The sequence below is a fragment of the Arthrobacter sp. P4_H3 genome (assembly GCF_056400885.1).
The window spans coordinates 114,191-169,239 of sequence record NZ_JBFUKK010000004.1 but is presented as its reverse complement, the minus strand read 5'-3'; the positions used below and the strand labels follow the sequence as shown (position 1 = coordinate 169,239).

General features: G+C 65.9%; 55 protein-coding genes and 1 pseudogene (1 of these 56 cut by a window edge). 18 read left to right on the top strand and 38 right to left on the bottom strand.

Translation table 11 applies throughout. The features are described 5' to 3' along the window. Window positions 1-222 precede the first annotated feature (222 nt). The gene (locus AC1DRE_RS07495; RefSeq protein WP_476984033.1) at window positions 223-360 is read left to right on the top strand and encodes a hypothetical protein; all 138 of its coding nucleotides are present in this window, start codon (window positions 223-225) and stop codon (window positions 358-360) included. A gap of 117 nt (window positions 361-477) precedes the next feature. Here the strand turns inward: AC1DRE_RS07495 and AC1DRE_RS07490 are convergent, their stop codons facing one another. From AC1DRE_RS07490 to AC1DRE_RS07480, 3 genes and pseudogenes are all read right to left on the bottom strand, one after another. Further along, window positions 478-870 (bottom strand): hypothetical protein, encoded by a 393-nt coding sequence (locus tag AC1DRE_RS07490; RefSeq protein ID WP_476984032.1) that lies wholly within the window; start codon window positions 868-870, stop codon window positions 478-480. A 149-nt stretch (window positions 871-1,019) separates the two neighbouring features. Continuing rightward, window positions 1,020-2,111: a WXG100 family type VII secretion target gene (locus AC1DRE_RS07485; RefSeq protein ID WP_476984031.1), complete on the bottom strand. Its 1,092-nt coding sequence runs from the start codon at window positions 2,109-2,111 to the stop codon at window positions 1,020-1,022. Window positions 2,112-2,178: 67 nt separating this feature from the next. After that, a pseudogene (locus AC1DRE_RS07480) lies at window positions 2,179-2,291 on the bottom strand (tRNA pseudouridine(38-40) synthase TruA); the annotation flags it as partial. A gap of 731 nt (window positions 2,292-3,022) precedes the next feature. Between AC1DRE_RS07480 and AC1DRE_RS07475 the strand changes: the two are divergent. Beyond that, complete coding sequence (locus AC1DRE_RS07475) at window positions 3,023-3,952, top strand: phosphotransferase (protein ID WP_476984030.1); 930 nt, start codon at window positions 3,023-3,025, stop codon at window positions 3,950-3,952. 105 nt (window positions 3,953-4,057) lie between these two features. On the opposite strand, the gene AC1DRE_RS07470 is transcribed toward AC1DRE_RS07475, so the two are convergent. Together AC1DRE_RS07470 and AC1DRE_RS07465 are read right to left on the bottom strand one after the other, a co-directional pair. Continuing rightward, window positions 4,058-6,145, bottom strand: coding sequence for a glycosyltransferase family 39 protein (locus AC1DRE_RS07470; RefSeq protein WP_476984029.1), 2,088 nt, complete (start codon window positions 6,143-6,145; stop codon window positions 4,058-4,060). Further along, entirely contained in the window at window positions 6,142-7,497 is a 1,356-nt protein-coding gene (locus tag AC1DRE_RS07465; protein WP_476984028.1) for a bifunctional glycosyltransferase family 2/GtrA family protein, read from the bottom strand. The genes AC1DRE_RS07470 and AC1DRE_RS07465 overlap by 4 nt, the downstream gene beginning before the upstream one ends. 354 nt (window positions 7,498-7,851) lie before the next feature. Between AC1DRE_RS07465 and AC1DRE_RS07460 the strand changes: the two genes are divergently transcribed. The 5 genes from AC1DRE_RS07460 to AC1DRE_RS07440 all read left to right on the top strand — a co-directional run bounded on the left by AC1DRE_RS07460 (window position 7,852) and on the right by AC1DRE_RS07440 (window position 11,250). After that, window positions 7,852-8,337 (top strand): hypothetical protein, encoded by a 486-nt coding sequence (locus AC1DRE_RS07460; protein WP_476984027.1) that lies wholly within the window; start codon window positions 7,852-7,854, stop codon window positions 8,335-8,337. 447 nt (window positions 8,338-8,784) lie between these two features. Next, entirely contained in the window at window positions 8,785-9,300 is a 516-nt protein-coding gene (locus AC1DRE_RS07455; RefSeq protein WP_476984026.1) for a hypothetical protein, read from the top strand. A 9-nt stretch (window positions 9,301-9,309) separates the two neighbouring features. Beyond that, a complete protein-coding gene (locus AC1DRE_RS07450) occupies window positions 9,310-9,747 on the top strand; it encodes a VOC family protein (RefSeq protein WP_476984025.1) in 438 nt (145 codons plus the stop codon). 115 nt (window positions 9,748-9,862) lie between these two features. Further along, window positions 9,863-10,684, top strand: a complete 822-nt coding sequence (locus AC1DRE_RS07445) for an MBL fold metallo-hydrolase (RefSeq protein WP_476984024.1) — start codon at window positions 9,863-9,865, stop codon at window positions 10,682-10,684. A 311-nt stretch (window positions 10,685-10,995) separates the two neighbouring features. Beyond that, window positions 10,996-11,250, top strand: a complete 255-nt coding sequence (locus AC1DRE_RS07440) for a PLD nuclease N-terminal domain-containing protein (protein ID WP_476984023.1) — start codon at window positions 10,996-10,998, stop codon at window positions 11,248-11,250. A 342-nt stretch (window positions 11,251-11,592) separates the two neighbouring features. On the opposite strand, the gene helR is transcribed toward AC1DRE_RS07440, so the two are convergent. Then, window positions 11,593-13,773 (bottom strand): RNA polymerase recycling motor ATPase HelR, encoded by a 2,181-nt coding sequence (gene helR / locus AC1DRE_RS07435; RefSeq protein WP_476984022.1) that lies wholly within the window; start codon window positions 13,771-13,773, stop codon window positions 11,593-11,595. 257 nt (window positions 13,774-14,030) lie between these two features. After that, window positions 14,031-14,705 carry a TetR family transcriptional regulator gene (locus AC1DRE_RS07430; protein ID WP_476984021.1) on the bottom strand — a complete coding sequence of 225 codons (675 nt, stop codon included), beginning with the start codon at window positions 14,703-14,705 and terminating at the stop codon, window positions 14,031-14,033. Between the two features lie 76 nt (window positions 14,706-14,781). Here AC1DRE_RS07430 and AC1DRE_RS07425 point away from each other — a divergent pair, with 76 nt between their 5' ends. Then, window positions 14,782-15,282 (top strand): cupin domain-containing protein, encoded by a 501-nt coding sequence (locus tag AC1DRE_RS07425; protein WP_476984020.1) that lies wholly within the window; start codon window positions 14,782-14,784, stop codon window positions 15,280-15,282. 15 nt (window positions 15,283-15,297) lie between these two features. Here AC1DRE_RS07425 and AC1DRE_RS07420 read toward each other — a convergent pair whose 3' ends face one another. The 4 genes from AC1DRE_RS07420 to AC1DRE_RS07405 all read right to left on the bottom strand — a co-directional run bounded on the left by AC1DRE_RS07420 (window position 15,298) and on the right by AC1DRE_RS07405 (window position 17,832). Continuing rightward, on the bottom strand, window positions 15,298-15,849 hold the full coding sequence (locus AC1DRE_RS07420) for a hypothetical protein (protein ID WP_476984019.1): 552 nt from the start codon (window positions 15,847-15,849) through the stop codon (window positions 15,298-15,300). A 118-nt stretch (window positions 15,850-15,967) separates the two neighbouring features. Then, window positions 15,968-16,729 carry a VOC family protein gene (locus AC1DRE_RS07415; RefSeq protein WP_476984018.1) on the bottom strand — a complete coding sequence of 254 codons (762 nt, stop codon included), beginning with the start codon at window positions 16,727-16,729 and terminating at the stop codon, window positions 15,968-15,970. A 29-nt stretch (window positions 16,730-16,758) separates the two neighbouring features. Continuing rightward, a complete protein-coding gene (locus AC1DRE_RS07410) occupies window positions 16,759-17,154 on the bottom strand; it encodes a DUF1801 domain-containing protein (protein WP_476984017.1) in 396 nt (131 codons plus the stop codon). Between the two features lie 135 nt (window positions 17,155-17,289). Continuing rightward, window positions 17,290-17,832, bottom strand: a complete 543-nt coding sequence (locus tag AC1DRE_RS07405) for a CGNR zinc finger domain-containing protein (RefSeq protein ID WP_476984016.1) — start codon at window positions 17,830-17,832, stop codon at window positions 17,290-17,292. Window positions 17,833-17,929: 97 nt separating this feature from the next. Here AC1DRE_RS07405 and AC1DRE_RS07400 point away from each other — a divergent pair, with 97 nt between their 5' ends. Next, the gene (locus tag AC1DRE_RS07400; protein WP_476984015.1) at window positions 17,930-18,601 is read left to right on the top strand and encodes a LysE family translocator; all 672 of its coding nucleotides are present in this window, start codon (window positions 17,930-17,932) and stop codon (window positions 18,599-18,601) included. A gap of 75 nt (window positions 18,602-18,676) precedes the next feature. Here the strand turns inward: AC1DRE_RS07400 and AC1DRE_RS07395 are convergent, their stop codons facing one another. The 6 genes from AC1DRE_RS07395 to AC1DRE_RS07370 form a co-directional block, all read right to left on the bottom strand. Further along, window positions 18,677-20,911 (bottom strand): FtsX-like permease family protein, encoded by a 2,235-nt coding sequence (locus AC1DRE_RS07395; RefSeq protein ID WP_476984014.1) that lies wholly within the window; start codon window positions 20,909-20,911, stop codon window positions 18,677-18,679. Beyond that, entirely contained in the window at window positions 20,908-21,624 is a 717-nt protein-coding gene (locus AC1DRE_RS07390) for an ABC transporter ATP-binding protein (protein WP_476984013.1), read from the bottom strand. Before AC1DRE_RS07390 ends, AC1DRE_RS07395 begins: the two co-directional genes overlap by 4 nt. Further along, entirely contained in the window at window positions 21,621-22,148 is a 528-nt protein-coding gene (locus tag AC1DRE_RS07385; RefSeq protein WP_476984012.1) for a PadR family transcriptional regulator, read from the bottom strand. The genes AC1DRE_RS07390 and AC1DRE_RS07385 overlap by 4 nt, the downstream gene beginning before the upstream one ends. 105 nt (window positions 22,149-22,253) lie before the next feature. Then, window positions 22,254-23,189, bottom strand: a complete 936-nt coding sequence (locus AC1DRE_RS07380) for a hypothetical protein (protein ID WP_476984011.1) — start codon at window positions 23,187-23,189, stop codon at window positions 22,254-22,256. Between the two features lie 56 nt (window positions 23,190-23,245). Next, a complete protein-coding gene (locus AC1DRE_RS07375; RefSeq protein ID WP_476984010.1) occupies window positions 23,246-23,968 on the bottom strand; it encodes a TetR/AcrR family transcriptional regulator in 723 nt (240 codons plus the stop codon). A gap of 134 nt (window positions 23,969-24,102) precedes the next feature. Next, window positions 24,103-24,504 carry a cytochrome c oxidase subunit 4 gene (locus AC1DRE_RS07370; RefSeq protein ID WP_476984009.1) on the bottom strand — a complete coding sequence of 134 codons (402 nt, stop codon included), beginning with the start codon at window positions 24,502-24,504 and terminating at the stop codon, window positions 24,103-24,105. Between the two features lie 260 nt (window positions 24,505-24,764). On the opposite strand from AC1DRE_RS07370, the gene AC1DRE_RS07365 reads away from it, so the two are divergent. Continuing rightward, window positions 24,765-25,331: a dihydrofolate reductase family protein gene (locus AC1DRE_RS07365; RefSeq protein ID WP_476984008.1), complete on the top strand. Its 567-nt coding sequence runs from the start codon at window positions 24,765-24,767 to the stop codon at window positions 25,329-25,331. A 33-nt stretch (window positions 25,332-25,364) separates the two neighbouring features. On the opposite strand, the gene AC1DRE_RS07360 is transcribed toward AC1DRE_RS07365, so the two are convergent. From AC1DRE_RS07360 to AC1DRE_RS07350, 3 genes are all read right to left on the bottom strand, one after another. After that, on the bottom strand, window positions 25,365-26,252 hold the full coding sequence (locus AC1DRE_RS07360) for a hypothetical protein (protein WP_476984007.1): 888 nt from the start codon (window positions 26,250-26,252) through the stop codon (window positions 25,365-25,367). Window positions 26,253-26,260: 8 nt separating this feature from the next. After that, complete coding sequence (locus AC1DRE_RS07355; protein WP_476984006.1) at window positions 26,261-26,419, bottom strand: hypothetical protein; 159 nt, start codon at window positions 26,417-26,419, stop codon at window positions 26,261-26,263. A gap of 85 nt (window positions 26,420-26,504) precedes the next feature. Beyond that, window positions 26,505-27,638, bottom strand: coding sequence for an acyl-CoA dehydrogenase family protein (locus AC1DRE_RS07350; protein WP_476984154.1), 1,134 nt, complete (start codon window positions 27,636-27,638; stop codon window positions 26,505-26,507). Between the two features lie 221 nt (window positions 27,639-27,859). On the opposite strand from AC1DRE_RS07350, the gene AC1DRE_RS07345 reads away from it, so the two are divergent. The 3 genes from AC1DRE_RS07345 (at window position 27,860) to AC1DRE_RS07335 (ending at window position 30,673) form a co-directional block, all read left to right on the top strand. Continuing rightward, a complete protein-coding gene (locus AC1DRE_RS07345; RefSeq protein WP_476984005.1) occupies window positions 27,860-29,626 on the top strand; it encodes an AMP-binding protein in 1,767 nt (588 codons plus the stop codon). A 30-nt stretch (window positions 29,627-29,656) separates the two neighbouring features. Beyond that, on the top strand, window positions 29,657-30,163 hold the full coding sequence (locus tag AC1DRE_RS07340; RefSeq protein ID WP_476984004.1) for a MarR family winged helix-turn-helix transcriptional regulator: 507 nt from the start codon (window positions 29,657-29,659) through the stop codon (window positions 30,161-30,163). Window positions 30,164-30,244: 81 nt separating this feature from the next. Next, on the top strand, window positions 30,245-30,673 hold the full coding sequence (locus AC1DRE_RS07335) for a DUF1761 domain-containing protein (RefSeq protein ID WP_364123302.1): 429 nt from the start codon (window positions 30,245-30,247) through the stop codon (window positions 30,671-30,673). Window positions 30,674-30,679: 6 nt separating this feature from the next. Here AC1DRE_RS07335 and AC1DRE_RS07330 read toward each other — a convergent pair whose 3' ends face one another. After that, window positions 30,680-31,258 (bottom strand): helix-turn-helix domain-containing protein, encoded by a 579-nt coding sequence (locus AC1DRE_RS07330; RefSeq protein ID WP_476984003.1) that lies wholly within the window; start codon window positions 31,256-31,258, stop codon window positions 30,680-30,682. A gap of 78 nt (window positions 31,259-31,336) precedes the next feature. On the opposite strand from AC1DRE_RS07330, the gene AC1DRE_RS07325 reads away from it, so the two are divergent. Both AC1DRE_RS07325 and AC1DRE_RS07320 read left to right on the top strand, forming a co-directional pair. Further along, entirely contained in the window at window positions 31,337-32,302 is a 966-nt protein-coding gene (locus AC1DRE_RS07325; protein ID WP_476984002.1) for an NAD(P)/FAD-dependent oxidoreductase, read from the top strand. Between the two features lie 63 nt (window positions 32,303-32,365). Then, window positions 32,366-32,998, top strand: coding sequence for a class I SAM-dependent methyltransferase (locus AC1DRE_RS07320; RefSeq protein ID WP_476984001.1), 633 nt, complete (start codon window positions 32,366-32,368; stop codon window positions 32,996-32,998). Window positions 32,999-33,059: 61 nt separating this feature from the next. Here the strand turns inward: AC1DRE_RS07320 and AC1DRE_RS07315 are convergent, their stop codons facing one another. The 4 genes from AC1DRE_RS07315 to AC1DRE_RS07300 are packed head-to-tail and all read right to left on the bottom strand — an operon-like array spanning window position 33,060 to window position 37,426. After that, window positions 33,060-33,839 carry an enoyl-CoA hydratase gene (locus AC1DRE_RS07315; RefSeq protein WP_476984000.1) on the bottom strand — a complete coding sequence of 260 codons (780 nt, stop codon included), beginning with the start codon at window positions 33,837-33,839 and terminating at the stop codon, window positions 33,060-33,062. Window positions 33,840-33,883: 44 nt separating this feature from the next. Then, entirely contained in the window at window positions 33,884-34,834 is a 951-nt protein-coding gene (mmsB, locus tag AC1DRE_RS07310) for a 3-hydroxyisobutyrate dehydrogenase (protein WP_476983999.1), read from the bottom strand. Next, entirely contained in the window at window positions 34,827-35,927 is a 1,101-nt protein-coding gene (locus AC1DRE_RS07305) for an enoyl-CoA hydratase/isomerase family protein (RefSeq protein WP_476983998.1), read from the bottom strand. The genes mmsB and AC1DRE_RS07305 overlap by 8 nt, the downstream gene beginning before the upstream one ends. After that, complete coding sequence (locus tag AC1DRE_RS07300; RefSeq protein WP_476983997.1) at window positions 35,927-37,426, bottom strand: CoA-acylating methylmalonate-semialdehyde dehydrogenase; 1,500 nt, start codon at window positions 37,424-37,426, stop codon at window positions 35,927-35,929. Before AC1DRE_RS07300 ends, AC1DRE_RS07305 begins: the two co-directional genes overlap by 1 nt. Before the next feature lie 284 nt (window positions 37,427-37,710). Between AC1DRE_RS07300 and AC1DRE_RS07295 the strand changes: the two genes are divergently transcribed. Together AC1DRE_RS07295 and AC1DRE_RS07290 are read left to right on the top strand one after the other, a co-directional pair. Next, window positions 37,711-38,517: an exodeoxyribonuclease III gene (locus AC1DRE_RS07295; protein WP_476983996.1), complete on the top strand. Its 807-nt coding sequence runs from the start codon at window positions 37,711-37,713 to the stop codon at window positions 38,515-38,517. Between the two features lie 10 nt (window positions 38,518-38,527). Next, window positions 38,528-39,481, top strand: coding sequence for a DUF8083 family protein (locus AC1DRE_RS07290; RefSeq protein WP_476983995.1), 954 nt, complete (start codon window positions 38,528-38,530; stop codon window positions 39,479-39,481). 21 nt (window positions 39,482-39,502) lie between these two features. Here AC1DRE_RS07290 and AC1DRE_RS07285 read toward each other — a convergent pair whose 3' ends face one another. The 5 genes from AC1DRE_RS07285 to AC1DRE_RS07265 all read right to left on the bottom strand — a co-directional run bounded on the left by AC1DRE_RS07285 (window position 39,503) and on the right by AC1DRE_RS07265 (window position 44,175). Further along, window positions 39,503-40,570 (bottom strand): LacI family DNA-binding transcriptional regulator, encoded by a 1,068-nt coding sequence (locus AC1DRE_RS07285; RefSeq protein WP_476983994.1) that lies wholly within the window; start codon window positions 40,568-40,570, stop codon window positions 39,503-39,505. Between the two features lie 100 nt (window positions 40,571-40,670). Continuing rightward, the gene (locus AC1DRE_RS07280) at window positions 40,671-40,937 is read right to left on the bottom strand and encodes a hypothetical protein (protein WP_476984153.1); all 267 of its coding nucleotides are present in this window, start codon (window positions 40,935-40,937) and stop codon (window positions 40,671-40,673) included. 8 nt (window positions 40,938-40,945) lie between these two features. After that, on the bottom strand, window positions 40,946-41,842 hold the full coding sequence (locus AC1DRE_RS07275; RefSeq protein ID WP_476983993.1) for a carbohydrate ABC transporter permease: 897 nt from the start codon (window positions 41,840-41,842) through the stop codon (window positions 40,946-40,948). Then, entirely contained in the window at window positions 41,839-42,876 is a 1,038-nt protein-coding gene (locus AC1DRE_RS07270; RefSeq protein WP_476983992.1) for a carbohydrate ABC transporter permease, read from the bottom strand. The genes AC1DRE_RS07275 and AC1DRE_RS07270 overlap by 4 nt, the downstream gene beginning before the upstream one ends. Before the next feature lie 6 nt (window positions 42,877-42,882). Then, window positions 42,883-44,175, bottom strand: a complete 1,293-nt coding sequence (locus AC1DRE_RS07265; RefSeq protein ID WP_476983991.1) for an ABC transporter substrate-binding protein — start codon at window positions 44,173-44,175, stop codon at window positions 42,883-42,885. Between the two features lie 110 nt (window positions 44,176-44,285). On the opposite strand from AC1DRE_RS07265, the gene AC1DRE_RS07260 reads away from it, so the two are divergent. Then, a complete protein-coding gene (locus tag AC1DRE_RS07260; protein ID WP_476983990.1) occupies window positions 44,286-46,175 on the top strand; it encodes a glycoside hydrolase family 13 protein in 1,890 nt (629 codons plus the stop codon). Window positions 46,176-46,251: 76 nt separating this feature from the next. On the opposite strand, the gene AC1DRE_RS07255 is transcribed toward AC1DRE_RS07260, so the two are convergent. The 8 genes from AC1DRE_RS07255 to AC1DRE_RS07220 all read right to left on the bottom strand — a co-directional run. After that, a complete protein-coding gene (locus AC1DRE_RS07255; protein ID WP_476983989.1) occupies window positions 46,252-46,863 on the bottom strand; it encodes a hypothetical protein in 612 nt (203 codons plus the stop codon). Then, a complete protein-coding gene (locus tag AC1DRE_RS07250; RefSeq protein ID WP_476984152.1) occupies window positions 46,860-47,423 on the bottom strand; it encodes a hypothetical protein in 564 nt (187 codons plus the stop codon). Before AC1DRE_RS07250 ends, AC1DRE_RS07255 begins: the two co-directional genes overlap by 4 nt. Window positions 47,424-47,521: 98 nt before the next feature. Continuing rightward, window positions 47,522-47,905, bottom strand: coding sequence for a hypothetical protein (locus tag AC1DRE_RS07245; protein ID WP_104173700.1), 384 nt, complete (start codon window positions 47,903-47,905; stop codon window positions 47,522-47,524). Next, window positions 47,902-48,093 (bottom strand): hypothetical protein, encoded by a 192-nt coding sequence (locus AC1DRE_RS07240; RefSeq protein ID WP_104173701.1) that lies wholly within the window; start codon window positions 48,091-48,093, stop codon window positions 47,902-47,904. Before AC1DRE_RS07240 ends, AC1DRE_RS07245 begins: the two co-directional genes overlap by 4 nt. Beyond that, the gene (locus tag AC1DRE_RS07235; RefSeq protein WP_364123331.1) at window positions 48,090-48,551 is read right to left on the bottom strand and encodes an Asp23/Gls24 family envelope stress response protein; all 462 of its coding nucleotides are present in this window, start codon (window positions 48,549-48,551) and stop codon (window positions 48,090-48,092) included. Before AC1DRE_RS07235 ends, AC1DRE_RS07240 begins: the two co-directional genes overlap by 4 nt. 89 nt (window positions 48,552-48,640) lie before the next feature. Next, the gene (locus AC1DRE_RS07230; protein ID WP_476983988.1) at window positions 48,641-49,084 is read right to left on the bottom strand and encodes a hypothetical protein; all 444 of its coding nucleotides are present in this window, start codon (window positions 49,082-49,084) and stop codon (window positions 48,641-48,643) included. Window positions 49,085-49,358: 274 nt separating this feature from the next. Beyond that, window positions 49,359-50,954 (bottom strand): glycoside hydrolase family 68 protein, encoded by a 1,596-nt coding sequence (locus tag AC1DRE_RS07225; RefSeq protein ID WP_476983987.1) that lies wholly within the window; start codon window positions 50,952-50,954, stop codon window positions 49,359-49,361. Between the two features lie 398 nt (window positions 50,955-51,352). Beyond that, window positions 51,353-55,049 carry the 3' portion of a glycoside hydrolase family 32 protein gene (locus AC1DRE_RS07220; protein ID WP_476983986.1) on the bottom strand. Its footprint extends 44 nt past the window's final position, so the window shows 3,697 of its 3,741 coding nt (coding positions 45-3,741); the start codon falls outside the window, past its right edge; it ends in the stop codon at window positions 51,353-51,355.

The following is a 55,049-nucleotide window of genomic DNA, read 5'->3' as shown; positions in this document are numbered from 1 at the left end:
TCTGTCCGCTTGCGGTTCGACTCAAGATCTTCTGGGGGCCTTATGTCCTCGCGCCGATCGAACGCTTTTCACTTGCAGGGAGTCCCCGGGGGGCTAGTAGCCGCCGCCGGTGCCGTCGCTAGAGCTCGCGTTGCGATAGGTCCCGCCGTTCCGGTAGACCCTGCCACGCTGGGAGTGGTACGTCGCCCTATGGGCGGGCGGCTTCTCTTTCGCCCTCCTGTTTTGGCGGACGTTTCTCCAGACGACGCGGAGGTCTTCGCCTTGTTCTACTCCGTGCTCCGCCGCCGCGAGAACGGCGAATCCGTAGAGGACATCCGTCCGGACCTGATCATTCCCGCCGCGCACGAGGCAACTATCTGATCGGTGCCGCTGGCCGAACGGATCATCGACGGTCAGCGATTTCCGCCCGATTTTTCGCGAGTACTACGGCGACCCCGCGGCTCCGCGGTGGTCACTCAAGGCATGCCGGCGAGGTCGTCAGCGTCCGGCGGGGAGCTGGTAGATCGCCACGTGGATCTTTCCCGAGTCTTTCGGCGGGATGACTACCCGGAATGCCGGCCCCCGTCCGGAGTCTGTGTCTTTGGAACACAGGGTGGAACCTGGCTCAATCCCGACGCCGCGCAGCACCTTCGCGTCCTGGGCAACGATCTCCGCATTGGGGGCCACCATCGAACCCGCCGACACACAGATGGACTTCATCTCCTCAGTATCGGCAGTGAAACTCGTCAGGGAAGCACCGGCAAAGGGCTCAAGCGGAGTCTGGTCCACCGCAATGCCGTCGGCACTCGCCGGAAGGCTTAGGTCCAGCGGTGCAAAAAGCGATGCCGCCAGGCTGCTTGCGTCGCCGGGGGCAGGGGAATCCGTGGTCATGTCAGGTCCTGTCGTCGTAGTGCCGGAGGCTTCCAAACGGGTGTCTGCCGGTGTCGTGCCTCCCGGCCGCGCGGCACCCGGGGCGGCGCATCCGGCCAGCAAGATGCCGGTCACGGCCAGGGCCGCCGTCGCCATTCCTTTGCGCGCCATCACTTGACACGTCCGGAGCTGTGGTGAGTTGAAGATTCGCCTGTCATGTTGTAATTCTGCGCGATCCCTACTTCATTAAGGCGTCCAAGCTGCTTGTCGGTGATGTTTACCGGCCCAATATCCGTGGACTTGGTGCCATCCCAGTTGTAGCGGTCGCGGTAACTGACGGTGGTGTCCGTGCTGTAGCTCCACTCGCCTCCAGGCGTTTTTGGCGGGTACACCGTCACCTGGCCCTGGGTACTGTAGCTGATTCCGCCGCTGGCATAGAACCAGTCGGCGCTTTCGTCCTTGCCGATGTAATACCCCTTCCACTCCGTGTTCACGGGGTATGTGACCGGTTCCGTGGTGCCCGAGTTCCTGGCGTCTTCCACTGCGGCCTTGGCAAGGTTTCCGACGTCGGCGGTGGTCTGCTGCGAAAGCTCCGGGCAATCCCGCAGGATCTGGTCAACGTCCTGGTCAAGCGGCGCCCCGGAGTTGCCCAGGAAATGCAGCAGGTTCCGCGAAGCATGCGGGATAAGGGGCGTGGCGGCGTTTGCGGCCACCTCGGCTTCAAGCTTTGTGGCGTGGTCGCCGAATCCTGGGTCCGCCGAATCATGCACTTGGGAATCCTTGTCCGAGGACCACGGCGGAGCCTCTGGCTTCGGCACGTGGTCACCCGGGACGGGAGTGCCAAGGCCACTTGGAAAGGCTTCGCTTCCGGTGGTGTGACCGCCGGGATCTGTCCCCTGTTCACCGCGCCCGGTGCGCGAACCCGCAGAACCGCGTTCCTCGTCGCGGCGGTCCGTGCCGCCTTCAGTTCCGTTGATTTGTGTACCGGTCCCGCCCTGGCTTGCCTTCTCCTGCTCGTCGGCATTGCTTTGGAGCGCCCGGGAGGCCTCCAACAGGCTCATGACCACGGACTTCGATTGGGGCATGAGTTCCCCGTGCCAGGATTGGCGGAAGGATTGCATGTCCGGCCCCAGCCACTGGCCGGGTGCTTCAAGGACAGAGCCCAGGGTCCTGAGCGAGGCGCCGATTCGATCGGCGCTCCTGGCCATCTGTTTCGAGAGCGCCCTGAGCTGCGCGGGGTCGGCGCCGACAAAGTCAGTCATGCACCCATCGTGCCGGATCATCACGGCAGCGGCCATGGGCAGCTCTTCCCATGGCCGCAAGACAGCACTCGCGCCTGGCCAGGGTCAGTTCAGCCCGGACCAGCAGCCGCCGTTGGTCGGATAGGCCACGCCTTCAAGCACCCGCGGGTGCGGGGCAGCAAGGACGGACTTCGCGTCCCTGTCACCGGCCGTTGCTTCCTGAAGAGGATTGTTTCCTGAGAACGACCGGCTATCTAGCTGAACGCTAGCCTTGAACCGAGTGCTGCCGCCAGCACAGGGCTTGAGTAAGCGTTGGGAAGCCAGAGCAGCTTGTGTTTCGTGCCATCGGCCGTTCCAACTCCCAAGCGCGAGGCTGTGATGCCTTGTCTGAACTGGGCCGTGGCAATTTCTTCGAGATTTAGCACCAGGGTTCGACGGGGCTCAGCCGCGATCTCGTGCGCCCATTGCCCTGCGTCGACCTCCATTGCCGCCCCTGGGACTGGCCGCACAGCGGCGATTGACCCCGCAAGCGCGGCTACCGCACTCGTCCCTGACGCTCCCGCTGCAACCGCGGCGCCGCCTCTAGTCCCGCCCCAACCTGCTGCCCGAAGGCTCAGTTCCCGCCGGCCGATCCGCACGAGATGCGACGCTGTTAGCCAGAGTTCACCGTGACCCCAGTGAAGCCAGCCTGTGGTGCACGAATCGGACAGCAGGAAGACCCTCATGACCTCGCGCCATTTCGACCAGCAACAAACATGATTCCCCCATTAGAGTTCGATACTTCACTCGATGAGCGCCACGGTAACATCCGAGTCGCCGGATGATTCGCGCGGAATTGTCTCCTAAGGTTCGCTGACGGAGCGTCGGGCACCGAATGTCGGCTACCGAGGACCCTGTCAGCCGGTAACTGGCTCGGAGCCTAGGCTGGGGTGATGGGGAATGACGTGCGGTCGAAGCGGCTCGCCGGCTGGTGTGTGAGTCGACTCGGCCCTGGGGAACTTGTCCCCCTGGTTCCTGCTGCTGGCGGTCAAATGTCGAATGTCTATCGATACTTCATGGAAGACACTTCCGCTGTCATCAAGGTCCGCCCAGAATCCGTTGAGCGGATCCAACATTGCCTCGATGCGCAGATCGTGGCAGCAAGAAACGGATTCCCGTGCGCCACTCCGCTGACGGCCGCAGAGGCACTGGATGCCGCCGTCGTCGTTTCGGCTGAAGAATGGCGTCCCGGCGGTGAAATGCTCCGGGGCGACGACGGTGACTCGGCACGACGCTCCGCCATCCTCCTGGCCGAGCTCGTGGCACTCCTCGTGCAGCACCCCGCGAGAGCCCTGGACCCACCGCCGCCCTGGATGCAATGGAACCCTCCCGGAGGCGGACTGTGGCCACCGAACGGTCCAATTGACCGGATGGATCAAACACTGGTTCCGGACACCGTCCGGGAGTATGCCCGCCGTGCCGCCTCAAGGCTCCGCCACTCGGCGCTGCCCCACGTCCTCGGCCACGGCGATTGGGAAGCCCAGAACATCCGGTGGAAAAACGGCCGGGCCTGGTCCGTCCATGACTGGGACAGCCTCGTTTCCCTTCCCGAAGCAGCCATCGTGGGAGCCGCATCCGGTGCCTTCGCCAGCGGGGAAGTTCCCACCCTGGCTCCTGTCGATGGTTCACGCACATTCATCGACTCATACGAGTCCGCCCGTGGCCGCACCTTCACCGAAGACGAACTGGAGATCGCCTGGGCCGCCAGCCTGTGGCCGGCCCTACACAACGCACGAGGAGAGCACCTGTTTCGCTCCGACCCGGTCGCATCTGCGGCAGTCATCGAGCAGGCGGAACACCGGCTAAGTCTCGCCAGAGCCTGACGCCCAGGCGGACGCGTGTGTTGTCTCGCCTAGGGCCAGATGCAGGTTAGCCTCGACGCTACCTGGCGTCCTCGGACGTTACTGGTAGTCCCTCGCCATGGCCGGTTACGACACCAGTTTGTAGACGGTGCTGTTACCGACGGTTTCAGCCGCGTAGTTGGCTGCCACCCAGGTGGCGACCTCGGAGTTGCCTCCGGGTCCTCCGCCCATGCTGCCGGCGATGAAGTAGCCGATCTCGCCACGGTCCACCATCTGCTGGAACTGCGCGAGGGTTGGGTACGGGTCACCGCCAGAGAAGCCGCCCAGAGCGATCACGGGAGTGTCGGTGGCGAGTTCCAGGTCCGCTGCTGAGGTGGCACCGGAGACAATCGCGGACCACTTGGTGCCGGAGGACTTCAGCAGTGCGATCAGTTCCGCCGACGCCGTGCCGACGCCGGGTCCTCCGGGGGCTCTGCGCCCGGTGTCTCTGGTCTCCGAGGCGGCCGCGCCGCCGGCGTCGCCGTCGTCGCCCGGACCCATGCCCGGCCCGCCCATGCCGCCGCCCATCGCGGACGTGTTAGGTCCGGAGGTGGGGACCGGACCGGAATGCGGCTGGGCCGCCGTCGCCAGTGTCCAGGCCGTGGTCCCGAGGCCGCCGGCCAGCAGCGAGGTGACCAGGACCCCGGCCGTGGCGGCCTTGCGGAGCTTGGTCGGGAGCGCCGCCATGCGGTCGATGTCGAGCAGGAGCGCTGCCGCAGCCAGGACGCCAAAGATCACGATGATCACCCGAAGCCCCGGCATCCAGTCCGGGTCGCGGCCCAGCAGAATGGCGGACCAGGTGGAGGAGGCCAGCACCGTCACGGCCAAAATGATCCGCGCGGGCCAGAAGGACCGTCCCCGCCACAGTTCCACCGAACCGATGCCCACAAGGGCCGCGACCGCGGGGGCCAACGCCACGGCGTAGTACGGGTGGACGATGCCGCCCATGAAGCTGAAGATGCCTGCCGTGACAATCAGCCAGCCGCCCCAGAGCAGAAGTGCGGCGCGGGTGCCGGATGTCCGAGCCTCGCGGCGGGTGAACCAGAGCCCGGCGACCAGCAGGATCAGGGCTGCCGGGAGCAACCAGGACACTTCCCCGGCGAAGCTGGTTCCGAACATCCGGGTGATGCCGGCCGTGCCGCCAAAGCCCGCGTTTCCGCTGCCGGGGCCGCCGCCCGGCATGGCGCCGAAGTCCGGCATGGCGCCGGAGTCGGGCATTCCGCCGAAGTCCGGCATGGCGCCGGAGTCGGGCATTCCGCCGCCGCCGGGCATGCCTTCGCCGGAGCCTGTGATCCGGCCCAGGCCGTTGTACCCGAAGGTAAGTTCCAGGAAGCTGTTGGTTTTGGAGCCGGCCATGTACGGCCTCGCCGAGGCCGGGGTGAGCTGGAACAGTGCAATGTAGCTTCCGGCCACCACCGCAATTCCTGCCGCGGCGCCCAACAGGTGCAGGAGCCGGCGGCCCAGGGTGGTAGGCGCCGCCCAAAGGTAGGCCAGGCCCAGTGCGGGAATGATCAGGAAGCCCTGCAGCATTTTGGTCAGGAAGGCCAGTCCGATCACGGCGCCGGCTGCGGCGAGCCATTTCCAGCCGCCCTTCTCGATGGCGCGAGTGGTGAGGTACGCGGCCAGCACCAGACACAGGGTGAGCATGGCGTCCGGGTTGTTGAACCGGAACATCAGGGCAGCCACCGGCGTCAGTGCCAGGGCGCCGCCGGCCAGCAGTCCCGCCGCCGGTCCTGATACGCGTTTCACCGTCAGGTAGAGAAGCCCGACGGCGGCCACGCCCATGAGCGCCTGGGGAATGAGCATGCTCAGGGCCGAGAAGCCGAAGATCCGCCCCGCGAGGGCCGGGATCCACAGGGCGGCCGGCGGCTTGTCCACCGTGATGGCGTTGTTGGCGTCGAGGGAACCGAAAAGCAGCGCCGTCCAGTCCTTGGTGCCCGCCTGGACCGCGGCGGCGTAGAAGGAGTTTCCGTATCCGGTGGCTTCGAGGTTCCAGAGGTACAGCACGGCGGTGACGACGAGCAGCAGGGCTGCGGAGGGCCGCACCCACCGTGGCTGCTGCCCGAACAGCAGCCGGTGGCGGCTCCCGTTTGCTGTGGGCGGCAGAAGCCCTGCCGTCGTCGTCGCTGGTGCCGGCTCAGGGGTCGGAGCGGTGTGAGAGGTGGTGGCGGTCATTTTCTTGGCCGTTTCTTTGCGGGGAGGAACGTGTTGGGGGCGGCTGGCGCTGTGGGAGTGTCGGTGGGCCGGCGGCGGAAGACGACGAGCCGGAAGAGTAGGAATTTGACGGCGGTGGCGGCCAGGTTGGCGACGGTGACCGTAACCAGTTCAAGCCAGCGGTCCGGCGCCCCTCCTGACGCGCCGTGAACCAGGACCAGTGCACCCGAGGTTAGGGCCAGCCCGATGCCGAAGACCAGCAGCCCTTCGAAGTGGTGGCGTGCCGCCTGGCCGCCGCCCTGGATGCCGAACGTGAAGCGCCGGTTGGCTGCGGTGTTGGCCACGGCGGTGGTGAGCAGCGCGACGAAGTTGGCCAGTTGCGGGTCCATGATGCCGCGGCAGAGCAGGAAGATGAGCAGGTAGGCCAGAGTGGAGGCCACCCCGATACTGCCGAAGCGGACCAGCTGCCCGAAGAGGCTTCCGCCGGGGCTTTGTTCCTGGGCCCTGGCGGCGGCCGGCAATGGACCCCGGGCCAGTGCCGCCCGGAGTTCGGGAACGGGTATCCGGCCCGAGACCAGGTCCCGGCTCAGCCGGGCCATGCCGCGCAGGTCAGCGATGGCGGTCTGGACGATGTCCACGCTGGAGTCCGGGTCGTCGGTCCAGTCCACCGGGACTTCGTGGACGCGCAGGCCGCATTTTTCGGCCAGGACCAGCAGCTCCGTGTCGAAGAACCAGGCGTTGTCCAGGGTGTGGGGCAGCAGTTGACCGGCCACGTCTGCGCGGATGGCCTTGAAACCGCACTGGGCGTCGCTGAAGTGGACGCCGAGGCACGAATGGAGCAGGAAGTTGTAGCTCCGCGAGATGAATTCGCGCTTGGGACCGCGGACCACCCTCGAGTTGCGGGTCAGCCGGGTCCCGATAGCGAGGTCCGAGTGACCCGAAATAAGCGGGGCCAGGAGGGGGCCGAGTGCTGCCAGGTCCGTGGACAGGTCCACGTCCATATAGGCCAGAACCGGCGACGGCGAGGCCAGCCACACCTTGCGGAGCGCGTTTCCCCGGCCCTTCTCGGCCAGGTGGATCACGGCCACTTCGGGGAGCTCGCGGGCGACGCGTTCGGCCGTCTGGAGCGTTCCGTCGGTGCTGGCGTTATCTGCCACCGTGATGCGGAACGAGTGCGGAAAAGAAGCGAGGAGGTAGGCATGGAGACGGCGAAGGCACGCTTCCAGGTCCCGTTCCTCATTGAAGACCGGGATGGTGATGTCCAGCAGCGCAGCCCTGACACGCGGGTCGAAGGCCCGGCGGCGGCCGCCGGGCCTGGCCGGCACCCCTTCGGGAGGAGGCTGGGTTTCGGGAGCCTGCTCTGTGAACGTCATGTGTCAACTTTCCGGGAGGTCCATATGACGTTCTTAGGGGCAAGCTGTGCGGGACCTGTGGAAGTCTGCAGGGGCGTCGCGGCGGGCAGCCGGAGAAGTCAAAGGCCAAGCCGGCCGTCGTCCCGAGGGATCCCTTCAAGGATCTCCGCGAGAAGCTGGCGAACCTTTGAGTCCTGGGGCTCCAGCTCGAACCACTCGGCGGGACGCCATTGCGCACGTTCTTGGCCGCTTTGGGCTCACAACGCTATCGGAACGCGTGTGACTTGCCATTCGGCGAACGGACCGTAGACTCGGCCCATGTCAGGTCGTGGGGGAACGAGACTAGTCCGTACTGCTGTGGCGACAGTGCTGAGCATGCTGCTGGCCGGTGTCCTGGCAGCCTGCACCTATGAGGATGCCGGCGATCCGACGGCGATAGCAACCGCGGAGCGTAGCAGTCGTCCTGCTCCTTCCCTCCCAACGAAGGGCCCGGAGATACCGGATGCCGAAACGCGCAACTACGCCGAACTGGAGAAGATCCTCGCTTTGGCCCAAGGCTCCGTGCTCCTTGAAGACTCCGGTCCTGCCGACGGGCCAGGGGTTGGTTTCAGCAAAACCGCAAAAGTGCAGACCGCCGGTCCGTATACCGTCACGGCGGCTTGCGTGGGCATTCCGGACGCGCAAGTGTTCCTCTCCCGCCCAGGGTCAAAGGAGCTGTTGTCGCTCGATCTTGATTGCTCAGGCGTCTTTTCGCAGGTTGTCGAGTTGGAGGAGGGATACGTCGCCGCACTGCTGGTACGACACGACCCGACGGGTCCTTGGACAGGGGCCGTAGCCGGAGTAAGAATTACCGGCGGATGAAAAGGCGACGATTTCCGCGTTCCGGGGTCAGTGCGAATCGGAGACCGTTTTACCGGAATCGGGGCGCTCTCAATGACGGTGCCGATCGCTGCGGCCACGGCCGCCGTCGTCGGCATACCGCAAGCCACCGGCCACCTCACCTTCGGTATCCTGGCCGCAGCGGCCGGGCTCGCCATCCTGTTGCCCGTACTGCCGTTCGCGCTGGGTCGTCGACGGCGTCACCGGTGGCATCCTCGACGGCGCCCTCCACCTTGGCGCGGACTTGCCCGTCCGGACAGGAACCGAAGGATGGACCTTCGTGGTCGCCCACATCATCGAAGGCACACCACCTGCGGTCGGCGAGTTTGCACAGATCGACGTCGACCTGAACCACCGCGCAGCCCTGTCTGCGGCACACACCGCCTGCCATCTCGCCGCGCTTGCCCTCGACGCCGCATTGTTAGGAGCATGGAGCAAGCCTGCACCCACAGACGCACTGGGAACCCCGCCTTCGACGCACTGGCCATCCAGCGTTCGCGCATCGACGCCCGCCGATCCACGGACACCTATCGCATCGGAAAATCTCTACGCCGCAAGGGCTTCGCTCCGACGTCTCTCGATGACCCCTCCGCCGTCGCTGGACGTGTCAACGCCCAGCTGACGCAGTGGATCAAGTCCGGCGGCGCCGTGCGGATCGAACGGGACGATCCTGCTCTTTCTGCCCGCCGCACCTGGGTCTGCGAACTCCCCGACGGGCTCACCAACATCCCCTGCGGCGGCACCCACGTCCACGACCTGGCCGAATTTTCCGACATCACCACATCGCTCACCACAGCCGAGATCGACGGCGGACTCGAACTGACCATGGAAACGGTTTCCACCACGTCCTGGATGCCCCGCGACAGCACACTCTCAGCGGCGCGTCCGGCGGAAAACCGGTCGAGTCACGGCTCGCCACTGGAGCTAATCGGTCCGCCTTGGTAGCTTGAACGCATGGCCATCAAACTTGAGAACGTCGGTATCGCCGTTCGCGACCTCGAAGCGACAATCGCCTTTTTCACCGACCTCGGGCTCACGGTCGTCGGGCGTGACACGGTCAGCGGCGAGTGGGCCGATACTGCCGTCGGGCTTGATGGCAACCACGCGAAAATTGCGGTGCTCCAAACCCCGGATGGTCAGGGTCAACTGGAACTCTTCGAATACATCCACCCCGAAGCGATCGAGACGAATCCAACTCGTCCGAACGACATCGGAATGCACCGCGTGGCCTTCTCGGTTGACGACATCGACAAAGCCCTTGAGATAGCTGCGAAGCACGGATGTACTCCTCTACGCGGCGTGGCGACCTACGGTGACGTCTACAAACTCACGTATCTCCGCGGACCCAGCGGAATCCTCGTAATGCTCGCCCAGGAACTGAAAAGAGACTGACACCCGGAGCCCGGAGCCCGGCTCACCCGCTTCGCCGGTAGTGCTTGCAATCTGCTAGCGCCAGCGCATACCGTCTCTCGACAAGCGGTTGCAAACCACAAGCGGAAGGCATTTCATGCTGACGGAAGTCGCTGAGGGCGTTCTAGTTCACGAGAGCGAGTTCATCCAGAGTAATTCCGTTGTCGTCCAGGGCCGTGCCGGCCTGTTGCTCATCGACCCCGGTATAACGGTCGACGAAATGGCGGCCCTAGCGAACGACCTTCGCGAGTTGGGCCAGCCCGTCGTGGCAGGCTTCTCGACGCATCCTCATTGGGATCACCTGCTCTGGCACGCGAACTTCGGCGACGTGCCCCGTTACGGTACAGCCCGCTGCGCCGCCTCCATCCAAGATCTGCTGTCGAACGCGGGCTGGAAAGCCCGCATAGCCGAGGGGCTCCCGCCGGAGTACGCCGAGGAGATTCCTATGGATCTGCTCGGTCTCCTCACCGGTCTGCCCTCCGAAGCTGCGCAGATTCCTTGGGATGGCCCCAAAGTCCGGATCATCGAGCATCAGGCCCATGCACCAGGCCATGCGGCGCTGTTGATCGAGGAGCGCGGCGTCCTCGTCGCCGGCGACATGCTTTCTGACATCCTGATGCCATTCCTCGACCTTGAGGCCGCGAATCCGATCGAGGACTACCTCGCCGCGCTGCGGCTGCTCGAGAGCGTGGCCGACGGCGTTGATGCCGTCATCCCCGGTCACGGCTCAGTCGGCGGAGCCGAGCAGCTACGAGCACGAATCAAACAGGATCGCGCGTACGTGCAGGACCTGCAAGACGGCGGTGTTCCCGACGACCCGCGAGTCGGTCCATCGGCCACGTTGGACTGGCTGCCCGACGTGCACAGATGGCAACTCCAGCGGCTGGCCCAAAGAGGGCAGAACGAGACGCACGGCTAGCGATCCCGATTGGGCCCCGGCTGGGAAAGCCAAGTTTCCGCCCACTCAGGGTTTCATCGCTAACCGTCACTAGGCGGCGCTGACGGCATTTGGTGCGGCCTCAAACTGCGTCGGGAATCTGGTCGCCGGGTTCAGCTATGTCGTCGCGGACGCCGCCGGCCTCATTCCCGTCGAGGCGGAGATTGCGGTCCTCCCGGCCCTCATGAGCGCCGTCTTCCTGAACCGCATCGCGGATCGAGGATATTCCTGCGGCAAGCAGAACCCTAACGATAGGGTTTAGGCATCAGTAGCCGCACTACCTCGGGGGGGAGATGATACTGAAGCTATCGGCGTCGGAAGGAGAACCACTGGTACCGTCAATGGGCATCATGGGGTTCTTTCTGATTTTGAACGCAATCCTGTTCATTGCAGCGCTGGTGAGCATTGCGCGCAATCGGACTCACACCTCTGGGGGCACTGTCGTTTGGACTCTCATCGTTCTTGCGCTGCCAGTTGTTGGTTCGATTCTATGGTTCTTGATTGGGCGCAGGGACTCGTTCGGCCATCTCCGGAACCAGTCGAGATAGCGGGCGGCCCCAACCTAGTCCCGTCCGACGCGTGGGGGCGCAATTTTCCGCCCAGTCGGGCGTCGGCTCTAGTCCACTCGATAGCTATTCAAGAGCGTTGTAGCATTTAGTTGCGAAGGCCCGCCTGTCCCCCATAGGCGGGCCTTCGTTATACCTGGGCCCGATCGCTCCTGACTCACGCATCAGCCTTTTACGCACGTGATGATCTGCCGCCACTCCCGCAAAGTTTCAGCCACCCCGTGCCATTGCAGGAGTCGGTGGGGACAGAGGTGATGGACTATGCCCGAACACACAAATGCCGCGCACGCCGGCGTCGATCATGCCGGTCCAGCGATGCCACGATCATGATTTTTCGTCACCGTTAAGGGTTGTGAGGATAACGAGTTGCTGGGTCGCGCGTGTCATCGCGACATAGCGGTCGACCGCTCCTTCGATCCCTGTGCCGAACCCCTCCGGGTCGATGAGGACCACCAGGTCGAATTCAAGCCCCTTCGACAGCTCCGGGGTCAGCCACCTGACGCGGGACGTTGCCCCGAACGAGCCGTCCCCGACGTCACTCGTGCCAATCACGCAGGCGATCCCGTCAGCATGCGTGGCAAGCCAGGTGTCCAGGATCGAGTTCAGCTCCAACGTCGAACCGTGCACGACGGGCATGCCGCTACTGCGGATGGACGTCGGCACGTTGGCGTCCGGGATCACGACCCGGATGACCGGTTCGGCTTCCGCCATGATCTCGTCCGGCGTTCGGTAGTTGATACTGAGGGCCGCCAGATTCACGTTGGTCAATCCGAGCCGCTCGAGCCGCTCCAGCCACGACTCCGCGAACCCGTGCCTGGCCTGGGCGCGGTCCCCGACGATGGTGAAGCTCCGCGACGGGCACCGGAGCAGCAGCATCTGCCACTCCGCGTCGGTCAGCTCCTGCGCCTCGTCCACGACGACGTGGGCGAACGGGCCGGCCAGCGTGTCCGGGTCGGCGGTCGGCAGCGCGGCCTCGTCGACCAGCTTGTCCTGCATGTCCTGCCCTCGCAGCATCGACATCACCATCAGTTCGGAGTCGTCTGCCGCAATCAGGTCGTCCACCACCCTGTCCATGAGCTCCCGCTCAGCGGCCAGGGCGGCGTTCTGCCGACGCACGCGTCGCGACGCCTCGGGATCGCCGAGCCGTTGCCGGGCCGCGTCAAGGAGCGGCAGGTCGGATGCGGTCCAGGCCTTGGGATTCGGGCGCTGCAATTTCCTGATCTCTGCAGCGTTCAGCCAGGGCGCACACAGGCGCAGGTACGCGGGCACCGACCAGAGGTCGCTGACCAGGTCGGTGTAGTCGAGCAGCGGCCATGCTCTGCTGAATGTCTCCACCAACTCCGCATTCTGGGTGAGAGCCCGGCGGAGCAAGCCTTCCGGGACGTCGCCGCCGTCGAACTTGTCCACGAGGATGGTGAGCAGCTCCTCCCAGACCTCGTCCCGTGCCTCGTTGTGCGGGGTGCCGGACGCCGGCGCTTCAAACGCTTCGGCCCACTCGTCAGAGCTGAGCCAGACGTCCGCCCACGGAGTCTCCACCTCCATGCCCCGGGCTGGCGGACTCTCGTAAAACCTGACTGCCGGTTCGATCGCCTTCACCATGTCCGCGGACGACTTCAGCCGTGCCACGTCCTGGTCGGTCTCGATCGCTGCCGTAGCGCCTTCCGGGACGAGATCCCGCAGTGTGCACGTCTGCACTCCTTCCTCTCCCAGGCTGGGGAGGACGTCGGCGACGTAGGCCAGGTAGGGCCGGTGTGGACCAACGAACAGGACGCCGCCCCGGCGGTGACCAAGGCGCGGGTCGGAGTAGAGGAGGTAGGCGGAGCGGTGCAGCGCGACGACGGTCTTGCCTGTGCCCGGACCGCCGTCGACGACGAGGGCACCGCGCGATGACGCCCGGATGATGGCATCCTGGTCCGCCTGGATGGTGCCGAGAACATCTTGCATCCGAGCAGACCGGCTGCTCCCCAGACTGGCCATGAAAGCGGAAAGGTCCTCCAGGGACGCCTGCCCCTCAAAACCGTCCGAGGTGAATACCTCGTCCCAGTAGTCACTGATTCGGCCACGGGTCCAGCGATATCTGCGGCGCTGTGCCAGCCCCATCGGGTTGGTGTACGTCGCTCCGAAGAACGGCTCAGCCGCGGGCGAGCGCCAGTCGACGAGCAGCCGACGGCCCTCGCTGTCCGTGAGGCCAAGACGTCCGATGTACACGGGTTCGGGGTTGTCAGCACTGACGATGCGTCCGAGGCACAGGTCCAAACCGAAGCGACGCAGGGCGCGCAGGCGCGACGTCAGCCGGCGGATCTCCACGTCCCGCTCCAGCGCCTCCTGGCCCATGCGGCCGGGCGCCCTGCGTGCGGCATCGAGACGGTCGGACAGCTCGGCGATCGACTGCCCGAGGCTCTCCGCGATGGCCGCAAAATGCTGCTCGTCGCCGGCGATCAACTTCGGATCGGCCTTGGGCATGAGGTGGGCGGGCAGGTTGAACGCGCCGGTGGTCAGTGGCACGTCATCAGCTCCCTTCTTGGGGTGTGGCCAAGCAGTGGGCAGGCGAACCGCTCGTCGACAACAACTCGCACATGTCGCTATCTCAATTCCGTAGGTCCTGGCTTCGGCTCTCAATTCTGCGGCCCTACCAGGGTCTTGCGGCAAGCCCCCCTGTGCCCTATAGATTGAAAGTGAGGGACCAGACGGGCAAAACAGGTAGCCGACACTCAAGCCGGATCCGGGCGTTAGGCATACAGTTTTTGTGAGAGGTCGTTTCCTTACGAACTACTCTCGGCGGTGGCGGCGCCAGTGCCCGGAACAATGGTGACACCGGGCATTGGCGCGCTAGCCGGAAGACCGCGCGCCAGAGCCTGCGACAAGAGGGCCGCGGCGGTCCAGCGCATCGAGACTATGGCTTCTTCCCGGCTAAGGCCACCAACATCCGTCAGCCAGACCAGGGACTCGATTCCTATCGCACTTCGGATTGCCAGAACCAGTCGATGAATGTCCTGATCCGTCATTTTCCCCTTGAGCGGCGCCAACGCCTCGGAGATCCAGGCGATCGCCCGACCCTGCCGGAGAGGGAGGCCATGCCCTTCACCGCCGGTCGGTTCAAGCGAAAGCCGCAGCATGGTGCGCTGCTGGGATTCAGTTTCGACAATCATCCTGGTGAACTCCACCACCACCGCATCCAGCCGTTCCGCCGCGCCGTCAGGCGGAGACGCCGGCAACAGGGACGTCCGCGCGGTTTCCGGATGCGCCGCAGCCAGCAGCGCCCGCTGCCCCGAGAAATAGCGGTAGGCCGTGGCCCGCGCAATCCCGGCGGCCTGCGCAGCATCATCCACGGTCGGCGAAATACCGGACGCCACCAACGAGCGTGCCGCCGCAACCAAGGCATCCAGCGTGCGGCGCTTCTGGCCCGTCCGGCCGACGTCGGCATAAGGTCTTGACATACCTTTCATGATACCTGAGTCTTGTTATGGGACAACTGTCTCATAAGCCTTCCTACCACGCATCGGGGCGAGAACCATGGAGACGAAAAAGGCCGCATCAGCAATCGTCAGGCAACCAGGGGAAGGGGCCAGGCGCTGGTTCTTCGGCGGAGGGATGCATACGTGGAAGGCGACCGAAGAAGACACCGCGGGAGCATTCCTCCTCTTCGAAGACGAGATGTCCCTCAATAAAGTCACTCCCATGCATACGCATCCGGATTCCGATGAAACCATGTACATCCTGGCCGGGGAGATCCTGGTGAACATGGACGGAACAGAACACCGGGTCGCTGCCGGCGGGGTGACTATCGCACCGCGCGGCGTACCCCACGCATTCAAGGTCCTCCAGGACAAGACCCGCGTGCTGTGCCTGCACACCCCCGGCTCGGCACAGGCGTTCTACGATGGCGCCAGCGAACCTCTCGGCCCCGGAAACGAGCCGGGGACGGTGAACTTTGACCGCATCCGCGAATCAGGACGGGTGAACGGCGGCATCGAGATTGTCGGCCCTCCCCCGTTTCCGGAACCCCAGGACTGAGGCCGGGGGCCTGCGTTAAGTGCGGGAGCCTGCGCCGGTGTGGCGTGCGGCAAGGAAAATTCCGGCGGTTGCCAGGACCGGCACAATCAGGAACACAAGTGCCTCCACGTGGGCCAGGCCGCCGGCGTTCATGTACGCCGTCATGCCGATCCACCAAAAAAGAACCGAAACCAAGCCGGCCACGATGACTAGAAAATCCCGGGTCGCCGGGCGATTCAACACGCGCAGGCCGGTGAGGCCACCTCGGCCGGACGACTCCGGGGCAAAGCGCCTGCTGTGACGCCCTGCGACGGAGCGGCGGTGGCTACCGCGGCTGCGAGTACTCGCCGAAACCTCCACTCCAGACGCGTTCCGACGCCGCAGCGCGCGGTAAATTGCGAGAGTCGCCACCATGGGAACACTGAGGAACAAGACGAATCCAGCTCCGCCGCTCGCCAGGCCACCGGCGTGTACAAAGGCGGTCATTCCGATCCACCAGGAAAGGCCTGTCGCGAAAGCACCTGTGAGGAGAAGGAGGTCCCGCACGCGGGGAACGTCGAACGAATCGAGGGCTTGTTTCGTCGTCACGATAACTCCTGAAGCGAATTACCCCATGAACTGCCTGCTAGCCATCACAGCATGAATCGGCACCTTTGGCGAGACCCCGAATCAAAGCCGGATACGAAGTGCAGTCATGTGTGGAGGATCAGCCGGCAGCCGCACTGACCGCGATGAAGCCGCCTTGGGGGTCACCGATCACCGCGCTGCGAAATCCCGGCGTGTTCACGGGCGCCATCAGGAGGGTGCCGCCCAGCGCGACGGCGTGCCGGGCGATGGTGTCCGCGTCGCGGACAGCGAAATTGACGCTCCAATGGGGCGGGACCGCGACGCCGTCCGTCGCCGTCACGACCGCCACGACCCGGCCCGCGCGCCGCCACAACGAGAAGGCAGCGTTCGGCACCACCTCGAGCTGCCAATCAAACATGGCGCCGTAAAACGCCTGGGCTCGTTCGACATCCGGCGTGTGCAGCGAGCTCATCGCCCAGGAGTTCGGCTCATTCGCCAGCTCATCGCCGTCGCTCTCGCCGCCCTGCCACAGGCAAAACGGGACGCCGGTGGCGTCTGCGACCACAGCAAGGACGCCGTCCGAACCGGCACCAAAGGGGCCCGCCACGCGCGTCCCTCCCGCTTGTTCGGCGCGGGAGAGAGTCTCCCCGACATCCTCGACGCGCACGTAGGTGTTCCACGTCGGCGGCGATGACGGCGGCGCCTGGCCGATCCCGGCCACCCGTCTCCCGCCGAGGCGCGCAGCGAAGTAGTCGCCCTCGAGGCCGGCCGGCATCGGGGTCGGATCGTCGAAACTCCAGCCGAAAAGCGGGCCGTAGAAGTCCATGGCGGCCCGGGGATCCGGCTGGAAAGTGTCGACCCTGCAGGGAACACCGACGGAGTGGGTCTCACGGTTCGTCATTGAGGTGCCCTTCTGTTGCTGAAACTTCTTTACCGGCTGCCCTTGATTTTCCGCCAGCCACCGGCGCGGTTGTTGGCGATGATTGCCTTGAACATTTCGCCGAGTGCCTGATCATTGACGGCCTGGCCCTCGCGGAAGGCAACGGTGCGGGCTGTTTTGTTGTCGTGTCCGGCGGTGATGATGTTCTGCGGATCCGGGACGATGCCGCCGTCGTACAGGAAAACATTGACGTGGTCTTTCGCCGCGAGTAGCGCGCAGATGTTGCCGTCCAGGACGAAGTAGGGCTGCACGGAGCGTTTGATGACTTCCGAGACCTCGGGATCGGCAGCGTGGACGAGGTCGCGGACCTGTTGGCAGATGGACTGCTGCCAGGCGGGGAGCGATCCAATGTAGTGGTCCACGCGGGCGTCCTTGCTGTAGTCCATGCCATCACATTCGCACATTAGCCAAACACAATGGAATATCAATTCCCTGTTGAATGGCGTCTTGATGCGATTCAGGAGGGAGGCGTTTGGTGCGAGGATGGTGCGTGTTTTGCGTCAGCTTTGATGGCGGCCGGCTCACGCCACGATGCGGCCTTGCTTCGCGCGTGCACGGTGTTTGCGGACGTTGTCACGGTTTGCGCAGCGCACGGAGCAGTAGCGCTGGCGACCGTTGCGGGTGACATCGACGACGACTGCCCTGCACGGATCGCCTGCGGCGCATCGGCTGAGCCTATGAGCGCCGCGAGTGCTGAGGTGCAGTGCTGTTCCGACACTGATCACGGCGAGCAATACATGCGGAAGAGTCTGGTCGAGGTCGCGGTAGTGAAGATGCCATCCTTCGCCGTCGTGATCGGTGAGGCGAGGATAGGCGGCGGCAGCAGCCATCTGGGCGTTCAACAGAGCCGCCCTGTTCCGTGGATCGTGTTCATCGACAACTGAGAGCCACGCGTCAATGACGTCGCGGGTTTGCTCATGATCGTCTCCGACGGAGAGCTTATAGTCCATCGTCATACCGAACTCACGAGTCCGCTGCACGAGAGCGTCCCTATCGGCTGGCCAATCGTTGGCCAACGAGGCGGCGAGGAGTACCGCGTACTCACCGTAAGGGTTGAGATGCATAAGGCTATTACATCATTGTTGGAGTCATGACGATTTTTCCTTGGACTGCCGATCCGCAGACACGATATTTGTATCCCGCGAGCAGGACGGTGCGCTCGTGATCGCGGCGACTGACTTCGGAACGGGGGTCTCGATGGTCGCGGCAAGCGGGATGGCCCTAACGGCACTCGGCATGGTACTCACGCCGGGCCCGAACATGGTCTACCTGGTCTCGCGCAGTGTGAGTCAAGGGCCAGTGGCGGGAATGATTTCTCTGGCAGGCACCTGTGCTGGCTTCCTCGTCTACATGACAATGGCGAACCTCGGGCTCGCGATGGTGTTCGTCGCGGTGCCTTGGCTTTTTGCCGGCATGAAAGCCGCGGGAGTCCTCTACTTGGCCTACCTCGCGTGGCAGGCACTCAAGCCCGGCGGTCGCGGCGTTTTCGAAGTTCGCGCAGTACCTAGCGATTCCGCACGCAAGCTCTTCCGCATGGGCTTCCTCACGAACCTGCTGAACCCAAAAACAGCCGTGATGTATCTCGCGCTCATTCCGCAGTTCATCGACACGGGCCGGGGAGGAACAATGGTCCAGGGCTTCTCCCTCGGAGCGATCCAGATTGCCCTGAGCATGTTTGTGAACGCACTGATTGTCCTCGGTGCCGGGTCGATCTCTGCATTCCTCTCCACCCGGCCGAGCTGGACGAAGTGGCAGCAACGCGTCACTGGCTCGGCGCTCGGCCTGGTGGCGGTCCTCCTCGCGCGGGAAGTCCCGGAAAAGGCACACATATAGCGATTCTGAGGATGAGAGCTCGCCGAGCCTGCATGCCCACACCGCCGGCGCGGCCAGCACCGCGTCCAGGAATCATCACTCGAATCGTGTGGCTGTGATTGCGGTGCCCGCACGGATGAGACTGAAGGTTGATCCGACGGCGGCCAGCGCCAGCACCAGACTGAGGCCCAAGGCTGCGAAGTAATCGGTCGCCGGCCACGTCACCCGGTAGCTGTCATCGATGCCGGTGACCATCAGCCAGGCCACGAGGAACCCGAGTGCTATGGACAGCATCAGCACGCTCAGGAGCGGAACGGCCGCCTCACGCGTGATAATCCGGCGCAGGACGGACACGGGCATCCCCATCAGCCGCATCAGGCCGAGGACCCGTTTTCGGTCCAACACAGCGGACGCGGTGGCGACGGCCAGGGAAAGCCCGGCGATGGCAATCGCCACGAACATGCCAAGGTACGCCAGCACCGCGAGGCCCTGAACCAGGCGGGCGGAGGACTGCAGCTTAATGTCCAGCGGGGAGGTGGCAGGGATGGCGGTGACGCCGGAACCGTCCAGTGCTGTCCTGGTGCGGTCCATGGCCTCGGGCGTCCCGTCCGTGGCGACCACAATGACCACCGGAACCAGTCCGTCGAGGTTCTGGGCGGGAGCCCGGGTCAGTGCCAGCGGCTGCGTTGTCCAGTAGTGGAGGAATGACGAATCAACGGCGACGATCTCCGTTTCCGGGATGTCCTCGAATCCCAGGCCGGGAGCCTCCGCGGCACGAAGGAAGATTTCAGGACCGGCGTCCCTTTGGTTAAGGGCAGCTGGCCCGTAGCCGATGGTCGCGCTCCGGATTCCCGATAGCTGACTGGCACGGCGCGCGGCCTCCGTCACCTGCTCCTGGCTGGATCCGGCGGCCACCGTCGCGTGAAGGCTGGCGGGCTGGAGCAGACCGGGGCGGGCCGCCGGTGCCTCCGATTCCTGAATGATGCTGGATGCCCCGGCGAAGACGGAGACGACGAACACTGCGATCACCAGACCCGAAACGGAACGGAACGTCGCCACCGGTGTTCGTTGGATCCGGCTGGCGGCGATGACTGCTGCCGCGCTGCGTGCCTGGCGAAGCCCTATCCGGCTCACAAGCTGCGTCAGCCAGGGACCGACGATCACAATGCCCACGAGGATCAGCGCAAATCCGCCGATGAGCAGCGGTGATTCGAGCCAAGCGAGCCGCACTTCCAGGACACGGATGAGGAGAACTGCTGCGATCATGGCAGCCAGTCCTGCCAGCAGCGGCACCATCCGCCACGCGTTCGGTGTTCTTTCGTGCATGGCCCGCGTCACTCCCAAGGGACCAATGCCTTCCCGGGAAGTGCGGTAGGCGGCCACAAGGGACGATGCCGTCACAACCAGTACGACGACGGCGGTGGCCGCCACCCAGCCCGTGGCCAGATCCGCTTCGAACATCCTGGTGCCGTTGACCGTTACCTGGGCGGCGGCCGGCCTGAGCACGGCGGCGAGCACCACGCCGAACACTGCACCGATCAGGCTGGGCACTGCGGTTTCGACGGCGGCGATGCGCGAGATCGTCCGTGGGGACGCGCCAATCAGCCGCAGGGTGGCGAAGCGTTCCCTGCGCTGGGCTGCTCCCAGGCCGGTGACGATACTGATCAGCAGCAGTACGGGGAAGAAGACCGCGATGGCGCCGATGAGCAGGACCGTGCTGTACGCGGCCGCGCTGGCTCCGTAGGGGTTGGCGGTGAACCCTGACACCAGGAAAGCGTGCCCGCTCTGGCGGAGTTCCGCCTCCGTCGCTCCGGTAACGACGACCAGGGAGTCCGGGCCCGGCAGTGCAGCTTCGCCAATCGTGCCCATGAACTCCCCGAAGCGGTCACCCAGCTGGTCCTGCGGCGTGGTTTCGATCAGGCGCTGGAGGGCCGGTGACGCATAGTATTCGCCCGGCGCCGGAGGTCCGGGGATGCCGGGAATTTTGACCGTGCTCGCGCCGAGTGCTGCGAAGTCGCGGCGGTTGATCAGCTGGTCACGGAAGACCTCCACCGGGTTTGCCCTCATGAGCAGCGTGTCCGCGGTCAGCGGAACCGGGGTGGCCGGGCCCGACGCTGTCGGATCGCCGGCCGTCGTCGGAATTGAGACCGAGGGGCTGCCGGTTTCGCGCAGCCATGCACCGCGGTCGTCTCGGGCGTTAAGCCCGTTGGCGCCGCCCCACAGCAACAGCAGCAGGCAGACTCCGACGGCGACGCCGACTGTGATTCCCGCGAGCCTGCCGTAGGAGGACCGGCTGCCGACCACGGCCAGTTTCAGCAACCCCCGGTTCACGGGGACACCCGGTAGCCGGCGCCGATCACGCCGTCGCGCACTATGACTTCCCTGTCCGCATAAGCGGCAGTGCGCGCGTCGTGGGTGATCATCACCACCGTCGTGCCGAACTCCCGGACCAGCCCAAGCATGATCGTCAGTACGTTCTCGGATCCGAGGGAATCCAGGGAGCCCGTCGGCTCGTCAGCGAACAACACGGCGGGGGACGTCACCAGCGCACGGGCCACGGCGACGCGTTGTGCCTGGCCTCCGGACAGTTCACCCGGAAGCTTGGCGCCCAGCCCCTCCAATCCCAGGCGGTCCAGCATGTCCGCCGAGCGGCGCCGCGCCTCGGACCGCTTGGTTCCGCCCAGGAGCATGGGGATACTGACGTTGTCCACGGCACTGAGCTCCGGCAACAACTGGCCGAACTGGAAGACGAACCCGAAATCGGTCAGCCGCAGCCGGGCCCGCTTCGGCTCACTGAGGGCGCTGATCTCCACCGGCTGCTGCCCGGCGGAGGGACTGTAGGTCACGCTGCCCCTAGTCGGGACGAGAACTCCTGCCAGGCAGTGCAGCAGGGTGGACTTGCCCGATCCGGAGGGACCCATGACGGCGAGGACTTCGCCCGGGTGGACGTCGACGTCGATGCCCCGCAGCGCTTCCGTCTGGCCGAAGGAGTGGCGAACCCCGCGGGCGCTGAGAATGGGTGACCGCATATCAATCGTGCTCATGCGCCCTGGAGCTCCTTCTTGAGTTGGGCGAGGCGGGCCATGGTGAGGTCGATCCACCGCAGGTCTGCCTCGATGTGGAACAGGCCGTGGTCGCACATAAGCACCTGCAGCAGGTCGGCGTCCTTCTTCAGCCGCGTCAATTCACGCATCCTGGCCATATGCTCGGAACGCTGCACGTCCAGCAGCCGGTCGGCGTCGTCGTCGATCAGCAGTGCGACAACAGTCTTGGCGAACAGCTCGCTCTGCAGGGCCTCGGACGGAGTATCGGGGGTAAACAGCCACTGACGGACCCGGGCCTTGCCGGACGGAGTAACTTCGTATTTCTTGCGGTCCGGACCGCCACCTGTCTCCTCGCCCAATGCCCGGATCAGCTCATCCCGGACCATTCTGGCAAGGGTGGAATACACCTGGCCGAAGGCCAGAGCCTTCTGCGTTCCGAAATAGCGGTCGTAGGAATGCTTGAGGTCGTAGCCGTAGCTGGGCTCCCGGCTCAGCAGCCCCAGAAGGGTAAGTGTGTTGTTCACACCTCATCTATACACTCAGTATATAGTTACGTCCAGCTCCGCCACACATTCCGAGGGAATGCGTAGGCCCGCCTCCCGGCCGAGCCGTAGGTAGGTTGACGGAGCCTAGGGTCGTTCGTACCAGTCGAGCACCCGCAGCGCCCTGAGGGTGTTCCACCGGCTCGGAAGTCCGTCGCCGTCCTCCATGGCGAAATGGATCCGGCCGGGATGGGAGTTCTCCAGAAGCCAGGTGCCATCAGGTTGCCGTTTCGAGCGCAACACCTCCACCGCCTCGGCCACGCGTTTGTCCGGGCGGTTGCCGGTGGCGCGGAAGTAGTCGAGGCCGCGCAGTACGTCGTAAAACCAGCGTGTCGGGTACGAGAAGTCCAGCCAGTCGGTGTCAATCACCTCACCGGTGGTCCTGCGCCGAAGGAGCCCGCGCTCGAGCAGGTACTCCTCGGCGCACTGCCGCGCCTTGAGCGAGGCGGGTGAGCCGCCGGTGGCATGCTCGTACTCCAGAAGGCCTTCCAATACGTTGATCGTGGTCCCGAACGACGAACGTACGGACCCTCGTTCCACCTCACAGTTCCACCCGCCGTCGGCGAGCTGCTCGCCCAGCAACCGGGACACCACGCCATCGACGTTCTCGCCGAAGTAGGCGCCGAGCGCCACGGCCATTCCATTGACGCACGGCTCCACCTCCCCTTCGAAGAAAGGCTGGCCGCCTTCCTCCCAGCGGCTGTTGTCGCGGACGAGGGCGACGGCACTGCGGGCCTCATCGCTGCGAGGGTTGAGCCCGAAGTCGCGCAGCAGCAACAGGCTGTACGTGGTTGCAGTCCAGGGCTGGCCGTCCTCGGAGTCGTCGAACGGCGACGGGAAATAGGTGCCACCGTCCCATTGACCGTTTTTGTCCTGTTGCGCAAGCAGGCGGGCGCCCCAGCCTTCGGTGGCCACGCGCGCCCGTTCGGCCCGCACCTCCGAGGCCGGTGCGTCCGTAAGGTCGCGAAGGACCTGCCAGCGGATCGCAGGGTCAGAGTCGAGCAGCCAGTCGAGCACGTCCATCCGCAAAAGCTAACACGCCTGCGCTGGGGTTCGACAGGGAGTCCGGCGTCCCGGAGCTACTTCTCCAGCTTCGCCCGCGTCGACGTCCAGCCCTGATCGTGGAAACGCCCGAACCCGTCAAGGAAGAGATCCAGCGCGAACTCGAACTCAAACTGATCGTCGCAGCCCTGCCCGACCACCGAGCCGTCGTCGTGCTTTGCCGCCATGGCGACTTCCAGAATGTTCGGATACCGCGTTGCCATCTCCTGGAACATGGCCGCCTGGGTTTCCGCCGTTACAGGGGCCGGCGCCGCGTTGGCTGAGTCATCGAACAGCTCCTGGGTGAACCCCCACATGCGACTGCCGAGTGCATGCATGACGTGGTGGGTGAGATCCACGGAGAAGCCCCCGGCCAGGAACATCCCGATGAACGAGTCCATGAATCCCAGAACCGCCGGCGTCCTGTTGGTGCGGGATTCGAGCACCTGGCGGGCCCAGGGATGCCGCAGCAGCGATCTCCTCGCCGAGAGGATCCTCTGCCGGACGGCGTTCCTCCAGTCGGCACCGCGGACAGGAGGATCGATCTCGCCGACAATGACGTCCACCATGCCGTCGAGGAGTTCCTCTTTGTTGGCGACGTGCTTGTAGAGCGCCATTGGCACCACGCCGAGCTCCTGCGCGAGCCGTCTCATGCTGAGTGATTCGATGCCCGCCTCATCGGCGAGTACGACGGCGGCACTCAGCACGCGGTCCCGGTTCAGCGGGGTCCGGCGTGTGGCTTCCTCCACTTGCTGAGTCACGCGGCCGCCTTTCGTTTTGCCGTTTCCTCACGCTAAGTGTACTCCGTACACCTGTCAGACGCCGCTGGGGCCCGGTGTGTGAAAAGAACGCAGCAGCGAGACCACCAATGACACGCCAGGCGCGGGCCGTATTGCTAGTGGGCGTGATCCCCTCGGCTGTACTCGAAGACCCAGCCGATGAGCGCAACGAAGGCGAAACCGGCGCTGATGTAGAGGATCCAGAATCCGATGGCCAGCCCCAGGAACCCTCCGGCTGCGGAAAGGCCCACGGCGACGGGCCACCAGCTCCAGGGGCTGAACTGGCCTTGTTCGCCTGCGCCCTCGTGGATTTCCGCGTCCTGACGGTCTTCGGGACGCATCCCGACCCGTTTGCCGGTGTAGCCGAGGTAGCCGCCGATCAGCCCGGCCAGGCCGCCCACCAGCCACAACGCCAGGAAGCCCACCGGCTCGGTCCAGCCCGTGACAAAGCCGTAGACCACCCCAACGGGCACGAAGAACATGGCCAGGCCTCCGAAAATCCAGGATTCGATCTTCATGGCTCTCCTTCTGCGGCGAATCACGTGGGAGCTATTCCCCCACAGTTCCCGTGAATCAACTGTGATACCTGCGCGGTTACGGCGTAAGGGACAAAGGACCCCACTCTGACAACGGACACAAACCACCCGGTTGGCCCGCCTACCTGAAAATTGCCGGTTCCTGGCAGGATCACGTCCTGTTCCAACGGATCCTTGAGTGATTCACTGAAACATACGACGGCGGCCCCGCCCGATGCCCGCCCAGCCACGGAGGTAGCACCATGCGGAAGATCATCCTGATGATGTCTGTGTCCATTGACGGATTTTTTGAAGGACCGGACCGGGACATCAGCTGGCACCTTGTGGACGAAGAGCTGCATCAACATTTCAACGATGAGTGCCGGGCGATGGGCGCGTTCCTGGACGGAAGGATCACGCACCAGCTGATGGCCGAATTCTGGCCCACGGCCGACCAGGATCCGGACAGCACGGCGGCCATGGCCGAGTTCGCCGGGATCTGGCGTGACAAGCCCAAGTACGTCTTTTCCCGGACCCTCACCACGGCGGGCTGGAACACCAAGGTGATCCGCGACGTCGTGCCTGAAGAAATCGCGCAGCTGAAGGCGCAGCCCGGCGGCGACCTGGGGCTGGGCGGCGCCAACCTGGCCGCAACTTTCATGCGGCACGACCTCATCGACGAATACCGGCTCTACGTCCACCCCGTGGTGCTGGGCCAGGGGCATCCGCTGTTCCAGTCGCCGGACGTCAGGATGAACCTCAAGCTGGCCGGGACGCGGACCTTCGGCAACGGAGTGGTCCTGCTCCGCTACGAGCGCGGCCAGGACTAACAGGAATCACCGGAGCTTCCCTGCGGCGGTGCGCTAAGCCCCGGGCAGGTTCAGCCCGTCAGCGTCCCAGGTGAGGCGCGCCCCCTCACTGATCTGCAGGGCCTCAACCCCCGGCGCCTCCACCAGTTCCGCAACCAGGGCTGAGCTCCCGGCCACCACTGTCGAATCAAAATCGACCTCTGTGACCAGCACCCAGGACCTGTCCTCAGGCCAGAGCAGGCTTGGCGACTGTGGCCAGCGCGGATCGTGGTGCCATGGCGCGGTAAGGGTCCAGGCAGGGTCCGTAAACCCGCCCGGCCCAGCCGAAAAAAGGATATGGCTCCGGCCGGGCAGTTCGAGACGAGGACCGTCCACCACGTCCGCCGGCAGCAGCCCCGTTCCCGGACTCTCGGCCTGGCTCCACTCTGTGGTTCCGGTCTCGTCGTCCGGCGCAACGAAAGTCAACTGTGCGTACCCCGCTGCGCTGGTGAGGCCGCCCCACCCCTCCCAGACGGCCGCCACCCCCGCGTCGGGAGTCGCCGTGTGGCGGCACAGGACGGCCGCAGCCGCCGCCAGGACGTCCACATCGAGGTTTCCCGGCTGCGGTTCGGAGTACCGCCACCCGTCAGCGTCGAGGATTTCGCGGTAGGGGCCGGACGGCGGGCCCACCAGGCGGTGGAACTGCGCCAGAGGGTGCATGGTTTTGCCGAACGCCGCAGCGGCGGTTGACCACGGAGCCGGCTGGCTGTCCATCTCGACGAACAGTGACCGGTCCTGCGAGTGCCAGGACAACGTCCCGGCAGGCCTGTCCCGCGTTGCCGGATGGAACACCCGGGCGTACGCGGGATAGCCGTGGGGCACAACGAAATGCATGTCCCGCGCGGTCGGATCGAGCAGGGGGCGCAGCCAGGCACCCCGTTCCGCATCAGCTATCGGGTCCACTCAGTCACCTAAGAGCCCGCCCGGACGTCGGCCGCCCTGGCAAGGGCCTCGAGATGGGCGGCGGAGGCTTCGGTGGCCGTAGCGATCCGGTTGAGTGCGCCGATGACGCTGATGGTGCCGAAAAACATGACCAGAAGGATGGCTACAAACACCCACGTGATATCCATCGGGCAACCCTACTGAGCGAAGCTCAAGCCCGGGCCCCGGCCGCAGCCAGGCTTCCCTGCCGCCCGGACTCAGCCCCGCAGTCCGTCAGACGAATGCCGATTTCCCCGTCACGGCACGTGCCACGATCAGCGAGTTGATCTCGTAGCTGCCCTCGTACGTATAGAGAATTTCGGCGTCGCCAAATAGCTTGCCCATCTCGTAGTCGCTGCTGATGCCGTTGCCGCCCATCAACGACCTGCCCATGGCCACCGAGGCGCGCGCCAGGCGGGTGGTGGTGGACTTGGCCATGGCGGCCTGCACCATCTCCAGCTTGCCCTCCTGCTGGATCCGGGCCAGCTGGGCCATGAGCGCCAGGGAGGCGCTGGCATTCCCCAAAATTTCGGCCAGCTGCTGCTGAATCAGCTGGAATCTCGCCAGCTCCTTGCCGAACTGCTTCCGTTTCAGGGCATAGGAACGGGCGACGTCGAACGCGGCCAGCTGGATCCCGGCACCTTGCCAGCCCACCCAGGCACGCGAATCGCGGAGGAGGTCATTGGCTTTGGAAAAGTCCGTGGCGCCAGGCAACAGATTGGATTCGGGGATCCGCACGTCATCCAGCCGGATGTCCGCATTCTGCATGATCCGCAGACCGATCTTGTTGGAAATCTTCGTGGCGGTGTAGCCGGGACGGTCCGTTTCCACGATGAAGCCCTTGATCTGCCCGTCCGCCTCATCGCGCGCCCAGACCAGCGCGAAATCAGCGATGGTACCGGCACCGATCCAGCGTTTCGCCCCGTTGATCACCCATTCGCCGCGCTCCAGCCGGGCCGTCGTTTCCAGGCCGCCGGCGATATCCGATCCGTGGTCCGGCTCCGTGAGTGCGAAGGCCCCCAGCTGGGTGAAGGCTGTCAGTCCGGGAAGCCACCGCTGCTTCTGCTCCTCCGATCCGAGTTCGTCGATCATCCCGACGATCAGCTCATTGTGGATGCCCACCAGGGCGGACAGGGACACGTCGGCGCGGGCCACTTCCACGTACATCAGGCCCTTGAAAAGCGCGGACGTCCCGTCCGTCTGCAACCCGCCCAGCCCGTACTTGCCCATTTCAGCCAGCAGTCCGAAGGGGAATTCCTCGCGGTTCCAGTACTCGATGGACGCGGCACGGATGCGGGACTGCAGGAAGTCACGCACCTCCAGATAGCGGGATCGCTCCGCCGCAGGCAGCAGGTCCACGATGTACATGAGGTCCGCATCCGGGAACGGCGGCTGCTCCGGTCCCGGGGCAACCGCTTCCGCCGGCGCCCCGGGCTCTGTGTCGGGCGATCCGCTGGCACGTCCCTGTGTCTGCACGGGCATGTATCCCTTCGTCGTCCGCCGGCCACGCCATCGTGCCGGCCCTTCCAAACCCTTGGATGTCCTAGTATATTGCACAGTGATGTGGATCACTAGGCGAAAGGGCCCCCATGACAGTCACCGACGACTTCCGGGCCGCGAGGGACAGGCTACTGGCCCTGCGCGAGAACTACGGCCAGGCACGGAGTGAATTCCAGTGGCCTCGCTTTGACGAGTTCAACTTCGCCCTCGACTGGTTCGACCAGATCGCTGCGGACCCCGGCAAGGGCGCCAAGCCGGCTCTGGTCATCGTTGAACAGGACGGCAGCGCCACGCGGCGAACCTTCGCGGAGCTGGCCGAGCGCTCCAACCAGGTGGCCAACTGGCTCCGGAGCCAAGGGGTTCGCCGCGGCGACCGCATGATCATCATGCTGGGCAACCAGGTGGAACTGTGGGAACTGATGCTGGCCGGTATCAAGCTGGGCATCGTAATGATTCCCACCACCACCCTGATGGGCCCGACGGACCTGACCGACCGGGTGGAGCGCGGCGAGGCGGGCTGGGCCGCCGTCGGAAGTTCCAACATCGGCAAGTTTGCCGACGTTCCGGGGAACTACAAACTGATTGAGATCGCGGACAGCGGCCCTGCCGCAGTTCCGGCAGCCGGTGTCGCCGGGCCTGCAGCCGGTGCCGCCGAACACGAAGCCGCCCAGTACACGGACGCGGCCGGCGCCCCGGGCGGCTTCACGCCCGACGCCCCGACGAAGGCTGACGAAACCCTGCTCCTCTACTTCACGTCCGGGACCACGTCCAAGGCCAAGTTGGTGGAGCACACGCACACCTCGTACCCGGTGGGCCACCTCTCCACCATGTTCTGGATCGGGCTGGAACCCGGGGATGTGCACCTCAACGTCGCGTCTCCGGGCTGGGCCAAGCACGCGTGGTCCAACGTGTTCACGCCCTGGATCGCCGAGGCCTGCGTGTTCATCTACAACTACAGCCGGTTCGACGCCAAGGCCCTCATGGAACAGATGGACCGTGAAAGGGTGACCAGCTTCTGCGCTCCGCCCACCGTGTGGCGCATGCTGATCCAGGCCGACCTCACCGTCCTCAAGAACCCGCCCACCAAAGTGGTTTCCGCGGGCGAACCTCTCAACGCCGAGGTGATCGACCAGGTGCAGCGCGCCTGGGGCCAGACCATCAGGGACGGTTTCGGCCAGACCGAATCCACTGTTCAGATCGCCAACACCCCCGGCCAGCCGATCAAGATCGGCGCCATGGGCAAGCCGCTCCCCGGCTACGACGTGGTGCTGGTCGACCCCGCGACAGGGGAAGAGGCCGACGACGGCGAGCTCTGCCTCCGCCTGGACCCCCGGCCCGTGGGGCTGATGAAGGCGTACTACGGCGACGCCGAGAAGACCGCGGACGCCTTCCGGGACGGCTACTACCACACGGGCGACATGGCCAGCAGGGACGAACGCGGCATCATCACCTACGTGGGCCGCGGCGACGACGTGTTCAAATCTTCCGACTACCGACTGTCCCCGTTCGAGCTGGAAAGCGTCCTGATCGAGCACCCGGCGGTGGCCGAGGCGGCCGTCGTGCCGTCCCCGGATCCGCTCAAGCTGTCCGTGCCGAAAGCGTTTGTGGTCCTGGCCGCGGGACATCAGCCCGGGCCCGAGCTCGCCGAGGACATCCTGCGGTACTGCCGCGACCACCTGGCCCCGTTCAAACGCATCCGGCGGCTGGAGTTCGCGGAGCTGCCGAAGACCATCTCGGGCAAGATCCGGCGCGTGGAACTCCGGCACAGCGAAGAGCTCCGGCACGGCAGCGGACCCTTGCCGGAGGGATTGGGGACCGAGTACTCGGAGGCGGATTTCCCGGGTTTGAAAAGCTAGGCTGGAGCAACCCATATGTCAGGAGGTGCCATGGGAAACCCGCTCCCGCGCGATCCCATCGCCGACGCCCAGCGCAACTGGGAACGGCACGGCTGGGGTGATGTTGCCGCGCCCATGGCCGCCATCACGGCCATCATGCGGACCCAGCAGATCCTGCTGGCCCGGATCGAGGGCGTCCTCAGGCCCTTTGGCCTGACCTTCGCCCGCTACGAACTCCTGGCGCTGCTAAGTTTCGCCCGCAGCGGCGCGCTGCCCATGAACAAGGCGAGTGCGCTCCTGCAGGTCCACCCCACGTCGGTGACCAACGCCGTCGACCGCCTCCAGGACGCAGGCCTGGTGGTCCGCTCCCCGCATCCGACGGACGGCCGCACCACCCTGATCGAGCTCACCGCCGAGGGACGCACACTGGCCAAAAGTGCGACGGCGGCACTCAACACCGAGGTGTTCGGCCAGTCCGGTTTCGCCAGCCAGGATGTGGACCAGCTGATCGGGATCCTGGGGAAATTCCGCCGGAACGCCGGAGACTTCGCCGACTGACCCCGTGTTACCGCAGACAAGGCGGCGGGCAGCCCTAGACTTCGAGGGAACTGACCTGAAGCTGGACCCGAGGAGAGCGCAATGATTCCGGAAATCAACATCTGGGCCGTACTGCTGGCCACCCTTTCCAGCATGGTGGTGGGCTCGGTCTGGTACACCCCGAAAGTCTTCGGCAATTACTGGATGAAAGTCGCGAAGGTTTCTCCCAGCGGCGAAGCGAAGGACGCGGTCAAACCCATCCTGATCACGCTGGTGGTCAGTTTCGTGAGCGCCCTGGTGCTCGCCGGATCGGCCGCCATCTCGCAGCATTTCTACGGCGGCAACTTCCTGGCCAACACGCTGATCACGGCCGTCATCCTCTGGGCCGGGTTCACGGCCGCCCGCTTCATCACGCATGACGCTTTCGAGGGCCGCCCGGCCGGACTGACCGTCCTGAACTGCGCGCACGAACTGGTCACCCTGGTGGTCATGGGCCTGATCATCGGGCTGTTCGGCATCAGCGCAGCTTAGCCGCGCCTATGAGCCTGGGGGCTTGGCCCGGACGTGCATGCGTTCGCCCTGGCGGCCGAACAGGCTAATGAATTCCACCGGTCGTTCGTCCGCGCGGCCAAACCAGTGCGGGGTCCGGGTGTCGAACTCGGCCGCCTCACCCGGGGGCAGCACGATGTCCGTGTCACCGAGGACCAGGCGCAGCCTGCCGTTGAGCACGTAGATCCACTCGTATCCCTCATGGACCTGCGGTGCGGGCTCCTCAGGGCCGCCGGCATTCAGGATGAGTTTGTACGCCTGCACCCCGCCGGGCCTGCGGGTCAGCGGAACGATAGTCATTCTTTTGTTGACGAAGGGCCGCAGGTGGACCCTGGGGTCGCCGGTGGTGGGCGCACCTACCAGTTCGTCTAACGGAACCTGGTGCGCTTTCGCCAGGGGCAGCAGCAGTTCCAGGTTCGGCCGGCGCTGGCCGGACTCCAGCCGTGAGAGCGTGCTGACGGAGATCCCCGTCGCAGCCGAAAGGGCAGTCAGGGTGGTGTCGCGGCTGATCCGCAGCGCACGAAGCCGCGGACCCACCGCCGCCAGCACGTCGTCAAGTTCATCCATGCCCCAAGTTTGCCACTTTGGCAAAGATGTTTGCCACTTTCCGGTCGGCCTCCGACGATGGATGCGGAGGTAAGAAAAATGACTGAAGAGAACAACACATTGGTGGACGTCGTCATTGTTGGTGGCGGCGCAGCAGGACTGAACGCGGCCCAGATGCTGGGCCGGGCACGCCGCTCGGCAGTGGTGGTCGACGGCGGCAAACCCCGGAATGCGCCGGCCAAGGGAGTGCACGGCTTCCTGTCCCGCGACGGTATCAGCCCGGCGGAGCTGTACCGGATTGGCCGCGAGGAAGCGGAATCATACGGCGTCCGGATCATCAGCGGCCAGGTAGTTGGCGCCCTGGGCGTTAAGGGGGCCTTCGCGGTGGAACTGGCGGACGGAACCGTGGTCCGGGGCCGCAGGCTCCTGATCACCACGGGGTTGGTTGACCAGCTTCCGGACATCCCCGGGCTGCAGGAACGCTGGGGCAAGGACGTGCTGCACTGCCCCTACTGCCACGGCTGGGAAGTCCAGGACCAGGCCCTCGGGATCCTGGGCACCGGCCCGTTCGCGGTCCACCAGGCTCTGCTGTTCCGGCAGTGGAGCGCCAACATCACGCTCTTCCTCAATGACGCCATGGAACCCACGGACCTGGAGCTGCACCAGCTCGCCGCCCGCGGCATCACGGTGGTCCACGGCCCCGTTGGCTCCCTGCGGGTGGACCACGGCAAGCTGACCGGCGTGGTCCTGGCCGACGGCGGCCTGGTGCCCGTGGATGCCGTAGCCGCCGCACCGCGGTTCGTGGCACGGACCGCAGCCTTCGCCGGCCTTGGGCTCACGGCTGTCCAGCACCCGATGGGGATGGGCGAATTCCTCGAAACGGACGCCGACGGCGCCACCGGCGTGCCCGGCGTATGGGCCGCCGGCAACGTCACCGACCTCCGCGCGCAGGTGCTGTCCTCAGCTGCGGCCGGAGCCTGGACCGGCGTCGTCATCAACGCCGACCTCATGGCCGAGGAACTGGAGGAAGCCGTCACGGCGTATCGTGGCAGTGTCACGGCGTAGCGTGGGCCGTCCCTGACGGCACGCTGCCCGGGGCCTGAAGCACGGGCAGCGAGGAGACCAGGGATGAAGTTTGACGAGTCGTTCTGGGATGAGCGCTACCGCCAGCACGGTTCGGTGTGGAGCCGCAATCCGAACCCGAACCTGCTGGCCGAGGCTGCCGGGCTCCGCCCGGGTTCCGCACTGGACGTGGGCAGCGGCGAGGGAGCCGATGCAATCTGGCTGGCACGCCAGGGTTGGCGGGTGACGGCCGTGGACATCTCCTCGGTGGCGTTGGCCCGGGCAGCCGAAAGGGCGTTGCAGGATTCGGCGGCGTCCGGGCGGATCACCTGGGCCCACCACGACCTCACCGCATCGCCCCCGCCGGCCGGTACGTTCGACCTGGTGTCCGCCCAGTTCATGCACCTGCCCCTGGCCCAGCGAACCGAGCTGCACCACCGGCTCGCGGCGTCGGTGGCCCCCGGCGGAACTCTCCTGATCGTAGGCCACCACCCCTCCGACCTTGAAGCGGGAATCCGCCGCCCCAGCGAGCCCGGCCTGCTCTTCACACCGGAGGAAATCGCCGCCGGGCTGGACCCGGACGAGTGGGAAATCGACGTCTGCGAAACACGCCGGCGCTCCGCCCCGGACGAGGAGGGCAACGCCGTCACCGTCACGGATTCAGTGCTCCGCGCCCACCGCCGCCCACCGCGCCCTTAGGGGGCCTGACGCCCTAGGGGCCAGACTCCTTAGGAACCGAACGCCTTGGCGGCCAGACTCCTCAGCGGTGCTTAAATTCCGGCTGGCGTTTCTCCGTGAACGCAGCCATGCCTTCCTTCTGGTCCTCGGTGGCGAACAGCGAGTGGAAGATCCGCCGTTCGAAAAGCACACCTTGCGCCAGCCCGGTCTCAAACGCCGCGTTGACCGCTTCCTTGGCCACCATCGCCACCGGCTTGGACTTGGAGGCAATCACCTCGGCGGCTTTCAGGGCCTCTTCCACGACATCAGAGGCGGGCACAACCCTGGACACCAGGCCGGCGCGTTCCGCTTCCTCGGCATCCATGAAGCGCCCGGTAAGGATCAGGTCCATGGCCTTGGACTTGCCCACGGCGCGGGTGAGCCGCTGTGAACCGCCCATGCCCGGCAGTACGCCCAGGTTGATTTCCGGCTGCCCGAACTTGGCGTTGTCCCCGGCAATGATGAAATCGCACATCATGGCCAGCTCGCAGCCTCCCCCCAGGGCGAAGCCCGAGACGGCCGCCACCACGGGGATACGCAGCCTGGTGAAGTCCTCCCAGCCGCGGAACCAGTCCGCGGCGTACATGTCCATGTAGCCCTGGGCGGCCATCTCCTTGATGTCCGCGCCGGCAGCAAAAGCCTTGCCGGACCCGGTGACCACCACGGCGCCCACTTCAGGGTCCGTGTCCATGGCCGTGACGGCAGCCACGAGTTCATCCATGGTGGCTTTGTTCAGCGCATTCAGCGCTTCGGGCCGGTTCAGCGTCACCAGCCCCACGCGTCCGCGCCGCTCCACCAGAATGTTCCCGTACTGTTCCGTCATGCCTGACTCCTCACGTCGTTCTGCTTCGAATACTGCTGCCGCGCCTAGTGCGCCGACTTGTCCCGGATGTCCGTGATGATGCCGGAGAAGTCACGGCCCGCGCCGCCCTCCGCCGCAAACGTATCGTAGATCTCCGATGCCAGCGGCCCCATCCTGGCGGCCACTCCGGTGCTCTGCAGCGCGTTCAGGGCCAGCTTGAGGTCCTTCGCCATCAGCGCGCCGGCAAAGCCCGGCTGGTAATCCCGGTTGGCCGGACTGGCGGGCACAGGCCCGGGGACCGGGCAGTTGGTGGTGAGCGCCCAGCACTGCCCGGACGCCGCGGACGCAACGTCGAACAGGGCCTGGTGCGTCAGCCCCAGCTTCTCGCCGAGCACGAAGGCCTCGCTCACCGCGATCATCGAGACGCCCAGGATCAGGTTGTTGCAGACCTTGGCGGCCTGGCCCGCACCGTGGGCGCCGCAGTGGACCACGCGCTTGCCCATCACTTCCAGCAGCGGCCGCACGGCGTCGAAGTCTCCGGGCAGTGCGCCCACCATAAATGTCAGGGTTCCTGCTTCGGCCCCCACAACACCACCGGAGACCGGGGCGTCCACTGCCCGGTGGCCGGCGGCAACGGCGAGCGCGGAAGCCTCCCGGGCCTCGTCAACGTTAATGGTGGAGCAGTCCAGGAACATGGTGTCCGGCCCGGCAGCGTCCAGCAGCCCGGGCTGGCCGTCCGTTCCGCGGTAGGCATCGAGGACGTGCTGGCCGCTGGGGAACATGGTGAGTACCACGTCCGCACCGGCAACGGCTTCGGCAGGTGTTGCCACGGTGGGAATCCCGTGCTCCCGGGCCGCGTCCAGCGCCGCGGGCACAACGTCGAACCCCGCCACTGTGTACCCGGCCTTGACCAGGTTGGCGGCCATGGGACCGCCCATGTGCCCCAACCCCAGGAACGCGACGTGCGCCATTTGCCCGGGTCCTGTTGCTTCGGACATTGCGGTTGTTTCAGACATTGTCGGCCTCCTTGGATTGCAGGTTGAGCTCCCGGTCCCCCAGCGGCTCGAAGAACCTCTCGACGTCGGCGGTGGAAACCTCATGCAGGCTGGCCGGCTTCCACTGCGGGTTGCGGTCCTTGTCCACCACCTGCGCCCGGATGCCCTCGCGGAAGTCCGGTCCGGCCAGGAATCGCAGGCCCACGCGGTACTCCTGCTCCAAAGCCTCCTCCAGCGTCAGATCCTTGGCGCGGCGGAGCGATTCCAGCGCCACCTTCACCGCCGTGGGCGACTTCGCCTCGATCGTGTCGGCCGCGTCCGAGGCCTCCCCGGACGCGCCTCCGTCAAAGGCCCGCAACCGGCGAAGGATCTCCTCGACGTCGTCACCTGCATAGCAGGCGTCGATCCAGTGCCGTTGCCCGGCCAGCGCCGAAGCCGGCGGCTCTTCGGCGAAACGTCCGACGGCGGCTTCCGCCGTTTCGCGTTCCAGTGCCGCCGCCAGGGCGGGCAGGTTCGCCGAGGCCACGAAGTGGTCGGCCATGCCCAGGAACAGGGCGTCCGCTCCGCTCAGGTGGGCGCCGGTCAGGGCCGCATGGGTGCCCGCCTCCCCGGGCGAGCGCGACAGCAGCAGGGTGCCGCCGACGTCGGGCACGAATCCGATGGTGGTCTCCGGCATGCCGGTGCGGGTGCGTTCGGTGACCACACGCACGGAACCGTGAGCCGAAATCCCCACACCGCCGCCCAGCACCAGGCCGTCCATAAAGGCCACGTACGGCTTCGGGTACCCGGCGATCAGCGCATTCAGTTGGTATTCGGTGCGCCAGAAGTCCGCCGTTGAATCACCGCCCGTCAGCATGTCCTCGTAGATGGCCACGATGTCGCCGCCGGCGCACAGCCCCCGCTCACCGGAACCGCGCACCAGGACGGTGGCCACGCCGTCGTCGTCCGCCCAGGCGGCGAGCCGCTCCAGCATCGCGGCGGCCATGCCGGCGGTGAGGGCGTTTACGGCCTTGGGCCGGTTCAGCGTGATGACGCCGAGGTGGCCGCGCCGCTCAAACAGGACTTCGTCAGTGGCGCTTGCTGTGTTCGTACCTGCGGCAGGTCCTGCGCTCATCAGCTGCCTTCCGGCATCACGTAGCTGGCGCCCTGGCGGATGCCGGAGGGCCAGCGGCTGGTCACGGTCTTGGTCTTGGTGTAGAAACGGAACGCATCGGCGCCGTGCTGGTTGAGGTCTCCGAAGCCGGAGGCCTTCCAGCCGCCGAACGTGTAGTAGGCGATCGGCACCGGGATGGGCACGTTGATGCCCACCATACCCACCTGCACGCGGCTGGCGAAGTCACGGGCGGCGTCGCCGTCGCGCGTGAAGATGGCCACGCCGTTGCCGAACTCGTGCTCGCTGCAGAGCCGGAGGGCCTCGTCATAGTCGGCGGCGCGCAGCACGCTGAGCACCGGGCCGAAGATCTCCTCTTTGTAGATCTTCATGTCCTTGGTGACGTTGTCAAAGAGCGTGGGCCCCACCCAGAACCCGCCGTCATAGCCGTCAACGGTGAGGCCGCGGCCGTCCGCCACGAGGGTTGCGCCCTCGTCGACGCCGGACTGGATGTAGCCCTCGATCCGTTCCTTGGCGGACGCCGCCACCACCGGTCCGAAGTCCGCATCCTTATCCAGGCTGTGGCCCACCCTGAGATGCTTCACGCGTTCCTCCAGCTTGGAAACCAAGGCATCGGCAGTTTCCTTGCCCACGGGGACCGCCACCGAGATGGCCATGCAGCGTTCGCCCGCGGATCCGTAGCCCGCGCCCATCAGCGCATCCACGGCCATGTCCAGGTCCGCGTCCGGCATGATCACCATGTGGTTCTTGGCACCGCCGAAGCACTGGGCGCGCTTGCCGTGGGCGGCAGCGGTGGCGTAGATGTACTGGGCGATCGGGGTGGAGCCCACAAAGCCGATGGCTTTGACGCGCTCATCCTCAAGCAGCGCGTCCACCGCCTCCTTGTCCCCGTTGACCACGTTGAACACGCCGTCCGGCACCCCGGCTTCAGTGAACAGCTCGGCCAGCCGCAGCGGCACGGACGGGTCCCGCTCCGAGGGCTTCAGGATGAACGCGTTGCCGGCGGCCAGGGCCGGGCCGGACTTCCAGAGCGGAATCATCGCGGGGAAGTTGAACGGGGTAATGCCGGCCACCACGCCCAGGGGCTGGCGCATGGAGTGAACGTCGATGCCGGACCCTGCATCGTCGGAGAACTCGCCCTTGAGCAGGTGCGGGGCGCCGGCGGAGAACTCCACCACCTCGATGCCGCGCTGGATGTCGCCTTTCGCGTCCGGCAAGGTCTTGCCGTGCTCGGAGGACAGCAACGCGGCGAGTTCGTCCAGGTGCTCGTTTACGAGGTCCACGAACTTGAGCAGGATCCGGCCGCGGCGCTGGGGATTCATCGCACCCCATGCCACTTGGGCCTTCTCTGCGCTGGCGATGACATTGCGGACCTCTTCGGCACTGGCCAGCGGCAACCTGGCCTGGACCTCGCCGGTGCACGGATCGTAGACGTCGCTGAAGCGCCCGGAGGTGCCTTCTACCCGCTGTCCGTCTACGTAATGGGAAAGCTCGCGAACCATGGCGGAATGCTCCTTTGCATGTGACCTACACCATCCTTGCTGCTGAATATACTCGGACTTCCTACTAAATTCCAGAGCGCGCGAGGGCGCCCGCGCCGGCCGGGCACCGCCGTCGGGCCCGGCCGTCGTGGGGCACTTTGACGTGGATTCTGCCGGATCAGGCCCTATTTGGCGGCGTGTCCGCGCCAATGTGCCCCGTTTCGGCCGCGATGCCGGCGCAAAGCCGGCCCTGCCGGAGCGCCAGTCCGCTATGCCGGGCGCCCAAGTTCGGTAAGTTAGGAACTGTGAAGATTGCTACCTGGAATGTGAACTCCCTCCGTGCCCGTGCCGACCGCGTGGAGGCCTGGCTGCAGCGCAGTGACTGCGACGTCCTGGCCATCCAGGAAACCAAGTGCAAGGACGACAACTTCCCGTGGGAGCTCTTTGAGCGCATGGGCTACGAGGTGGCGCACTTTGGCGTGAACCAGTGGAACGGCGTGGCAATCGCCTCCCGCGTGGGGCTCGACGACGTGGAACGGTCTTTCCTGGACCAGCCGGTGTTCGGCAAGAACGGCAAGGACCCCGTCCAGGAGGCCCGCGCCATCGGCGCCACGTGCGGCGGCGTCCGGGTGTGGAGCCTCTATGTTCCCAACGGCCGGTCCCTCGACGACGAACACATGCCCTACAAGCTCAGCTGGCTGGACATGCTGAAGACCCATGCCCAGGCCTGGGTCACCGAAGACCCCGAAGCACAGATTGCCCTGATGGGCGACTGGAATATCGCCCCGCAGGACGACGACGTCTGGGACATCGACTTCTTCCGCGCCAACGCAATGACCCACGTCAGCGAACCCGAGCGCGCCGCGTTCCACGCCTTTGAAGGGGCAGGATTCACCGACGTCGTCCGTCCGCACACCCCCGGCCCCGGCGTCTACACCTACTGGGACTACACCCAGCTCCGGTTCCCCAAGAAGGAAGGCATGCGGATCGACTTCGTCCTTGCCTCCCCCGCGCTGGCCTCCCGGGTGACCGGGGCGTCCATCGACCGCGAGGAGCGAAAAGGCAAGGGCGCTTCCGACCACGCGCCGGTCATCGTGGAGCTGGCCGACTGATGGGTCCGCGATGACGGGCAACATCTACCGGGGCCAGGCGGGCCTGCCCTTCTCGTCCGCGCTGCGGATCTACGAGCCGCTGTCCGCGTTCCCCGAGGAGCAGCGCGCCGCGCTGCAGACGGCAGGCGCCCGGACGGCGTCCCGGGCTGCCGTGGAAAACGCGGAACTGCAGGCGTCCCTGGGCCGGATCACGCGCCCCGGCGGAGATCCCTTCCCCACCGGTAGGACCGATCTGGTGCGGGTCGTACCCGCTCCCCCGGAGCCGGAACAGCCGCGCAGGCACACGTCCTCCGGCGCGCCGGACGCTGCCGGACCGTCCGACGCCGGCGGGCCGGGATCCGCAGCCGCTGCTGCCGCCGACAACGGGCCGGCACTGCTGTACTGCCCCAGCCAGCTGGTGCTGCGGGCGGGCCTTGCCGCCAACGCCCTCATGGAAGGCATCCACGGACCACTGGCGGAACTCCTGATACCGGAGGAACAGCGGGACAAGCACCAGGAACGTATTGACCTGGTGAAGGCCCGCGAGGGCTCAACCCGCGTCCACACCCGCGCCTCCACGTGGGGCATCCCCTTCAGCTGGTTCTCGCTTTTCCAGGAATCCGACCATCAGGACGTGGTGGAATCGGGCGGGCGGATCGTCACGGTCCGGGTCTGGGCACGGATCGGGGAAGCCCTGGAACGGGTCCGCTATGCCGTGGCCAACCTGGCCCTGGCCGCCCCCGACCTGGACATGCTGGACGACATGACCCAGCTCACCGAGTGGCTGGAACTCTTCCACCCCGGCTCCGTGGTGGAACTGGACTACGGCGCCGTTGCGGACAAGGTGTATCCGGACGATTCACCCATGGATGTGCGCCTGGGCATCGAATGCCTGGCGGAGGGGGACATGACCGGAGCCGCTGCGGCCTACCGCCGGCTCGCCTCGCGCTGGATTCCCATCAGGCAGCTCGCCCGCGCGTCCTAGGCTGCTAACTGGCCTAGCCTGCTAACTGGCGTTGTCCGCGGAAGGGGGCGGCGCCGTCGTTCTCCTGACGATCAGCTGATGCGGCGCTACCGTTGAGTGGACCGCACCGATGGCCCCGTCAAGCTCATCCAACAGCATCTTGGTGCCGAGTTCAGCCTGTTCGTCAGGCCGCTGCCGCACCGTGGTCAGTCCCATGGCGTCCGAGAAATCATGGTCGTCGATCCCGATGACGGACAGGTCTTCGGGCACGCGGACGCCCACTTTGTGGGCTTCGAAGATCACGCCCATGGCCATCTCGTCCGAAGCGCAGAAGATGGCGGTGGGTTTCGGTCCGGGCCGGGCCCACATCCGGGTGAAGGCGTCCTGCCCGCTGCGGACGGTGAAGTCACCCCATTCATCCCATTCCGGACGTACCGTCAGCCCGGATCCCGCCATAACGTCCTGGAAAGCCTTGATGCGGACGCGGGGAACGTCGAAGTTGAGATCGGTTTCGTCGTCGCCGTGCAGGAGGGCGATGTCCTTGTGGCCCAGGCTGATCAGGTGCCGCACGGCGGTGGACGCCGCGGCATAGTCGTCGATGCCGATGTAGGGGCACTCCTCCACATGGCCGCCGACCACCACCAAGGGAATGTCGATCTTTTGCAGGTGCTCGATTTCGTCGTGGGTCAGCGCCATACAAAGCACCAGGAGGGCATCGATCTGCTTGTAGACCATGGTCTTGCTGAAGAGCCGCTCACGGTTGCTGCCGTGGCCGCCCAGGTTGAACAGCGAGAGGTTGTACTGGCGGGCGTGCAATTCCCGGTCCGCGCCCTCGATGGCCTTCGAGAAGAACCAGCGGCTCACGAACGGCGCCAGCACGCCGATGGTCTTGGTCCGCCCGGTGGCCAGCCCCGAGGCGGACGAGGATGCCACGTAGCCCAAGGCACCGGCCACCTCGAGAATTTTTTCCCGGGTGGCCGGTGAAACCCTGGGCAGTCCGCGGACTGCGCGCGATACGGTGGCGGTGGAAACCCCCGCGGCTGCGGCAACATCCTCAATGCTGACGCCGGAATGGCCGCCCCGTTGAGCCCTGTCAGATGTGCGTGCCACGGTATTTCCCCTTGTCAGCTGTCCGCAGAATCTTGCTACCTGGTGTTCTGCGGCAACAAACCAGTCTATTCCGCTCAGCCGTTGAGCTCTTGGTCAGCTCCTATTTCTTACGCGTAGCGGTCCTGGCGGGCAGCCCGCGGCGAAGCCGGACCATCCCGTAGAGCGCCAGTAGCGTGGCCAGCAGGCCGAGCGCCCAGCCGAGGGCCGGTTGGGCGGTCACCTCCATCCAGACGGTGACCGCCAGCAGCACGACGGCCCAGAATCCGAGGAATCCGATGATGATGTCGAAGTCTTCCCCGGAGCGGGCCCGTTTGTGCTCGCTCCGGATGAATCCGTGGTTCTGCTTGCCTTCGGCCGCCCCTGTCACTTGGCGGCTCACTTGACGGCGCCGGCGGTGAGGCCGGCAACAATCTTGCGCTGGAAGACCAGCACAAGGATCACCAAGGGAATGGTGACGATGGTTCCGGCGGCCATGATGGCCGTGTACGGGATCTGGTTCGGCTGGGCACCGGCGAAGCTCGCGATGGCCACCGTTACGGGCTGGGTCGCGTCGCTGGACAGCTGGCTGGCGATCAGGAACTCATTCCAGGAGGAGATGAATGCCAGGATTGCCGTGGTGAAGATCGCCGGTGCGGCCAGGGGCAGAATCACCTTCCGGAACGCCTGGCCCTGCGTGCAGCCATCCACCCGTGCCGACTCCTCCAGTTCCCACGGCATTTCGCGGAAGAAGGACGTCATGGTGTACACGGTCAGCGGCAGCACGAACGAGATGTTCGGGATGATCAGCGCCTGGTAGGTGCCCATCCAGCCGATGTTGGTGAACAGCTGGAACAGCGGCGTGATGAGGGCGACGCCCGGGAACATGGACGCGCCCAGGATGAAGCCCAGCACGAGGTACTTGAACCGGAAGTTCAGGCGGGCCAGTGCGTACGCGGCGAAAACACCGATCAGCAGCGACACAACCGTGACGACGACGCCGATGAAGATGCTGTTGAGCAGTGCCTGCCCGAACTTGTTGCCGAAGGACGTATCGAAAGCCGTGTTGAAGTTATCCAGCGTGACATGCGTCGGCAGTATCGATGTGTCATAGGTGAAGCCCACATCGCGGAACGCTGTCACCACCATCCAGTAAGCCGGTGCCAGGCACCAGATCAGGACGACGACGGCACTGATGTAGGTGCGCCCCTGCGCCCATTTCTCCCGGTTCTGAGAGGCTTTGCGGCCCTTGTCCTGTTCTGCCCTCAGGGCAGTCGCGGCTGACGCGGTGCTCATTTCTTCCCCTTACCGGTGGCTCCGCTTTGCTCCACGACATTCGCCCCGAGGAACCGTACAAAGATGAACGCGACGAGGAAGATGATGATGAACGTGATCGTGGACAATGCTGCCGCTGCGTTAAACCCTTGTCTGATCTGATTGATCACCAGGATGGACAGCGTGGTGGTGTTGTTGGCGCCGCCCGTCAGAATGTACGGGAGGTCGAACATACGCAGTGCATCCAGGGTGCGGAAGAGGACAGCCACCATCAGCGCCGGCTTTACCAGCGGCAGGGTGATCATCCGGAACCGCTGCCAGGTGGTGGCGCCGTCAACCTTTGCAGCTTCATAGACCTCGGCCGGGATCATCTGCAGCCCGGCCAGGATGAGCAGCGCCATGAACGGTGTGGTCTTCCAGACGTCGGCGATGATCACGGCCCACTTGGCCGGCCACTCACTGCCTGTCCACAGGATGGTGGTGTTGAACAGCTTGTTGGCGATGCCTTCGAAAGCGAAGATGAACAGCCACAGCTTGGCAGTCACGGCGGTGGGAATGGCCCACGGCACCAGGACTGCTGCGCGGACGAGGCTCCGGCCGCGGAACGTCCTGGCCATGATGAGGGCCATCCAGAAACCGAGCACGGTCTCCAACGTCACCGTAACCACAGTGAAGAAGAAGGTTGTTGCCGTGGCTGACCAGAACTGGCCACCGAGGGTTCCGGGCGGGCATGCCACCGTTCCGCCTCCGGGTGCCGCGCATTGCTGGGCAAGCCAGTTCACGTAGTTCTGGACGCCGGCCGGGCCGCCGGCGGTGAACAGACCGGTGACCGGATCGAGTCCGGCGTCCTTCTGGAAGGACATAACGATGGCGCTGATGATCGGATAAACGATCACTATGGCCAAGGCGATGATGGTGGGGGCAAGGAGCCAGGAAGCCCACTTACCCTGGCTCAGGATCTTGTTGTCCTCACCGACGCCCTTGGGGCCGTGATGGACCGGGGTACCGCCCGACGCCGGTGATTTTACCGGCGTCGGGCCCAATTCGGTTGCCATGAGTGGCTACTGTCCCGCACTAGCGGACTCGATGGACTTCTGCATGTCAGACAATGCGCTTTCCACGGTTTTCTCTCCCTTGATGGCAGAGTAGGCGTTTTCCTGGATGGCCTTGGTAACCGCCGGGTAGAACGGCGTGACCGGACGCGGCACGGCGTTCTCGATGGAGGTCTTCAGGACCGGAAGGTACGGCAGCTTGGCCACGAGTTCCTTGTCTTCGTACAACGAGCCCAGAACCGGGGCGAGCGAGCCCTGGGTGGCGTAGAACTTCTCGGTTTCTTCCGAGGTCATGAACTTCAGGAAGTCCAGGGCCGTGGCCTTGTTCTTCGAGTAGACGCTCACGGCGAGGTTGTGACCGCCGAGCGAGGAGGCACCCGGGCCGTCCTTGCCGGGAAGGGCGGTCATGCCCAGGACGTCCTTGACCTTGGAGGATCCTTCAGTGGTGGCCAGGTTGTAGACGTACGGCCAGTTGCGCAGGAACAGAAGCTTGCCGTCCTGGAATGCCTGCCGGCTCTCTTCTTCCTTGTACGTGATGGCTTCCTTCGGGATGTTGCCGTCAGCGTAGGCCTTCGCGAGGTTTTCCAGCCCTGCCTTGGCGTCGGCCGTGTTCAGGCTGGGCTTGCCGTCCTTGTCGAGCACGGAGCCGCCCGAGGAGTTGATGGCCTCGGAGGCGTTGACCGTGAGGCCCTCATACTTGCTGAACTGGCCCGCATAGCAGCCAATGTTGTTTGCCTTGGCGATGGAGCACATGCCCATCATTTCGTCCCACGTCGTGGGCGCGGTGGGAACCAGATCCTTGCGGTAGTAGAGGATGCCACCGTCTGAGGTCTGCGGGGCCGCATACAGGGTCCCCTTGTAGGTTCCGCTGTCGACCGTCGGCTTGAGCATGGCGGACGTGTCCAGCGCCATCTTGTCCTTGAGCGGCTGGAGCCAGCCCTTGGCCGCGAATTCGGCCGTCCAGACAACGTCGACATCGACGACGTCGTAGCCGGCGTCCTTCGCCTGGAAGTGCTGGACCAGGTCGTCATGCTGCTGGTCGGCCTGGTCGGTCTGTTCCTTGAAGGTGACCTTCTCGTTCGGGTGGTCGGCATTCCACTTTTCGATCAGGGGACGGACGACGTTGCTGTTGTCCTTGCCCTGGACGTACGTGATGGGGCCGCGGCCGTCGAGGCCCTGTTCGGCGTCGCCGCCGCCTCCGCCTCCGCCGCCGGTGGTGCCGCCTCCGCCACCGCAGGCGGAGAGGGTTAACGCCAGTACGCCGGCGGCAGCGGCCGGCAAAAGGAACTTAGGGGATTTCATAAAGAGAGACTCCTCGCTGAGTGTCGAGCAAGATCGGGGGTGCGGTTGAAGTGGTGCCCATCACACTAGTAACGTTGCGGTGAGAAATGCAAGCGTTTACACCGAAGTTTATGGAAAGGATATCTGTGGCATACAGCCCAGTCCCCACTGCCGGCTCCTCGATCCAGGCCTGGTGGGCCAGCGCCGTTGTTTACCAGGTCTACCCCCGGTCCTTCGCCGACGCGAACGGGGACGGGATGGGCGATCTCCGCGGTGTGACGGCGCATTTGGACCATTTGCACAAGCTCGGGGTCGATGCCGTCTGGCTGTCCCCCTTCTACAAGTCACCGCAGGCCGATGCCGGGTACGACGTGGCCGACTACCGCGAAGTGGACCCGCTGTTCGGTACCCTGGCGGACTTCGACGAAATGTTGCAGAAAGCTCACGGCCTGGGGCTCAGGGTGATCGTGGACCTGGTCCCCAACCACACCTCGGACGAACACGCCTGGTTCCAGGAGGCCCTTGCAGCAGCCCCGGGGTCCCGTGAACGGGACCGGTACATGTTCCGGCCCGGCAAGGATTCAGTTCCCGGTTCCGGCGACGGCGACCTGGCACCGAACAACTGGAAGTCCATCTTCGGCGGCCCGGCCTGGTCCCGAGTGACGGAGGCTGACGGCGCGCCCGGCGAATGGTACCTGCACCTGTTCGACACCAAGCAGCCGGACCTGAACTGGGAAAACGCCGAGGTCAAGGAGGAAATGCGCTCGGTGCTGCGGTTCTGGCTGGATCGCGGCGTGGACGGGTTCCGCGTGGACGTTGCCCACGGCATGGTCAAGGAAGCGGGACTGCCCGACTGGGAAGGCTCCGCGGCCATGGTGGAAGGGGCCACCGAACTGCCCGGCGATGCCCACGGCGGCCACACCGAAGCGGAGGAACCGCACCGCGCCCACACCGCTGCCGCCGGCGACGGCGACGGCGACGGGCACCAGCCGGTCTCGCCGCTCTATCCGCCGTCTCCGTTCTTTGACCAGGACGGCGTCCATGACATCTACCGTGACTGGAACCGGGTGCTGGCCGAGTACGACGGCGACCGCATGCTGGTGGCCGAGGCCTGGGTGGAGCCGGCCGAGCGGCTGGCCCGGTATGTCCGGCCGGATGAAATGCAGCAGGCGTTCAACTTCGACTTCCTGCTGGCCGGCTGGGATGCCGCACGGACTGCCGTGGCCATTGAGGCTTCACTGCGCGCTGCCGCCACCGTGGGTGCCACCACCACATGGGTGCTCAGCAACCACGACACCGTCCGGCACAGCACACGCTTCGGACTGAAGGATCCCACCACGTTCCCGAAGGGCATTGCCACCGAGGATGAGCAGCCCGACGCCGGACTGGGCCTGGCACGCGCCCGGGCCGCCACCATGGTTTCGCTGGCCCTCCCGGGTTCGGCCTACCTGTACCAGGGCGAGGAACTGGGCCTACCCGAACACACTGCCGTCCCGGCCGAATCCCGCCAGGATCCCACGTTCTTCCGGACCAACGGCGTGGAACGCGGCCGCGACGGATGCCGTGTCCCGCTTCCGTGGAAGTCCGGTGAACCGGGCTACGGGTTCGCGTCGGCAGCCGGAGCAGGAACCGGAGCAGCCAACGCGCCCGCCGCCCCCTGGCTCCCCCAGCCCGAGTCGTTCGGTGAATTGGCAGCGGACCGTCAGGACGGCGTCGCCGGTTCCACGCTGGAGCTGTACCGTGCGGCACTGGCCCTCCGCCGCGAACACCGGCTGGGCGCCGGGAGCTTCGTCTGGGCAGATGCGCACCAGCCCGCCGACGGTGTCCTCGCCTTCCGCAACGGGGACGTCCTGGTGATCGCCAACATGGGCGTTGCCGCAGCCCCGCTGCCGGACGGATACCGGGTCGCCTTGGCCAGCATGCCGGAGGCTGTGACGGGTGGCGACGCCGATTCGAAAACGGACCCGGCAGGCGCACGGAAGCTGGCACCGAACTCCGCCGCGTACCTCCTCGCCGACTAAAGCACACAGCTGTTGCCGGGCCCGCCTGTCAGCGGACGCGTTCGGCCCGCCTGTCAGCGGACGCGTTCGCCGCGGATCAGCGGACGCGTTCGGCGCGGCTGAACCGTGAACGGGCACCCGCACTTATGTGGATCAGCACGGGCGTGCGTTTGCCGACGACGGCGTCCAGCGCCTCCACGAGGGCGGAAACGTCCGCGGCAAGAAGGTGCGGGGCAACGCCATGGCGCGGTTGCAGCCGGATCTTCAATGCGGGCTCGCCACGGATCTCGTAGGTGGCTACCGTGGCGCCGGCGAGGTCCTGCCGTTCGGCCAAGGCCGCCCGCAGCGCCTGCTCGGCCACGCCGCCGCCGATCCGCACATTGCCGGGGGAATCGCCTGCGTCGTCCGCAGCGACAATCAGGCCGGAGCGGCCTTTGCCCTGCTGAGCCACCCACCCCACCATCGCGGCTGTGACCCCGACCAGCAGCAGTGCGATCACGGCCCACAGCCAGCTTTCCTCGCGGCCCGGAACTCCGGTGTGCTGGAAGAGTTGGCTCATTCCGCTCCGCACACCGGCAGACCACTGCTGCCACCACGGACCCGCGGCCGGCACGGTGGCCAGCGTGACCAGGAGCAGTCCGATGACCAGCAGTTTCAGGCCCAGAATTCCGATCAGGATCCGGTTAAGTACTCTGGGGGTGTTGTTCATGCCCCGATCACCCCTGACGTGGCCACGCTGACGCGCACTTCGGGCATGGGAACGGGAGCCATCTCCCGCAGTTCCTCCAGCACCGACGCCAGGACGGCGTTTTCGCTGACCGGCACCCCGGACGTGGGACGCACGCTGACGGTCACCTGCCGCTGCGAAACCACCACCATCACCTGTTCCGGGGTGACGTTCGCGGCCAGCCGGGCACGGCGGGCAAGTGCGGAGGCGATCACCTCGTCGTCAACCACCACTCCGGCGCGGGGATCCGGGAGCAGGTGCCTGGCCCGGCGTCCGGGCAGCACCGCATTAAGGAAGAAAAACAGCCCCACCATGGCCGTGACGGCTCCGATGACGCCGAGCAGCAGGGGTGGTATGCCCTGCGGGAGGGCGATGATGCGCTCCGCCGCAGTCTCCGGATCGATGAGCCACGGCGGCTGCCCGATGGCACGCACCGCGGCTTCGAGGAGACCGTAACCGCACAGGAGCACCACCAGCACCGCGGCGATGCCGGACACTCCGGCCCGGGACGAGCGCGTTTCGCGGTCCAGGATCCGCCGCATCCCGGCGCCGCGGGAATCCGCGGCAGGGCCAGCGGAGGCGGTATCAGTGCCGTGTCCGGCAGCGTCGCTGCCCTTTGGGCGGACGTCCGTCGCGTCGTTCACTGGACCCTTCCCCCTTCGCTGATGGCGGCGCCGCTGATCCGGATGTCGACCCGGCTCAACTGAGCCCCGCTAAGTTCCGCAACGCGGTGCAGGATCACGGCTTTGGCCGCAACGGCGCGCTCCCAGATGGATCCGCCGAACCCGGCGACGCGGCCCGGATCGCGCAGGACCGTTGTTAGTGGCGGGATCCTGATAGGCAGGACGAGCGACAAGGCCAGCAGGCCGTCGTCGTCGGACCAGTCAGCCCGGACGTCGTGCGCGGGGACCCCGAGGGCCTCAGCGGCAGCGGCCCTGGCAAGACTCGTGAGCGCCTGCGTACTGATGCGGTTGTGTCCGGCCATCACGGAGCCACCGGCCACGGTTCCGGCCGCGCTGCTCATGAGGACGAGCGCCGGCCAGTGATGGCATCGAACACGCTGCGCAGGTCAAGTTTCCCTTCCGCGGCCCGGCCAAGAAGGGCACCGATCCCCATGAACAGCAGCGAAACCAGGAAGCCCCAGACGCCGAACTGGAAGGACATAAAGGCCACGAAGGCGCCCACTGCAATTCCCACCACGGTCAGGTTCACTGGATGGCCTCCCTTTCAGTCCGGGCTTCCACGGGCAGGCCGGGCTTTGCCGGACCTGCCACGTAGACGTCGTTGATCTCCACGTTGACCTCGATGACCTGCAGGCCCACGAGCTCTTCCACGGCGGTATAGACGGCGGCGCGGACCTGGTCCGCCAGGGAGTGCAGCGGCGTCCCGTAGACGGCCACGAGGTTGATGTCCACGGCCACCTGCGTCTCGCCGACTTCCGCGTGCACTCCGGCGGCGTGGTCCGAGCTGCCCACGGCGTCCCGGATGGCTCCGAGGGCACGGGACGGTCCGGTGCCCAGCGAATAGACACCGGGCACGGCGCGGGCGGCGATGCCGGCTACCTTGGCAACTGCCGTTTCGGAAATGACGGTACGTCCGGTGCCGGCCGGCAGGGCACTGCCCGGTTCAGCGTGGGCCCCCGGCGCGGGATGTGGATTCTGGTATTCCATCAGGCACTCCCCTTCTCTTGAACACCACCCTATCCCTTGGCCGGGGTGAAGCGGCTGAACGCCAGTGGAAATTGCCCAGCCGAAATACGCTACTTGCAGTTTGCGGCGAGCCAGGCCGTAACCGGGGTCATGGCGGCGTCGAACTTTCCGCTCGAGTACACCGTCTGGTCGCTCAGCCCGGCGACGGCAACGTCGTTAAGCTTGGCGAAATCGGCTTTGAGCTCGTCCGGAACCCGTTCGGCGGTTTCGCTGAGCTCAGCCTTGAGCTGCTCCAGTTCCGCCGTTTTACCCTGGGCGGCCGAGAGCGGGAACAGCGAGGCACCGGTGGCCTGCTGGGAGATGGTGGTGCACGCCTCCGCTGCGGAGGGGAAGTCCCCGTACGGCCCGGAACTCTTGCTGGGTGTCGCCGTTGCCGAGGCGGTTGCGGGAGCGGACGACGACGGCGCGCTGCCGGCTTCGGGCGCGGAGCATGCAGTGAGTGCCAGTGCGGCAAAGAGGGCGGCTGCGGTCAGAGGGCGTGCAAGGTTTTTCAAAAGTCACTTTTCTGGTTGAGATTGCGCCGCCCGCTCCGTTCCGGCAGCTGGCGGCATTGGCGTTCTGTCCCCGGCGTGCGAGTCTAGCCCGGATGACGTGCGGGATTCCACGCGGGACTGCTGACACGTCCCCTTGAACGCGGCAGGCTTCCCGTTTAAGGCCGCAGATGCATCCGTATATAAGAGGTACAAAAATGAGGTACAAAAAGGGACAGGGGCGTCCGGATAATTCCGGACGCCCCTGCTGGTACGGGTGTGAAGCTACCCCGCGGTGTTACTTGTAGAGACCTTCGCCGCCAACTTTGAGGTTGGTGGGCAGGTAGCCGAACGGGCCGAGGCCGTTCTTGCCAAAGCTGCGGTCCACCTGGGACACGCCGTCACGGAAGTTGATCTTCACGGTGGGCGAGAGCGAGCCGCCGCGGACGCCGTTCACGTTGTCGATGAAGGACTGCACCAGGCCGCCCGGCTGCACGTAGTGCGAGTAGGCCTGGAACTGGCGGCCGTTCTGGTTCGGGGTGGGAGCCTCCGGGGACTCGGACGGGAGGTTGAGGTCCGTCGGTGAGCCCAGGGTCAGGCCGCTGTTGTTCATCGGCTGGTAGTCGGAACGGACGCCGTCGCCGACGAAGCCGTAGACACCGTCCGGCCCGCGCATGCCGGCCGCGTAGGTGAACTGGTGGCTGATGGTGAACAGGTAGTACTTGTTCTTTCCGCCTTCGTTCTGGATGAAGATCTGCGGACGCTCAGTCTGGTCGTTCACGCAGTTGGCGGAGAGGACCGGCGGCAGGAAGGACCACTTGGTCAGGTCCTTGTTGTCCGCCACGGCCAGCCCGACGTTGGCGGTCTGGTAGTAGGCGCCGCTGCTGTTGACCTCGTTGAGGTTCTCGGCGTTGGGGTCGCCGGGCTTGTAGCCCAGGTCCTCGGGCTTGCACTCGTATTCGCCGCGCTTGCCGCCGGTGTTGCCTTCGAAGACCATGAAGGTCTTGCCCGGGTGGGCCGGGTCCGCGAACGTGTAGGGGTCGCGGAAAGCAAAGCCCGGGTTCTGTGCCTTGTTCTGGTACATCTTGCCGTCCGGCTCAAGCAGCTTGGTGTGCTTGAAGCCGTCGAACGTAACGCCGTTCTTGTCGGCGTGGATCTTGCCCAGCGCCTTGGCGATGGACGCATCCGGTGCGATGCCGCCGCCGCCCGCGTTGCGCTCCTTGACGTCGTAGAACGTGGTGGCCGTGTAGAACACGTTGACCTGGTCGCCCTGCATCAGGCGGGTGGAGCCTGACCATTCGGTGTTGCCGATGGAGGTGTTGTCCAGGAACAGGTGTCCGCCGTAGTTCCACTTGTCCTTGGCCGGGTCGGCGTTGGTCTTGCGGAAGAAGTAGCCGATCCGGGCGTTCCAGTGGCGCTGGTCGAAACCGTAGCCGGCGTGCCGGTCGGCGACCAGGGAGAAGATGACGTCGTAGCCCTTGTAGCTGATCTGGTTGGCGTTCTCGTCAGTCAGGGACCAGGTGTCCCAGACCCAGACGTCGTCGTTCATGGCCGGGAAGTCCTCGGGGATTTCGGGCATGGTGACGTCGGGGCTCATGGAGTTCTGGCCGGGCGTGACGGTGGAATCGCTCTGTGCCATGATCTGCTTGGCGTCAGCGCGGGTCCACTTCGAGGTGAAGTCCGCTGCCGGGTCGTAGGCCTTCTGGCTGTGATCGGTGGGCAGCGGGAAGCCGGGGGTGGGGGCAGGCATCTGCTCAGCGGCGGGCGGGTCCGCGGGTTCGTTGGCCTGGGCCGACGGAACCGCAAGGAAGGCAGAGGCCGCCACGGCCGCTGCCAGTGCTGCGGCGGCGGGGCGCCACCGCAGCATCCGGGGTGTGTTGGGGTGCTTGTGCATTTTTTGCTCTTCTCGCGGAGTAAGACCATTCGTGGAAGACGGGCATATGCCCTTTTCCCGAAACTCCGGCGTTTCCCGATGACACGGCAGGCGTCATCGAGGACGCCTTTGTGTCGAGGGGTTCGGGGCTTGGGTGGGGCCCCGGGAGGCGACCCGGAAGATGATCTCCTCCGGCGCCGGTTTCCACGCTAGGCGGGCCGGGGCCCGCTTATCAAACCGTGTTTCGGGCCGCCAAAAACCGAGTTTCGCTCCATTTGTGCAAGCGCTTACATTGCCCATTGCGCGCGCGTGCCACAAGGGACTTTCCACGTCAAATGTTGCACCTTAAATCAGATTTAGTGTGAAATGTCACCCTCCGGCCACCAGCGGTTAACCTTCCTCCACGGCTTGGATCACGCTTATCCGGAGCCTGTCACCAGCACATCCTGATACGCTGCCCGGCCGTCGAACACGTTAAGCCCCACTCTTCCGGAGGCCAGCGAAGCGTCATCGACGGCCAGGATTTCGGCGCCGTCGAGTGTCACGGTCAGCCGCTCCCCCGCGGCCTGGGCCTCCAGGCTGTAGCTGACGCCGTGGCTCAGCAGCAGCGGGACACTGGCCAGGATGCTGCTGGCGGGATTGAAAACGCCGTCCTGGAGCTTGAAGATCCGCGCCAGCCGCAGGTTCGGGTCCAGGTTGACGTAATACGCCGTAGAGCCGTCGGCAGAGGCACGCAGGAGCACCGAACCGGCGCCGCCGTGACCGCCACCGGGCACCTGGTCGCTGTTACGCATCGCCCCGGCGTAGGGCACACCGCCGAAACGCACGGTCGCCACCACCCGGACGTCCGAGTAGGTGGCCGCACTCATGGCGGTGGAGTCCTTGTCGAACATGCCGGCCAGCCCCGCTCCCGTACTTTCCCAGCGGCCGCCGGGCACCACCGAGTAGGAACCGAGGTTGTGCCGCGCGCTGCCCGTTGCTGCGGCAAGGACGGCCGACGGCGGCGCTCCGGTGAGGCGCGCGGTGTCCGCCAGTTGGTGGACTTTCGCGGAGACCAGCCGGGCATTGCCGCCGCTTGTGCCGAAGGACAGCCCCGTGGAGGCCGGATCCGGGAAGACCAGGGAGGTAATGGCTGCGGTGCCGTCGCCGCCGAAGACTTCAACCGAAGATGCATCCACCAGTGCCCTCAGCTTCACCCGGCGCTCGGTGCCGCCCCCGGACGCTGCCACCGTTTCGGAACTCCATGCCGTGCTGGAGTTGTCCGCCGCCGCCCCCGCGAAATACCTGGTGAAGTCCGCTCTGCCTGACTGTCCTCGGTCCAGCGTCAGAGTGCCGGCGCCGGCCCCCGCGCCTGGGACATAGCGGAGCTGCGTTTCCTGGGCGATGCCGCCTGCCGGGCTTTTCCGGAGCCCGAAGGTGAACGCCGAGGCGCCGCCGGAAGAGGGGATCGCCACTTCGGCTTCCAGTTCGAAGGACCGGCCGGAGGCGGCCGCCAGCGGGTTGGCCGATGTGGGCGTGACGGCAACGTCGGACGCCTGCCACGTGGACGTCCGCAGGCCGGCCAGTTCGGCCACCGGTTCCTGTCCAAGGCGGAGACCGGCGCCGGGAACGTCCTGGAGGCTGAGCTGCCGCGGGACGCTCAGCTGCCCGTTCCACCGGCCGGTGGGCGGGCTGAAGGCATAGTCCCAGTTGCTCATCCAGCCCAGCATGATGCGCCGGCCGTCCGGGACACCGGAGAAGCTCATGGCCGCGTAGTAGTCGCGGCCGGAATCGGCCTGCAGGACCTGCTCCGGACCGGTGTCCGCGGTGAAGGCGGTCCCGTTCCACGTCCCGGTGACGTATTGCGCGGAGGAGCCGTTGGTGGGCCTGACGGCACCCGTGCTCCACCACAGCACCCAGCGTTTGACGCCGGGCCGTCCTTCCACCGGCAGTTCAAAGAAGTCCGGGCATTCCCAGACCCCGCCGCGGACCCAGTCGCCGTAGCCGAACGCACTGGTGAACGTCCAGTGGACCAGGTCCGTGGACGTGTGGAAGCGCAGGTGGTCGCCGCCGGCCACCACCATGATCCACGTACCGCTCGCCGCGTCCCAGGTGACCTTGGGGTCCCGGAAGTCCCAGCCGCCATCCGGACCTCCGGGGTTTTCCAGCACGGGCGCGGCCTGAACGGGCGCCCAGGTGCGGCCGTGGTCCCTGCTGTACATGGCGCGCACGGACTGGTTTCCGTTGGCCGCGTCGTGGTTGAAGCTCGTGTAGAACGCGATCAGGCCCTGGCCGCCGTCGAACAGCCCACTGGCATTGGTGGCGTCCACCACGGCGGAACCGGACCAGGACTCGCCGGCCGCCAGGTGCGGCAACGCGATGGGCAGCTGTGTCCAGTGCAGCAGGTCGGTGCTGACGGCGTGCGCCCAGCGGCCGCGGTCCTGGTGGAAGAGGTGGTATTCGCCGTCGAAATAGACCAGTCCGTTGGGGTCGGAGCTGTTGCCGGAATTCTGGCTGTAGTGGTATCCGGGCTGGTAGAGGCCGTTCATGTAGCTGGCAACATCGTCTGCCCGGACGTTCTGGAAGTAGGCTGCGCCGCCACTGACACGCAGTCCGAAGCCGCTGCCCGTTCCCGTCCCGGCCGGCCCGGAGACGGCCTGGACGCCGTTGATCAGGGCTGTTGCCTGGGCACCACGGACGGTGAGCTGGACGCGGTTGAGCTGGCCCGCGGCAAAGCTGTCCGGCGGAACGGCGCCGCTGGCCAGGACGGCTCCCGTGGTGCGGTCTTTCAGGAGCACTGTTCCTGCACCAGGGTCCACCCGGAGTTCGGTGCCGCCGGAGCCGTCGGCTGCACTCCGGACCACGACGGCGGCCGTTGCCGGTGCGGCGACGTCGAGGTCGAGGGACGCGACGACGTCGGACGCTGACGCCGGAACGAAGCGCGCAGCTTCCGTACCGGCCGGCAGGCCGTCCGTCGCGCCGCGCATGCCGCGGGCATCCGGCTCCCAGCTACCGGACGAGGTCCGCCAGCCCTGCAGGGACGTGTCGAGGCCCTTGAGTGCCATCCCCTGGAACATGGTGGCGCCGTTAAAGGCGAGCAGGCCAACGTGGCCGGAGCCGTGCGCCGTGTCGACGGCGGTGATCACCGGGGCATAACCGTTCGGGTCCAACAGGTCCGTCTGCCAGCGCACGGTGAGCTGCCCGCCGTCGGCCGTCACGCGCAACCGGTACACAGCGTTGACGGTGATGCCCGTGGCGAAGGTGCCCAGGGTGGCGTTGTCCTCGATCCGGTACAGCCGCAGCCGGCCCGCGTCGGCGTCCACTTCGGCCGCGTACCCGGCGGTTCCGGCAGCGTTGGTGCGGAACAGGACGGCACCTACGGCTTGGGCCGAGGTCACCTGGACATCGGTGGTGAAGTCCGTGACCTGCGGGGACTGGCCGGTGGCGACGGCCCTGACGTTGGCGCCACCGGGAGCAGTGCCCCGGAAACCGGTGGCGGTGGCCGTCCAGCCGGACGCGTCGGCCAACCAGCCGCTGACGTTGGCGTCGATGGTGCGGACCTGGGGCTGGCTGAAGTTCACTGAGCCGTTGTAGGCGTGGAGCCCCACATGGCCGTCCTGGTACCGCTGGTCCAAGATGTCGATGCGGCCCACGCCGTCCACTGCCACGTAGATCCGCGGTCCGTCCACGTGGACATCCACGGAGTAGCTCCGCCCGGTATCCAGCGGGACCGCCGCGGACGGCGCCACATCCTCACCGGTGGCCAGATCGAAAAGCCGGACCCGGTCAAGGTTCGGATCGATGGTGGCCGCGTAGCCGCTGCTGGCATCGGCCGCGCCGCGGAACACCAACCCTCCCACGGCGTGGGGGCTGCCCGGGTCCACGGACACGTCGGCCGTATACCTCGCGGTCCCGCTGATGCGCTGCTCACTGATGGCAGCGGCGTTCTGGTCCGGCGGGGCGACGGCGGACTGGCCGCCACCGGACGTCCGGGTCCAGCTTCCGCTGACGGGCACCACATCGGGCATGGGGCTGGTGCTACTGTCCAGCGAGATGGGTCCTGTTCCCGGAACGGCCTGGACGGGCGGGGCCATCATGGCCGGGGCCAGGACCGAACCCGCAGCCAGGGTGCCAAGG

What these genes read in the sequence shown, in the direction of transcription:
- AC1DRE_RS07490 (WP_476984032.1), bottom strand. Translation starts at nt 870, where the DNA reads ATGACCACGGATTCCCCTGCCCCCGGCGACGCAAGCAGCCTGGCGGCA.
- AC1DRE_RS07485 (WP_476984031.1), bottom strand. Translation starts at nt 2,111, where the DNA reads ATGACTGACTTTGTCGGCGCCGACCCCGCGCAGCTCAGGGCGCTCTCG.
- AC1DRE_RS07475 (WP_476984030.1), top strand. Translation starts at nt 3,023, where the DNA reads ATGGGGAATGACGTGCGGTCGAAGCGGCTCGCCGGCTGGTGTGTGAGT.
- AC1DRE_RS07470 (WP_476984029.1), bottom strand. Translation starts at nt 6,145, where the DNA reads ATGACCGCCACCACCTCTCACACCGCTCCGACCCCTGAGCCGGCACCA.
- AC1DRE_RS07465 (WP_476984028.1), bottom strand. Translation starts at nt 7,497, where the DNA reads ATGACGTTCACAGAGCAGGCTCCCGAAACCCAGCCTCCTCCCGAAGGG.
- AC1DRE_RS07460 (WP_476984027.1), top strand. Translation starts at nt 7,852, where the DNA reads ATGCTGCTGGCCGGTGTCCTGGCAGCCTGCACCTATGAGGATGCCGGC.
- AC1DRE_RS07455 (WP_476984026.1), top strand. Translation starts at nt 8,785, where the DNA reads ATGGAGCAAGCCTGCACCCACAGACGCACTGGGAACCCCGCCTTCGAC.
- AC1DRE_RS07450 (WP_476984025.1), top strand. Translation starts at nt 9,310, where the DNA reads ATGGCCATCAAACTTGAGAACGTCGGTATCGCCGTTCGCGACCTCGAA.
- AC1DRE_RS07445 (WP_476984024.1), top strand. Translation starts at nt 9,863, where the DNA reads ATGCTGACGGAAGTCGCTGAGGGCGTTCTAGTTCACGAGAGCGAGTTC.
- AC1DRE_RS07440 (WP_476984023.1), top strand. Translation starts at nt 10,996, where the DNA reads ATGATACTGAAGCTATCGGCGTCGGAAGGAGAACCACTGGTACCGTCA.
- AC1DRE_RS07430 (WP_476984021.1), bottom strand. Translation starts at nt 14,705, where the DNA reads ATGTCAAGACCTTATGCCGACGTCGGCCGGACGGGCCAGAAGCGCCGC.
- AC1DRE_RS07425 (WP_476984020.1), top strand. Translation starts at nt 14,782, where the DNA reads ATGGAGACGAAAAAGGCCGCATCAGCAATCGTCAGGCAACCAGGGGAA.
- AC1DRE_RS07415 (WP_476984018.1), bottom strand. Translation starts at nt 16,729, where the DNA reads ATGACGAACCGTGAGACCCACTCCGTCGGTGTTCCCTGCAGGGTCGAC.
- AC1DRE_RS07410 (WP_476984017.1), bottom strand. Translation starts at nt 17,154, where the DNA reads ATGGACTACAGCAAGGACGCCCGCGTGGACCACTACATTGGATCGCTC.
- AC1DRE_RS07405 (WP_476984016.1), bottom strand. Translation starts at nt 17,832, where the DNA reads ATGCATCTCAACCCTTACGGTGAGTACGCGGTACTCCTCGCCGCCTCG.
- AC1DRE_RS07390 (WP_476984013.1), bottom strand. Translation starts at nt 21,624, where the DNA reads ATGAGCACGATTGATATGCGGTCACCCATTCTCAGCGCCCGCGGGGTT.
- AC1DRE_RS07380 (WP_476984011.1), bottom strand. Translation starts at nt 23,189, where the DNA reads ATGGACGTGCTCGACTGGCTGCTCGACTCTGACCCTGCGATCCGCTGG.
- AC1DRE_RS07370 (WP_476984009.1), bottom strand. Translation starts at nt 24,504, where the DNA reads ATGAAGATCGAATCCTGGATTTTCGGAGGCCTGGCCATGTTCTTCGTG.
- AC1DRE_RS07365 (WP_476984008.1), top strand. Translation starts at nt 24,765, where the DNA reads ATGCGGAAGATCATCCTGATGATGTCTGTGTCCATTGACGGATTTTTT.
- AC1DRE_RS07355 (WP_476984006.1), bottom strand. Translation starts at nt 26,419, where the DNA reads ATGGATATCACGTGGGTGTTTGTAGCCATCCTTCTGGTCATGTTTTTC.
- AC1DRE_RS07350 (WP_476984154.1), bottom strand. Translation starts at nt 27,638, where the DNA reads ATGTACATCGTGGACCTGCTGCCTGCGGCGGAGCGATCCCGCTATCTG.
- AC1DRE_RS07345 (WP_476984005.1), top strand. Translation starts at nt 27,860, where the DNA reads ATGACAGTCACCGACGACTTCCGGGCCGCGAGGGACAGGCTACTGGCC.
- AC1DRE_RS07340 (WP_476984004.1), top strand. Translation starts at nt 29,657, where the DNA reads ATGGGAAACCCGCTCCCGCGCGATCCCATCGCCGACGCCCAGCGCAAC.
- AC1DRE_RS07335 (WP_364123302.1), top strand. Translation starts at nt 30,245, where the DNA reads ATGATTCCGGAAATCAACATCTGGGCCGTACTGCTGGCCACCCTTTCC.
- AC1DRE_RS07330 (WP_476984003.1), bottom strand. Translation starts at nt 31,258, where the DNA reads ATGGATGAACTTGACGACGTGCTGGCGGCGGTGGGTCCGCGGCTTCGT.
- AC1DRE_RS07325 (WP_476984002.1), top strand. Translation starts at nt 31,337, where the DNA reads ATGACTGAAGAGAACAACACATTGGTGGACGTCGTCATTGTTGGTGGC.
- AC1DRE_RS07320 (WP_476984001.1), top strand. Translation starts at nt 32,366, where the DNA reads ATGAAGTTTGACGAGTCGTTCTGGGATGAGCGCTACCGCCAGCACGGT.
- AC1DRE_RS07315 (WP_476984000.1), bottom strand. Translation starts at nt 33,839, where the DNA reads ATGACGGAACAGTACGGGAACATTCTGGTGGAGCGGCGCGGACGCGTG.
- mmsB (WP_476983999.1), bottom strand. Translation starts at nt 34,834, where the DNA reads ATGTCTGAAACAACCGCAATGTCCGAAGCAACAGGACCCGGGCAAATG.
- AC1DRE_RS07305 (WP_476983998.1), bottom strand. Translation starts at nt 35,927, where the DNA reads ATGAGCGCAGGACCTGCCGCAGGTACGAACACAGCAAGCGCCACTGAC.
- AC1DRE_RS07300 (WP_476983997.1), bottom strand. Translation starts at nt 37,426, where the DNA reads ATGGTTCGCGAGCTTTCCCATTACGTAGACGGACAGCGGGTAGAAGGC.
- AC1DRE_RS07290 (WP_476983995.1), top strand. Translation starts at nt 38,528, where the DNA reads ATGACGGGCAACATCTACCGGGGCCAGGCGGGCCTGCCCTTCTCGTCC.
- AC1DRE_RS07275 (WP_476983993.1), bottom strand. Translation starts at nt 41,842, where the DNA reads ATGAGCACCGCGTCAGCCGCGACTGCCCTGAGGGCAGAACAGGACAAG.
- AC1DRE_RS07270 (WP_476983992.1), bottom strand. Translation starts at nt 42,876, where the DNA reads ATGGCAACCGAATTGGGCCCGACGCCGGTAAAATCACCGGCGTCGGGC.
- AC1DRE_RS07265 (WP_476983991.1), bottom strand. Translation starts at nt 44,175, where the DNA reads ATGAAATCCCCTAAGTTCCTTTTGCCGGCCGCTGCCGCCGGCGTACTG.
- AC1DRE_RS07260 (WP_476983990.1), top strand. Translation starts at nt 44,286, where the DNA reads ATGGAAAGGATATCTGTGGCATACAGCCCAGTCCCCACTGCCGGCTCC.
- AC1DRE_RS07255 (WP_476983989.1), bottom strand. Translation starts at nt 46,863, where the DNA reads ATGAACAACACCCCCAGAGTACTTAACCGGATCCTGATCGGAATTCTG.
- AC1DRE_RS07250 (WP_476984152.1), bottom strand. Translation starts at nt 47,423, where the DNA reads ATGCGGCGGATCCTGGACCGCGAAACGCGCTCGTCCCGGGCCGGAGTG.
- AC1DRE_RS07245 (WP_104173700.1), bottom strand. Translation starts at nt 47,905, where the DNA reads ATGAGCAGCGCGGCCGGAACCGTGGCCGGTGGCTCCGTGATGGCCGGA.
- AC1DRE_RS07235 (WP_364123331.1), bottom strand. Translation starts at nt 48,551, where the DNA reads ATGGAATACCAGAATCCACATCCCGCGCCGGGGGCCCACGCTGAACCG.
- AC1DRE_RS07225 (WP_476983987.1), bottom strand. Translation starts at nt 50,954, where the DNA reads ATGCACAAGCACCCCAACACACCCCGGATGCTGCGGTGGCGCCCCGCC.